Genomic DNA, 57671 nt, shown 5'->3' with positions numbered 1-57671 from the left:
TGCCGGAGATAAGGCTCTTATGACAGACGTAGTAATTATTGGGGGCGGCATTGTGGGGCTGGCTACCGCCCTGCAAATCAAACAGCAGCGACCCGGTCTGAGCGTTGTTCTCATCGAAAAAGAACCCGCCGTAGCCCGTCACCAGACCGGCCATAACTCGGGCGTCATTCATTCCGGGCTGTACTACAAGCCCGGCTCGCTCAAAGCGACCAACTGCATCCGTGGGTATCAGATGCTGCTCGACTTCTGCCAGGCCGAAGGTGTACCCTACGAGCTGTGCGGCAAGATTGTAGTAGCTACCAAACCCGACGAGTTACCACAGCTCGATATTCTGTTCGAACGGGGCCAGCTGAACGGGCTGACCAACATCCGTAAGATCTCCGCCGGAGAAATGCGCGACATTGAGCCGCACGTAGCCGGCATAGCGGGCATTGCCGTGCCGTATACCGGCATTATCGACTACACCCAGGTTTGCGAAAAATTGGCCCAAAAGTTTCAGCAGCTCGGGGGCGAGTTGCGCCTGAACGAGCGCGTTGAGCAGGTAACACCCGGCACCAGCCTGAGCATTGTGGTGACCAACCGAAGCCGGTACGAAACCAAACTCGTTGTCAACTGCGCCGGTCTCTACTCCGACAAAATTGCCCAGCTGACGCAGCGCGATCCTGTCGATGTTCGGATTGTGCCGTTTCGGGGTGAGTACTTCAAGCTCAAACCGCACAAGGAACACCTGGTCAAACACCTGATTTACCCGGTTCCCGACCCGAACTTCCCGTTTCTGGGCGTTCACTTTACCCGCATGGTTCACGGGGGCGTTGAAGCCGGTCCGAATGCGGTGCTGGCGTTCCGGCGCGAGGGCTATACCAAGTCCGACGTGAATCTGAAAGAGCTGTACGAAACCCTGTCGTGGCCCGGTTTTCAGAAAGTAGCCGCCAAATACTGGCAAACGGGCCTGGGCGAAATGTACCGCTCGTTCTCGAAGGCGGCTTTCACCAAAGCATTACAGGCGCTGATTCCGGCTATTCAGGAAGACGACCTCGAAGAAGGCGGAGCGGGCGTACGCGCGCAGGCCTGCGACCGTACCGGCGGGCTGCTCGACGATTTCGCGATTCTGGAGACCGACAAGGCCATCAACGTGGTCAATGCCCCGTCGCCGGCAGCTACCTCGTCGCTCTCGATCGGGCAGACCGTGTCGGAAAAAGTGTTGAGCCGATTCTGAGCAAACAATAGCCGCCGGGCGGTGTTTTCTGGTTGTACCTTTCACGAAACTAGACATACTCATGAACGCCATCAATCCCATCGAAGCCCTCGAAACACCGTCTGATCTGGCCGAATCAGGCCGGGAGAAGGTTGCCGAAGCGCTCAACCGGCTGGTAGCCGATTCGTTTGCACTGTATATCAAAACCAAAAACTACCACTGGCACGTATCGGGTCGCCATTTCCGCGATTATCACCTGCTGCTCGATGAACAGGCCGACCAGATTTTCGCCACGATCGATCCGCTGGCCGAGCGCGTCCGCAAGATCGGCGCCAATACCATCCGCTCAGTAGCTCATATTGCCCAGCTCCAGCGCGTCAAGGACAATGACGATGATTTCGTTGCGCCCAAAGACATGCTGCTCGACCTCATCGCCGAAAACAAAAAGATGGCCGGCAACATGCGCGATACCCACAAACTGGCCGACGAAGCCGAGGATGTAGCCACGGCCAGCCTGCTCGAGAACTTTATCGACGAAACCGAACGCCGGACGTGGTTCCTCTTCGAAACCACCCGCGACCTGAACTAATTTATCGTTGTCCTGGTCGGTTTACGGGCTGGCGCGTATATTGGCCAGCCCGTAAACTGACCATTTATTTCGCATATCCCCACCATGAAAGTTCGTCCTTCTGCTTTGATCTGGCGCTATTTCGAGAACCAGACCGAAGTCCTGCTCATGCGCTACCAATACGGCGGGCAGGATGTTTTTGCGCTGCCCGGCGGCAACTGCGACCGGGGCGAAACCCTGCCCGAAACCGTTACCCGCGAACTCCGCGAAGAACTGGGTGTCTCTGTCGATATTGGCGAGATGATTCTGGCGGGCGAGATGCTGCTGACCGAGCGTAACGATGATGTGCTACACGTCGTTTTTGCGGCCCGAAACCTGCAGGGCGAACCCACGCTCAACCCCGCCGAAACTACCGCGCTCGAGCTGGTCTGGGCGCCCGTTGTCGGTCTCGATCAGCTGAACCTATACCCCAATATCGGCGCCAAAATTCAGCCCTGGTTCAGTACCGCAACGTATCTGGGCTATGTGGGTCGGATTGAGCAGAAGTATTTCGGATAAGGCTCCCTCCTGCCATAGCTACGGTGCTGGCCAGCAATCCCCACATCATGGGCGAGTAATCGGTCTCGAGCCAGATACAACCCAGCCAAACCACCAAGCCGGCCGCCATTGACCACAGGCAGCCGGTCAGGTTGGCGCGTTTCCAGTAAATACCGGCCGTAAGCGGCACGAACAAAGACACCAGACTGAACGCCGACGACTCACCGACGAGATCGAAAATGTTGGTATCGCGGGCGGTGCTCATGATGACGCAGATAAGGGTAATCACCACGATGGCCCAGCGAATGACACGCAACAGCGCCTGATCGGGCAGGTCGGGCCGAAAAAACTTGACAATATTTTCGCCGAAGACGGTAGCCGGCGCCAGGATAGCCCCGCTCGACACACTCAGGATGGCCGACGATACCGCCCCGAAAAACAGAATCTGTAACGGCAGGCTCCCGTGCTGCATCACCATGTTCGGGATAATCAGCTGACCGTCGCCGGGCAGGTTCGGGTGCAGAATTCTGGCGCTCAGCGCGATGAACAGCGGGAGCATTGCAATGGTCAGGTACAGGCCCGACGCCAGGTACGACGCCCGAACGGACGTATCTTCTGTTTTTGCGGCCATAACCCGCTGAAAAATATCCTGCTGCGGAATACTGCCCAGCCCGATGGTGAACCAGGCCGCCAGGTACTCGACCCAGCCTTTCAGCGTCGGATGAGGCAGAAACCGAAAAAAGCCCGGCCGGGTCCGTTGCTGAATGGTTGCCCAGCCACCAACCTCCTGCCACAGAATGACGCCCAGCACGGCCAGCGCCACCACGATGATCAGGTTGTGGAAAAAGTCGGTTATCGAGATGGACCACATACCGCCCAGCAGCGTGTAGATCATGACCACCAGCGCACTGAACAGAATACAATACTCGCGGGGCACGTCGGTAACCACACTCAGCACAATACCGATGGCAATCAGCTGGGCCGCAATCCAGCTGAAGTAGGACGGAATCATCATAACAGCCGATAACAGCTCGGCCGATCGCCCGAACCGAATCCGAAAGTAGTCGCAGAAGGTCGTGATACCCATCCGGTAGAGCGGCCGCGTAAAAAAAGCACCGACCAGAAACAGGCACAGGGCCGACCCGAACGGCTCTTCGATAACGGCCTGAACGCCCCCCTCTACAAACATGGCCGGAGCGCCCATGAGCGTCTCGGACCCAAACCAGGTGGCAAACGTTACCGAAGCGGCCAGCACCAGCGGCAACCGCCGACCGGCCAGCACAAAATCCTGCGAGGTCGTTACGCGCCGGGATGCCCATACACCAACGCCAATATTAGAGAGCAGGTAGAGCGCAATACAAAGCAGCAGCATTGGCTAACGGAGTAATTATAAAAACACAGCCTGCACAAGGATAAAGACCTTTGTGCAGGCTGTGCCTATCAATACATATTGGCAATCAGAGCTTAAGCGTAGCGGGCAGGTACTTGGCAATCAGATCTTCGTAGTACGGTTTCAGCTCGCTGACAACGGGTGGCTTCGGGCTTTTCGAGTACAGATCATACGGGTTGAACTTCCGCACCCACTCAAACATCTTGTGATCGTGCTCGTCCATGAGGTGGCTATACGCTTCTTCGCGGTGCTGCGCGTAGAACGAGTGGTAACGCATCATATACAGCGCAGGCTCGGGCATATAGTTCTTCATCATCTGATACAGGTACTCGTCATGGCCCCACGACATATGCACGTTACGCAGGCCGCAGTTGGGCTCGTATACGCCATATTTGGTATTGTAGCGCTCGTCGCGGCTGTCAGGATTGTTGGCAAAGTATTCGGGGTAAACGACCCGGTCGGAATGAGCGCAGCCCACCGGGAACGTATCGCCCACCACGGCCCACTGCGGTTCGCCAAACAGGCAAAGTACCTTACCCATGTCGTGCAGGAAGCCCGTCAGCACAAACCAGTCGGGATGTCCGTCGGCCCGGATGGCTTCGGCAGTCTGGAGCAGGTGTTGCAGCTGATCGAGGTCGGTATCGGGATCGGAATCATCGACAAGCGTATTCAGAAACTCCATGGCTCCCCAGACCGGCAGCTCTTTTTTATCGAACGACAGAAATTCCCGTTCTTTCTCCAGTACGAAATCGTACGTCTGGTACGTATGATTAAGCCGGTAGAACTCCCGCACCGTATCCCGCTCAGGATTGTCGTAGTTGCGGTAGTCTTCTTTGGCCTTATGTTCCGGTTCAGGATAGCGTGTCAGCAGGTCGTCTTCCCACTGATCGAGGCTGGCAAGGGGGCTCGGGTTGGCGTCGTTAAGAGCTGTCATGGCAAACGAATTGATTTACAGCCGTGAATGTACAAAAAAATGCTATGCAGCAGAAAGCCCGCGTCGGCTCATCCCGGAAAATCTATAAGGATGAGCCGACGCGGGCTTTATGTGGGTACTTACTTTATCGTACTGAAGTCGAACGTGTCGAGGAAAGCCGTTGTGAACTGACCGGATTTGAAGCCGGGATCGTCCATCAGCTTGATATGGAACGGAATGGTTGTCTTGATGCCTTCGATCACAAACTCCTGCAACGCCCGTTTCATCCGGGTAATCACTTCCTCACGCGACTGGCCCGAAACGATGAGCTTCGCGATCATCGAGTCGTAGTTTGGCGGAATGGTATAGCCAGCGTACACGTGACTGTCGACGCGGACACCGTGGCCGCCCGGCAGGTGCAACACCGTAATCTTACCCGGCGACGGGCGAAACCCGTTGGCGGGATCTTCGGCGTTGATGCGGCACTCCATGGCGTAGAGCTTCGGCGTATAGTTCCGGCCCGAAATTTCGGCGCCGGCCGCTACCTTGATCTGTTCTTTGATCAGGTCGAAGTCCGTTACTTCTTCCGTAATCGGGTGTTCTACCTGAATACGGGTATTCATCTCCATGAAGTAGAACTTCCCGTACTTGTCGACCAGAAACTCGATGGTACCGGCGCCTTCGTAGCCAATGGCCTGCGCGCCCTTGATGGCCGCTTCGCCCATTTCCTGACGCAGCGCATCCGATACAATCGGCGACGGCGTTTCTTCGACCAGCTTCTGGTGCCGGCGCTGGATGGAACAATCGCGCTCCGACAGGTGGCAAACGGTACCGTACTGGTCGCCAACGATCTGGATTTCGATGTGGCGTGGTTCTTCTACGAACTTCTCCAGGTACAGCCCGTCGTTGCCAAAGGCAGCACCGGCTTCTGTACGGGCGTCGTTCCACGCTTTTTCGAACTCGTCTTCCGACCGGATGATCCGCATACCACGCCCACCACCACCGGCGGTTGCTTTGATAATAACCGGATATCCCATGTCGGCCGACAGGGTTTTACCTTCTTCGATGGATTCGAGCAGGCCTTCCGAGCCCGGAATAACCGGCACACCGGCTGCGCGCATGGTGGCTTTAGCCGTGGCTTTATCGCCCATGCCGTTGATCTGCTCGGCCGTAGCCCCGATAAACTTGATGCCGTAATCGGCGCAGATCTGAGAGAATTCGGCGTTTTCGGACAGGAATCCGTAGCCGGGGTGAATGGCGTCGGCGCCGGTTACTTCGGCCGCCGATATAATACTTGGAATGCTGAGGTATGACTGCCGACTGGGGGGCGGGCCGATGCATACAGCCTCATCGGCAAAGCGCACGTGCAGGCTGTCACGGTCGGCCGTCGAGTAAACGGCTACTGTCCGGATGCCCATTTCGCGGCAGGTCCGGATGATCCGCAACGCAATCTCGCCCCGGTTGGCAATGAGTATTTTCTTAAACATATAAATTGAGTGACTGAGTGATTGAGTGATTGAGTGATACGACGATACAAAGTTTCACTCAACCACTCAATCACCCAATCACTAATTAAATGGGTTCGACAAGGAACAGCGGCTGGTCGTACTCGACCGGCGTGGCATTTTCGACCAGTACCTTCACGATCCGGCCCGATACTTCAGACTCGATTTCGTTGAAGAGCTTCATGGCCTCGATGATACAGACCACCTTACCCTCCGAAACGTTATCGCCGACTTCAACAAATGAGGGCGTTTCGGGGCTCGACGACCGGTAGAACGTACCGATCATGGGCGACTTGATGGTCACATAGTTCGACGTGCTGGCCGGTGCTGCGCTGGGCTGGCTGGCAGCTACCGCAGGCGCAGGCGCTGACACCGACGGTGCCTGAACAGGCACCGGAGCCGGAACCGGCGCTACGGTAGTGGGCGATAGCTGCGCAACGGGCGAGGCCGTGCCATAGCGTTTCACGCTGATTTTCAGATCAGTCGTTTCGATGTTAACCTCGTCTAAACCCGACTGCGAGATGAAGTCGATTAGTTGCTGAATGTCCTGGGTGCTCATGCTAGTAATGATGAATGATGAACGATGAGTGATGAGTGAGTTATCGAAACAACGACGAACAGGGAAAAGCCTGAACCATCGGTGGTCATTCACCATTCATCCTTCCAAACCTTATTTCACTCGTTCTACGTAATCTCTCGTGCGTGTGTCGACCCGAATTTTCTGCCCCGAATCGATAAACAGCGGCACCATGATTTTAGCGCCCGACTCGACCTCAACCCGTTTTTTAGGGCTGTTGGCCGTATCGCCTTTGATACCGGGTTCGGCGTAGGTTACTTCCAGTTCAACGAACGGGGGCAGTTCGCACGACAGCGGAGTTTCCGTATCGGCATTGATTACGATTTCCACTTCCTGCCCTTCTTTCATCAGATCGGCTCCATCAACCAGTTTTTCGTCCAGGTTGATCTGGTCGAACGTTTCCTGGTCCATGAAGTTGAAGCCGGCTTCGTCTTTGTAAAGGTACTGGAACTTCCGGCGTTCTACCCGAACCGGATAGATGGTAACGCCCGAGTTGAAGGTATTATCGATAACCCGGCCCGTTGTCAGGCTTTTGAGCTTGGTGCGCACAAACGCTGCGCCCTTACCCGGCTTGACGTGCTGGAATTCAGTTATCTGAAAGAGATCGTTGTTGTAGTTGATGACCAATCCGTTGCGGATATCTGCAGTTGTTGCCATTACTCACTTATGGTTTTCTATGTACAGGGTTCGGTTTTCGATAGAGGTGCGTCTGCACGTTAAACCGAAAACCGAAAACTCTTTACTCACTTAATACGCCCACTTTACGTAAGCGGCTCCCCAGGTAAAGCCACCGCCAAAGGCCGCCAGCACCAGGTTATCGCCTTTTTTGAGCTGCGATTCGTAATCGTGCAGGCACAGCGGAATGGTAGCCGCGGTTGTATTGCCGTACTTGTGAATATTCATCATGACCCGGTCGGCTTCGATACCCATCCGGTTTGCGGTAGCGTCGATGATGCGTTTGTTGGCCTGATGCGGCACCAGCCAGGCCACGTCGGAGCCCGCCAGGTGGTTCCGCTCCATGATTTCGGCTGATACGTCGGCCATGTTTTTCACGGCAAACTTAAACACCGACGGACCGTCCTGGTATACGTAGTGCCAGCGTTTCTCAACGGTTTCGTGGGTGGGTGGGTAACGGCTGCCGCCGGCTTTCTGGAACAGGTGGTTTTGCCCCACGCCGTCGGACCGGATAATGGAATCGAGGACGCCGAAGCCATCGGCATTGGGTTCCAGCAAAACCGCGCCGGCTCCATCGCCGAAGAGGATACAGGTTGTTCGATCGGTATAGTCGGTAATTGCCGACATCTTATCCGCCCCTACAATGACGACCTTTTTGTATTTGCCGGTTTCGATAAACTGCGTGCCGATGGTCAGCGCGTAGAGGAAGCCCGAGCAGGCGGCCTGTATGTCGAAACTACCTACGTTCCGGATACCAACCATGTCGCAGATCAGGTTGGCCGTACACGGAAATACGTAGTCGGGGGTGGTGGTAGCGCAGATCAGCAAGTCGATCTCTTCGGGTCGGGTGTTTGTCTTCTCGAGCAGGCCTGCCACCGCTTTGGCTCCCATATGCGACGAGCCCATGCCCTCCCCTTTCAGGATATGCCGTTCTTTAATGCCCGTACGGCTGGTGATCCACTCGTCGTTGGTATCCACCATACGCTCCAACTCAGCGTTGGTCAGCACGTAGTCAGGAACGTAACCGTGAATTCCAGTGATGGCAGCTTTAGTCATAAGTTGGTGGTAATTCGGAGCAGTAGTCGGTTAGGCGGATCTCGTTTGACGGAGGCCCCGCTTAACAAACGGCTGTCAACTCAGTGCTTGTGCAATTTTGGTGTACGCATCAGACTCAACCTGCCGGATTGCCAGTCCAATCATATTTTTGATGGCCAGGGGCGACGAGATGCCGTGGGCGATGATCACGTTGCCGTTTACGCCCAGGATGGGGCTACCCCCTACGGACTCGTAATTGGTTTTATCGATAAACTCATCGCTGATACCGCGCTGGGCAGCCATCGAGTAAAACGACTCACCCAGTTTAAACATGGTATTGCCCGTGAAGCCATCGGTTACGATAACGTCGGTTTTACCCGCGAAGAAATCGCCCCCTTCCATATTACCGATAAAATTGATCCGGCGGTTGTCTTTCAGGAGTTGGTGGGCGGCCTGGGCAACCAGAGAGCCTTTTTGCTCTTCGTGGCCGATGTTCATCAGCGCCACCCGGGGCCGGTCGATACCGAACGTATGCTGCGCGTAAAGCGACCCGATTTCGCCGAACTGAGCCAGCATTTCGGGCTTGCAGTCGGCGTTGGCGCCAATGTCCAGAATAACGGCATGACCACCGGTTATCTGGGGCACGAAGCCGGCAATACAGGGCCGCAATACGCCTTCTATCGCTTTGATACTGAACAGGGCACCAACGTGCATGGCGCCCGTATTGCCGGCGCTGCAGAAAGCCTGTACCTGTTTGTCTTTCAAAAGCTTAAACCCAATCCCGATGCTGGAATTGGGTTTCTGGGAGAGCGCCTTGGTGGGGTGCTCACTCATTTCGATTACGTCGTCGGCATTGACCAATTCGATTCGGGCACGGGCGCCAGCGGTGCCCTTATGCACTAACGGTTCCAGTACGGCTTGCTTGCCAATCAGGACAATAGCAACGCTTTCCGGCAATTCAGCAGCGGCTAGCAACACTCCATCCACAATCGCTTCCGGAGCGAAATCGCCACCCATTGCGTCCACTGCAATTTTCATTGACTCGGTCTGTTCAATAACTTACCCAGCTACGCCGGTTAAAAAAAATACGCGTAAAAATAGGCAGGCTACGGGCAATAAAAAAGTATTTCGCGTTCATCTTCAGGAAGACGTCAACGAAATACTTTCTATAAGATGCTGATAATTAAGCCGTTTTGGCGTAATTCTCGATGATCATCTGCCCTTTGTAAAACAGGTTACCCTCGAAAACGTGAGCGTGGTGACGCTCATGAACTTCGCCAGTCTGGGCGTCGGTCGAGAGGGTTACGGCCGTAGCCTTGTAGTGCGTTCTGCGCTTATCGCGCCGGGTGCTGGAGTGGCGTCGTTTGGGATGTGCCATGTTTTCTGAATTCTACGTTCTAAAGTTGTCTGGTCGTATTTTGTCGAGTTGGCAGCGCCGGAGACAACCAGTATACCCGGAGCGCCCTGCACTCTGTACTTCGTTAATTGTCGCTCAGCTTGCGCAAGGCAGCCCAGCGGGGGTCAATCGTATCGGGCTGATCGTCCTGATTAGCCTCGGGCTCTGCGTCTGACCGATAAACGAGTTTACCCGTCGATTCATCGTCCTCATCGTCTTCGTTCCGAAACCGGGGGTGAAGGCGTTTCATGGGCAATGAAAGACTCAGAAAATCAAATATGTACCGGGCCACGTTGATGGTCGCCGTGTTCCGTTCAATCAGTTCAATTTCATCGCTCAGCTCCTCGTTATGGTCGCCGAACTTAAGCAGCATCGTTTGCCGGGCATCGACCGGCTGATCATATTCATCGAGGCTACGGTCGCAAAGCTGCTCGACCGTGCCGGTAATATGAAAATCGAGACGGATCATCGTTTCCGACTTATCCAGAACCAGATGCGTCTGTATACTGCCTTTCTCGATCAAATCCTGCTCCAGCGCAGCAAAAAACGCGTTGTCCGACGTGAAGTCGTACTCGTGCCGTTTGTTTTCCAATCCAGCAATATGGATATCGTATGCGCGTAATGCGTTCACCTTTCTCTCTCCTCTTAAAACAGGACCGCAAAGGTACGAAACGTTTGTCAATCAGGAAAGTGCTAGCCAAAAAAGTAAAACAGGCTGATTTTTATTCACTTAATTCCCCGCCCGAACCAGCCCCGGCGCGGTCATTTCTGGCTCGTGACTGGCTGTTGCACACGCAGATTGTAGAACAGCGCGCTCAAATGCTAGTTTATCTGGAAACAGTGCTAACTTTAACCAGTACGATTATGGCCCAGTACCAGCTTGTCGAAAAACACGACATCGAACACCACAACGAATATTTTGAAGTGCGGACTACGCAGACCGACAATCCGCGCAGCCTGTTTTTTATTACCAACGAAGAAAATCTGGAAGATACGGCCGCCAGCATCATCACGGACCACCTGCCCGATGCCAAACACTGGACCGTTATCCCCCACCGCAAAGACCGCGACAACTTAATGTACGATATACAGTAGTGAGTAATGAGTTAGGAGCGATGAGCGATGAGTAATAAACCAGCCTGGCTCTCCACCACTCATCGCTCATCGCTCCTAACTCATCATTCAGAACACTACTCTTTCCTGCCCGCCCGATGGAACCTTTATTTGCTACTGACCAGACGAAAGCGCTGGTGCCCCGCATCCGGGAGTTCGTGCTGAACGAGCTGGTACCGCTCGAAACGAGTGAACACCTGACCGGAAATTTCTCAAAAGTGGCCGCTATTCTCGATCAGAAGCGGGAGCTGGTTCGTAAAGCCGGTCTGTGGGGGCTGCAACACAGCCTCGACGAAGGCGGGCTGGGGTTGTCGCTCTGCGAGTTTGGCCAGGTCAGTGAGGCCCTGGCCTGGTCGCCGTTTGGGCATTACACCTTCAACTGCCAGGCGCCCGACATCGGCAACATGGAGCTGATGCACAAGTACGCGCCCGAGCCGCTGAAACGCCGGTACCTCGAACCCCTGCGCGATGGGCATATCCGCTCGTGTTTTTCGATGACCGAACCGGAGTTTGCCGGGTCGAACCCCACCCGCATGGGAACAACGGCCGTTCGGGTGGGCAACGACTGGGTCATCAACGGGCATAAGTGGTTTACCAGCTCGGCCGATGGGTCGGCGTTTGCGGTGGTGATGGCCGTTACCAACCCCGACGCGGCTCCGCACCGCCGGGCCAGCATGATTCTGGTCCCAACCGATACACATGGTTTTGAGCTGGTTCGCAACATCAGCATTATGGGCGACGGCTCCGACCACTGGGGCAGCCATGCCGAAGTGCGCTACACCGACGTGCGGGTGCCGGCAACCAACCTGATCGGGGGCGAGGGCATGGGCTTCGTGCTGGCGCAGGAACGGCTGGGACCGGGCCGCATTCACCACTGCATGCGCTGGATCGGTATCAGCGAGCGCTGCTTCGACCTGATGTGTCGACGGGCCGCTACCCGCGAGATGGAAGACGGTGTCATGCTGGGCGAAAAGCAGTTTGTTCAGGGCTGGATTGCCGAAAGTCGCGCGCAGATCGACGCGGCCCGGCTCATGGTGCTGCGAACGGCGCAGAACATCGACCAGTTTGGAGCGGCTGCGGTGCGCAACCAGATATCGGAAATCAAATTCTTCGTAGCCGACATCATGCTGAACGTGGTCGACCGGGCCATACAGACCTACGGCGCCATGGGCATCACCGATGATGTGCTGCTTCCCTGGTATTATCGCCACGAACGCGGAGCCCGGATTTACGACGGGGCCGACGAAGTACACAAAACCGCTCTGGCCCGGAGTATCCTGAAAGAGTATGGCCTCGACACCAAACGCAACAAACCCGCAGACCTGGCAGCCGCCCGCGCCTAGCGTACCGTTTTTTTCTGCATGACGATCATCCAACCCGATACGCCGACCCGTACCCGCCCCGGCGAAGAACTAGACAGGGCGGCTCTGCAGGCTTACCTGTCTGACCAGATCCCCGCCCTCGGCACCATTACCAACATTGCCCAGTTTCCCGGCGGCTACTCGAACCTGACCTACCTGCTAACCACCAGCAACCGGGAGTACATTCTCCGGCGCCCGCCCTTTGGGGCCAAAGACATCAAGGGCGGCCACGACATGGGCCGCGAATATCGGGTGCTCACTATTCTGCAACAGTCGGGCTACAAACCGATTCCTGAGCCCGTCGTTTTCTGCGACGACGAGTCGATCCTGGGCTGTTCGTTTTACATCATGGAACGGGTGCAGGGGGTGATTCTCCGCGCCCAGACGGCTCCGAAACTCGGTATTCCGGCCGATGTGATGCAGCGGCTGTCTCTGTCTCTGGTCGATAGCCTCGTCGACCTGCATGCGATCTCCCTTCACTCAACGGACCCGACGCGGCTGGGCCTCATTCAGCTGGGCAAACCCGAAGGCTACGTACAGCGGCAGGTGGCGGGCTGGCACAGGCGCTACGGGGCCGCTCAAACCGACGTGATTCCGGACATGGACGCGCTGGCCCGCTACCTGACCGACCAGCTCCCGCCCGACAACCCGAACCCGACCCTGCTCCACAACGATTTCAAGTACGACAACGTAGTCCTGAACCCCGACAACCTGCCCGACATCCGCGCCGTACTCGACTGGGAAATGTGTACCGTGGGCGACCCGCTGATGGACGTAGGCACGTCGCTTTCCTACTGGGCCGAACCGACCGACGATCCGTTCCGCAAAACGTTCAACCTGACCTGGCTACCCGGCAATCTGACCCGCCAGGCATTTGCCGAACGGTATGCCGAGCGGAGCGGTCGAAACATCGACAACCTGCTCTATTATTACGTATTTGGCCTGTTCAAAAACGCGGTCGTTATTCAGCAGATCTACGGTCGCTACCGGAAAGGACTGACGCAGGACCCGCGCTTTGCGGGTTTGCTGGCGGGTGTACAGGCGCTGGCCCGGGCAGGCGTACAGGCGCTGGAAGCCGGCCGAATCTAGTGTGCCTTCGCTCTCCACGGTTTACCCACGCGTAGGGCTGTTTCTTAAACCGGCATAGTTCTTGCAATAATCCTGATTACTCTCAAAATCAGATTAGTATGAAGACCGTGCGGTTTATTGTCAATCTCGTGGTGGCCATTCTGCACATCACCCTAACGCTGGTACTGGCCATCGGCTTTCTGGCGTTCATCATTCCCGGTGTTCTGGCTCAGCAGTCGCTGAAATCGTAGTATTTTGCTACCACCGTGGTCCGTGTCCTCATGGACCACTTACCCGGCAGGTTTTGTTGCTGACGCATATGTGTTGCTGACGCATATGAGACGCAAGGGATTGCGTCTCTACCGGCGGACGGCGCTTTCGGTGACTTTGGTGGAACGGGTGCGGACGGCTGAAGCGATGAAGAATCCGGTGGCTTGGCGGCCGTTCGGGTTGGTGTTCACAATATTGGTCGGTACGTTGGCGGGCGGAGTGGCAAACAGGCCGCCGTTGGTAATCTGCTGGCTGAACTGCTGCCAGAAATCATACGCTTCGACCGTCAGCGACTGTAGCTCGACCTTGACCGAGTCGTTCAGCGCGTAGAGGCTATCCGGGTTGATCGACTGCCGGAACGGGCGGATGAATACCAGCCCGTCGGTATCGGCGCTACCCGAGAACGACGCGTCCTTCAGGGTAATAATGTCGCTGGGTTTGTTGGCCAGCACGCCGTTTCGGTAGTATTTCACCCGATAGTAGTCCGTAGCGCCCCGAAAATCGCGGGCAAAAAACTCGGCCTGGTACCCTTCTGTGGCTGACAGGGGGTTAATCTTCTCTTTCCGGAAAATAATCGAGTCGATTGCCGGCACCCGGTTCATGCGTGAGCTGGCTGTGTAGGTGTCGCCCTGATAGGTAATCGACAGCCGGTACGTTCGACCGATGCGGCCCAGCGTGTCTTTGGCGGCCGGTGTCCAGGTGTAGTACCCGTCATTGTCCGAATCGGTAAAGGCGTAGGTCTTGCCGGTATTGTCGGTTACGACCACCGTTGCGCCCGCGGCTACCGGCGGAGCGCTGTTATCGAAATAACCGGCCGTTTGGGTAAGCCGGATGGTTTGCGGGCCGGGCTGGTCGGTCAGTGTGCCGTCTACAGACAGCTGGGCCGGACCCGTATCGAGCCGGGCATCAATAACCGTTTCGCAGCTGGCCAGCGTGATACCGGCCAGTATCGTGAGGACGTAGTAACGTGTGTGTTTCATAATCAAGCGCCAGTTTCGGAGAGCTGGCCGGGAAAACGCGTTATTGCCGAACCTGCCGGAGCGGTTCGGCACCACCCTAGAATTTGAAGTTATAGGTCACCGACGGAATGGCCGTGGCAAATACCGAATACCGGATAGCCTGCGTCAGGCGCGGGTTATCGGCATCGGGCTGGAAGAACACCGAAAATGGATTCTTGCGGGCGTAGACGTTATAGACCGAGAAAACCCAGTTGTCGGTTTTTCGTTTGCCGGGCCGTTGCCGCCCCTGTAGGGTAGCCGCCAGATCGAGCCGGTGGTAGGGCGGAATACGGTAGTTGTTACGGCCCGAAATGACCTGCCCCGTAAAGCCACCAAACTCGAACCGGTTGGTCGGGAAGGTAGCGGGCGTTCCGCTGGCCAGGGTAAACGTAGCCGAGAAATTCCAGCGTTTCGCCTGGGGCGGATCGACAAGCAGTACCGTTGTGAGCGTGTGGGGCTTATCGAAACGGGTCGGGAACCAGCCGCCACCGTTAATACCGGCCACCTGCCGTTCGGTACGGGCCAGCGTGTAACTTACCCAGCCGTTTACCGTTCCGCGGTTGCGCTTGATATAGAACTCGGCCCCGTAGGCCCGGCCTTTTCCGCTGAGCAGATCACCTTCCAGAAACTTGTTCAGAATCAGGTTCGCCCCGTCGATGTAATCGATCTGGTTTTGCAGCCATTTGTAATACACCTCTACCGACGCTTCGAATTCACTACCCGATCCGTTCGAGCGGCCAAAGTTTTTAAAGAATCCACCCGCAATCTGGTCGCCGATCTGCGGTTTGATGTTGTTGGTCGATGGCGTCCAGATGTCGAGCGGGGTCGAGGCCGTCGTGTTCGAGATCAGGTGAATGTACTGCGCCAGCCGGTTGTAGCTGAGTTTGAGCGAGCTGTTGTTGCCCAGTTCGTACTTGGCCGAAAAACGCGGTTCCCAGTTGCCGTAGGTCTGAATGGTTTCGCCCCGTTTGTACTGTATGGTCGTAATGGGGAAGCGGCTCGTGCCCAGCGGTACGTCGGTCGTGAACGCATAGGCATCACCGGGCCCTACGTAGTTGAATAGTGAATACCGAAGTCCGTATTGCAGCTGAAGTTTGGGCGAAACCTGCTGCTCGTTGCCGATGTAAACCGCGTTTTCGAGCGCGTACTTGCTGGTAAGCCCGAAAGTACGAACGTCGCCCGAGCTGGCGGCCGTAGCCGTTCCGGGCTGGAAATCGTGCAGAATACTCTGCCCACCGAACGTAATGGTGCTCTTGCCCAAAAACAGCGTAAAATCGGGTTTGATGCTGTAGTCGACGATGCGCGAGTCGGTCCGGAAATAGTCGTTGGCGTTTTCAGGACGGCGTTTCAGGTCAGAGTCAAGCGAGTAGTCGTAGTTGCTGTAATAGGCCGTCGTGTTGAGGAATAACTTGTCGCTGAAGACGTGGTTCCAGCGGGCCGAGGCTGTGGTATTGCCCCAGTTGAACCCGAAATCGGCCCCGAACACATCGCGTCCGAAATAGCCCGACAAAAACACCGTGTTCTTGTCGTTGAAGCGGTAGTTGGCCTTGGCCGTAAGGTCGTAGAAATAAAACTTGGCGCCTTTCAGATCATTGTTCAGGAACGGCTGGGCCAGAATATCGGCGTACGACCGGCGCCCCGCCACGATAAACGACCCTTTGCCTTTGAAGAGGGGCCGCTCATACGATAACCGGCTGAAGATAAGCCCGATGCCGCCGTTTAGCTCCGGTTTCTTGGCGTTTCCTTCTTTGAGCCTGACGTCGAGAATAGACGACACACGACCGCCGTACAGGGCCGGTATGCCGCCTTTTACGAGTTTCACATCTTTCACCGCGTCGGGGTTGAAGACCGAGAAGAAGCCGAACAGGTGGCTGGAGTTATAGACCGGCGCTTCGTCGAGCAACACCAGGTTCTGGTCGATACTACCTCCGCGCACGTTGAAGCCCGTAGCGCCTTCGCCCACGGTCGACACGCCGGGCAGCAGCTGAATGCTCCGCACCACATCGACTTCGCCCAGCAGTGCCGGAATCCGCTGGAGGGTTTTCACATCGATGCGGTTGACGCTCATCTCGATGTTTTTGACGTTATCATCGTCGCGTTTGGTCGACACGACGACTTCCTGCAGCTGCCGGCCTTCTTCTTTCAGCTCCAGGTCGAGCCGGATGTTCTGGTCGGTCAGGGTCAGGGTTTTGTTTTGTTTCTCGTAGCCAACGTAGGTGATGACCAGGTTGTAGGTACCGGCCGGCACCGTAACGGCGTAGAAGCCGTAGCTGTTGGTTACGGCCCCCGTGGCGGTTTCTTTGACATAGACCGATACGCCAATCAGACCTTCTCCGTTCGATGCATCTTTTATGTACCCGCTGATGGTAAACTTGTCCTGGCTGGCCGCTCGTGGGCTGGCGTTCTGATCAGCCTGGGCCTGCGCATATACAGTGGGCATGAGCAGAACAGTCAGGCATAACAGCCTGATTAATACAGTTTGTTTCATGGTGGTCGTGAGACTGGCCTACCTACAGGTTGGCAGGCTGGGCGTATCCGTTGATGACAACGCAAAAGTAGACCCCTATAAGTTCGGACTAACCGAAAAATAGACAAAGCCGTCTTTTTAGAGGGTGAACGGCACGCTGGTCCGTATGAAGCATCTGTATATATACTCAGCCCGCCATCAGTTACCGGCGTCCTGTTTCTCGATTTTGCGGATCAGAGCAGCGGCTTCTTTGGCGGTTTCCTGCGGAAATCCGGTCGGCAGGTTCTCCAGCAGGTCGGCCACAATATGCCCAATGATGATCTGCTGGTTGAGCCGGTCGTCGCTGGGTATTACGTACCAGGGATTGTTGCGGGTAGCGGTCGCGTTGATGGTATCGGCATAGGCGCGTTCGTAGTCGGGCCAGAACTGGCGCTCTTCCAGGTCGTTCTCCGAGAATTTCCATTGCTTTTCGGGATCCTTCAGCCGCGCAATGAGCCGCTGGCCCTGCTCTTCTTTCGACACGTGCAGATACAGCTTCACGATTGGGAATCCATTCCGAAACAGGTAGTCCTCGAAATGTACGATGTCGGCAAACCGCTGTTTCCAGAGATCGGTGTCGCTTTTGGGCAGCAGGTTAGCCGGAATGTATCCTTCGCGCAGCCGCTCGGGATGCACCCGCATGGCCAGCACCTCTTCGTAATAAGACCGGTTAAAGACCCCGATATAGCCCCGCTCGGGCAGCTCCTGCCAGAACCGCCACAAAAAGTCGTGCTTCATATCCTCCTCGGCCGGTTTCTTGAAGGGGGCGATCTTGAACCGCGACGGGTTCACCCCCCGAAACACCCGCCGGATACTGCTGTCTTTACCCGCTGCGTCCATAGCCTGGAAAACAACCAGCAGGCCATATTGGCCGTGGGCGTGCATTCGGTTCTGGGCCTGGTCGATGCGCTCGGCCAGGCGGGCCAGCTGCTCATCGCGGTCGGCCTCGTCGGTATAGAGCGGGTCGGTTCGGGTAGGAACGTCTGGGGAGAATGTCTGGCGACCGTCGTAGCGGAACTGCCTGATGTTTAGTTTTTTCATGGCTATTGGCGGCTCCTCCGGTTGGTAGTAGCCGCATTTTACTGACCCCGAATAACGGGGATCAGTTTCTGTAATTCCTCAAACCGCTTTTTGTCGGGCTTGGGCTCTTTGATGGGTAATTTTTTCAGTTCTTCGATGATGATCCGGCCTACGAGCAGCCGCATGTTTTTCTTGTCATCGGCCGGAATAACGAACCAGGGCGCGTATTTGGTAGCCGTTTCGTTGATCGCTTCTTCGTAGGCCTGCTGGTATTCATCCCAGTAGCCGCGCTCTTTTACATCGCCTTCGTCGAACTTCCAGTTTTTGTCGGCGTCTTCGATGCGGGCAATGAGTCGGTCGGCCTGTTCGTCTTTCGACACGTGCAGGTAAAATTTGAGCGTAACGAAGCCATTGTGATGCAGGAACTTCTCTACGTCGCGGATGCCTTCGTAGCGGTTTTTGAAGAGTTTATCGAGGTCTTCGGTTTCGGACTCGGGCAGGCGCTGGCTCTCGGTCAGGATCTCGGGGTGTACTTTCGTGACGAGCACTTCTTCATAATAGGACCGGTTGAAAATGCCGATCGTACCGCGCTCGGGCAGCTCGCGCCAGCTGCGCCACATCCAGTCGTGATCGAGTTCCTGTTCGGTAGGGCGTTTGAAGGAGTAGACCCGTACGCCCGTTGGGTTGGTGCCGGTAAATACGTGCTGAATGGTTCCGTCTTTACCGGCTGCATCCAGCGCCTGGAAAACCACGACCAGACCATACTGGTTATGGGCGTACATCTTTTCCTGCCACGAGTCGATTTCGCCGGCCTGTTCGCTCCGCCTGCTTTCGTAATCGTCTTTGTCGGCGTACAGATCGTCAACTTTAGTAGGGGCTTTTTTGATCCTGAACGGCTGGGAGCCATCGTAGCGGAAACGGTCGAGGTCGAAGTCTTTCACGGCAAACTTTACGGGAAGCAGTTACGTTATGAAGATGGTGCTGACAAACTCAGCCTACTTCAATAACCTCTATTCAACCGAATGGTTGCGATCTCCCTTTGTCGGCGCCTGACTGCCTTCTCGATAGCCTTGCTTTCGGCCACCGGACTATCGGCGCAGGCGCAACCGGCCGTTGCGAAAAAATCGACTGTTATGACCACAAGCCAATCAGCAAACGTTGAAAAAGCAACCTTCGGAACAGGCTGCTTCTGGTGTACCGAGGCCCTGTACGAATCGCTCGACGGCGTCTATGACGCGGTATCGGGCTACGAAGGCGGCCAGAAACCCAACCCGACCTATAAAGAGGTATGTACCGGTACAACGGGTCATGCCGAATGCGTTGAGGTCACCTACGACCCGGCCAAAATTACGTACCAGGAGCTGCTCGAAGCTTTTTTCCGCAGCCACGACCCAACTACGCTCAACCGCCAGGGCGCTGACGTAGGCACGCAGTACCGGTCGGTTATTTTTTACCACAACGAGGAGCAGAAACGCCTGGCCGAAACGGCTAAAGACGAGCTCAACAAAGCGGGCGCCTACAACAACCCCATTGTGACGGAGATCAGCCCGGCCACGACTTTCTACGAAGCCGAAGCTTATCACCAGAGTTATTTTGCCAACAACCCCGAGCAGGGCTACTGCGCGTTCGTCATTGCGCCCAAGCTCGACAAGTTCAGAAAAGTATTCAAGGAGAAACTGAAAACAGAAGCTGCTCACTAAGCGCCTTCGTCTCTTCCCGAGAAAGCCCCGAATCCGGGGCTTTTTTTATAGGCGTACTTAAGTAAAAATACGCAATCAGGGCCATAGATCGGGTAGTCAACAAAAAAGCAGACTAACATAATCAGCCTGCTTTCCAATTCTATCCACACCATTGGGGTATGAAGACCCCTTTGATACTGTACACAAGCGATTATTTGTCAAAATTGTTCGACATTGACCCGATTAGCTCTATAAAAGTGCAACATTGACTCACTAAAGGCTCAGGCCTAAGTTCTTACCAACTGAGTAATAGGTAAGTATGCATCCGTAGCCGCACGGATCAGGCGGGCAGGTACACGTGGAATGTCGATCCTACGCCCGGCTGGCTGCTGGCGGTTATGTAGCCGCCGTGGTTGGTGACGACTTTCTGGCAGATGGCCAGCCCGACCCCCGTACCTGCATAATCCTGCTTGCTGTGGAGCCGCTGAAATACCTGGAAGATGCGGTCGGTATACTTGTCGTCGAAGCCAATGCCATTGTCAGAAATGGTAATCCAGCAGTACACGTCCGACGCCCGGGCCGGGTGAACCGGGGGAGGCAGCTCGGTTGCCTGTACAGACCGGGCGGCAATAGACACCTCCGGGCGGACCGCCGGGCGCCGGAACTTGAGCGCGTTGCTGAGCAGATTCTGAAATAGCTGCCCCAGCTGCGTTTCGTCTCCTTCTACTATGGGCAAATCGCCTACCCGAATCTGCGCTTTACTTTCTTCGATGGTGATCGATAGCGTATCCAGCGTTTGCCGGACAATTTCCTGAAGCGACACCCGATTGAGCGTAGCCTGCCGGGTAGCAATTCGCGAAAAGCTCAGCAAATCCCGAATCAGCCGGGACATCCGGTCGCCCGAGCGGGTGAGCCGCTCCAGCAGGTCGACCCCGTCGTCGCCCAGCCTGTCGCCGTAGCGCTCCTGCAGGATAGACGAGAAAGACTGGATCTTACGCAGCGGTTCCTGCAAATCGTGCGATGCGATATAGGCAAACTGTTCCAGGTTTTCGTTCGACCGGCTCAGGTCCTGATTGGCTTCGTTAAGGGCGCGGGTGCGCTGCTTTACCCGCTCGTCCAGTTCCTGAGACAGGGCCCGGTAGCGCTCCTGCCCCTGCTCAATGACCTGGCGGGCCAGCACCTGATCCGTTACGTCGATAACGACGCCCATGACGCCGGTAATTTCGCCGTCGACCTCCCGGAGCGGGTAATACAGATAGTCGAAGTACAACGACTGCCGCTGCCCACCGCGCACCAGCTCGACGGGGGCGGCCCGCTGCACATACGGTACCCCCGTGGTGGCCACCTGCTCGAGCAGTTTATCGAACCCCTGGCCTTCTATGTCGGGCAGGGCGGTGAGCAGGGGTTTGCCGACGATCTGATCGAGCGGCCGATCGACCAGGGCCGCAAAAGCCTCGTTGGCCATGCGGTACACAAAATCGGGTTCGCGCCCTACGATCGACAACACAACCGGCGCCTGTTCGAATATTTGCTGCAGGCGTTTTTCGTTGGCCTCCAGCTGCTGGCGCGCCCAGATTGTCTCGCTGACATCCTGAACGATACCGGCAAACCGAATAATGCGCCCCATCGAATCGGTAACGGTTCTACCTTTGGCCTGTACCCATCGGTACCCACCGGTTTCGGTTTGCGTCCGGAAGGTAATGTTATGCTCACCGGTACCCTGCGGATCGAGCGCCTGTTTGTTGGCCAGCCGAACCGACTCCCGATCGGCCGGATGAACGCGCTCCAGCAGGGTATCGGCCGTTATGGTTGCCTCGGGAGGCAGGCCGAATAGCTGCTTGCATATACCCGACCACTGGGCCTGGTGCGTGTTGAAGTTATAATCCCAGGTACCAACCTGGGCGGCTTCCAGAGCCGCTCTCAACTGCTCGATTTCCAGGGCATTTTCAGGCTCTAATGGTTGGCTCTCGCTACTCATATCCCCACCGGCTCATTCCATCCGGTTCATCTGACGGCTAATGTAACACAATCAGAGCGAGCGATTCTATAGTTAAAAGGTATTTTAACTATACGACTAATGTCCAACCGTATCGTAGCGGATTATACCGGCAGAAAAACGCTGAAGGTAGCGCCCTGGCCGGGCTCACTGGCAGCCGTAATAGCCCCGCCATGGTTGACCGCCACTTTTTCGCAGATGGCCAGTCCGATGCCCGTACCGGCGTAGTCGCGCTTGTTATGCAGCCGCTGGAATACCTGAAAAATACGATCCAAGTACTTCTCATCGAACCCAATGCCGTTATCGACCACATCGATCCGGTAGTAGCTGCTGGCCAGCCGCGCCGGTTTGACGGAGGGTGGCAGCCTGAACGCCGACAGCGTTTCCAGCCGAACGTCGATCTGGGGTACGCGCCCGGGCTGGGTAAACTTGAGCGCGTTGCTAAGCAGGTTCTGAAACAGCTGTTCGAGTTGCGACTGATCGCCCTCAATGACCGGAAGCGGCTCAACCCGCACCACCGCGCCCTTTTCCTGAATAACCAGTTCGAGGTCCGTCAGCACCGTATTGACTACGTCGGTCAGCGATACCGATTCGACCATTTCCTGCCGCATGGACACCCGCGAGAAATTCAGCAGATCGCGGATCAGGGTAGACATCCGGTTGGCGGCAGCCTGCATACGCTCTACATACAGCCGCCCCTCGCCCAGCTGCTGGCTGTATTCGGCCTGCAGCAGATCGCCAAACTGCTGCACCTTCCTGAGGGGCTCCTGCAGATCGTGCGACGCGATGTAGGCAAACTGTTCCAGATTCTGGTTCGACCGGCTGAAGAGTTCATTGGCCTCGCCCAGTTCGTCGTTGAGCCGGGCGTATTCGTCGTTGGTCGAGGCCAGCTCCTCGTTGGTGGCCGCCAGTTCTTCGTTGGCGGCCATCAGCTCTTCGGTTCGGCGCTGTACTTCCTGCTCCAGCTCACCCGACAGGGTTCGGTAGCGCTCTTCGCTGTCTTCGATCTTACGGCGGACCATCACCTGCTGCGTCACGTCGGTAGCCACCACCAGTATTTCTGAAACAATTCCCTTTATATCGATTCGGGGCTGGTACAGAAGATCAACGTAAATCCGGTCGAGCCGGTCGTTGCGGACCAGATCAACCGCAACTTCGTTGGCACTGAAGGGAACACCGGTCTCGATCACCTCCCGCAGCAGCAGGTCGAAGCCCTGTCCGGCCAGCTCCGGCAGGGCTTCAAGCAGCGGCTTACCAACAAGCTGCTCAGGCCGGCGCCCTACCAGAGCCCCATAAAAGGGATTGGCCATCTGGTAAGTCAGGTTCTCTTCGCTGATGATAGCAATACCCACCGGCGACTGTTCGAACAGCGACAGCAGTTGCACCTGGCTTTCTTTGACGAGCTGCTGGGCCAGCACCTGGTCGGTCACATCGACCGCCATATTCATAACCCCGTATACCTGTTCCTGTTCGTCGAATATGGGCTGGTAGGTGAAGTTGAAATAAAACGTACGCAACTCCCCGTCGATGATCAGTTCACACCGATCCGCAACGGCCTGGTAGGGCTTACCCGTTGTATATACGTTGTCCAGAATAGTCAGGAAGGGTTGTTCGCGGAGTTCGGGCAGTACCTCGGCCAGCGGCTTACCCAGCACCCCGTTGCCTTTGCCCCAGAACTGCAGCATGGGCTCGTTAGCGATGGAAATAACCAGGTCGCGCCCGACAAACAGGCTGGTAGCAACGGGGGCCTGCTCAATCAGCGACTGAAATCGCCGTTCGCGTTCTTCTACCTGCTGACGGGCCAGTACCTGTTCCGTAACGTCCTGCGCCACACCGGCCAGCCGGTAAGCTTTACCCTCCTCGCCAAAGTAGGCCTGCCCCCAAAAACGCACCCAGCGTAGCTGATTATCTTCGGCTCCCAGGGTTCGGTGGGTAATATCGTAACGCCCGTCGGCCTGGGCTGTCAGGGCGTGTTGTACCGCTTCTTGCACCCTACCCAGATCGTCGGGATGGATATGACGAACGGCCTGTTCGTACGATAGTGAATCCGTATTTGTTACGCCAAACAGACGCTGACACCGGTCATCCCAGTCTACCTGGTTCGTCTGGGGGTCCAGCTCCCAGACGCCCAGCCCAGCGGCCTGCAGTACAAAATTAAGGTCAAGGCGCTCAGTCAGGGATTTGAGGCCCAATGGATTAACGTCATCATTCATTGAGTAAGTGGGAAGGCTTGTCAGCTAACCTAATAATAGATTAACGAAATATATTAACCAGATAACGACGTCAGGTATCCTGCTGTTTTGGCAGATTACCTACCGATCAGGATACACTCGTTCAGAGGCCGTTTTCAAACCCGGCTTTTCTCATTTTATCGTGATCCTATCGACAAAGAATACTTACAAGAATAACAAGATTGCTGATCCTCAACATTTTAATTGGCAATTAATTTGCTTATTATAATTTACGTACACATTTGCGTAACTAAACATACCTGCTATGAATCACTTTGCAACCTCTAAGCCTTCTGCGGATTTTTATGATTTACTGGCCACCTACGTGGAACAGGTGCGTCTGTCTTATCAACTTCCCAAACAATCGGCTCTACTGGCTTCCCTAAAGGCCCGAAATCAATCAGGTAGGCCGTTGAATTTCAGACACAAGTAGATCAAATCCCTTATCAGCGACCCGTTTATGGTCTAGCTTTACAGCCTGCACATTGGCCTGGCCGGACCAAATAGCAAACGGTAAAGCTGTACGGTCCATCGTAGCAAGATCAGTTTCTAACAATAGTCATACCGTTTACTAGTATAACCACCAGGTTACCCACCGTTCAGTTAATTTACCAATCTGGTAATCCCAACAGGCAGCGACCTTAGCGATCAACAAAACCAGCCCCGATTGTAGTCGGTTGTACAAATCATTTACAAATCGACCAGTCAGGCTGCTAACTCGCTGCTGGTATGAATGGGTTGCTAAAGACGACGGGGTTCCGGTACATAAGCTGTTTGATAGCCATACACGTTGGGTACTGGCAGGGGACCACGCCCCAAACGGACCGGCACAAACCCGTTTTGCGACCGGCTACCGCTACGGCAACGGTACTGATCTGCGAAAGTCGCAGCGCCTATGCCTACCATAGTCACGAGTGCCACGGCCTGGCCCGCTGCCGATCAACCATAAGCCGCGTCAGTACGGGCAGTGCCCGCAGCCTTGGTTACAAACCCTGCCGGATTTGCTACTGATCGGTCGGGCTTTCAGACCGGGAGGTACAGGCTGAACGTAGCGCCCTGGCCGGGTTTGCTGGTGGCGGTAAGGGCTCCCCCGTGGTTTTCGGCCACCTGCTGGCAAATGGCCAGTCCAACGCCCGTACCCGGAAATTCGCTCTTGCTGTGGAGCCGCTGAAACACCTGAAAAATACGATCCAGGTACTTCTCGTCGAACCCGATACCCTGGTCAGCCACGCTGATCCGATGAAACTGCCCGGCTTCGCTGGCTACGCTGATCGTGGCCGGTAGTTCGCTCACCTCACAAATGCCGTATGTTACCTGTACGCTGGGCGCCCGATTAATGGGGGTGAACTTGAGCGCATTACTGAGCAGGTTCTGGAACAGTTGTTCCAGCTGCGACTGATCGCCGTTGATGGTCGGCAGCAGCTCGATCTGGATGCTGGCATTTCGCTCGTCGACGATTACCTGTAGGGTATTGAGTACTGTGCTGATGACCTCGTTCAGCGAAACCGTTTCCAACACCCGCTTGCGGGTTGTAACGCGTGAGTAGGTCAGCAGATCGTGGATCAGGGTAGACATACGCGAACCGGCCGCAGCCATCCGCTGAAGCAGGTCCTTTACCTCGTCGCTCAGCCCGGTCTGGTAGTGTTCGGTCAGCAACGACGAAAACGACTGAATTTTGCGGAGCGGCTCCTGCAGGTCGTGGCTGGCTACGTAGGCAAACTGCTGGAGGTTATCGTTCGAGCGTTTCAGCTCCTGGTTAATCTGGCGTAACTCCTGGGTCCGTTCCTGCACGCGCACCTCCAGCTCACCCGCCAGGTTCCGGTAGCGGCTTTCGCTCTGCTCGATCTGCTGGCGGGCCATCACGCGCTCCGTTACATCGACGGCCATATTCAGAATGGCGTAAACGCGGCCATCGAGGTCGGTCAGCGGCTGGTAAACGAAGTTGAACCAGAACGTCTGCAACTGGCCACCAACAATCAGGTCGGCCGGCTGCTCGTTGGTGCGGTAGAGCTGACCGGTCTGAAACACGTTATTCAGCAGCGGAATAAATGGCTGGCCTTCCAGCTCAGGCAACGCTGTAGCCAGTTTCTGCCCGATTACAGCCGGAGTTTTGCCCCAGATTCGGATCATCGACTCGTTGGCAACCGATATGATCAGGTCTTCGGACTCATAGACCGCTACCGCAAAAGGCGCCAGCTCAACGATGTTTCGAAAACGGGCCTCGCTGTCTTCCAGCCGGCGCCGGTCCTGCAACTGCTGCGTAATCTCCTGGCTGAAATCAACGATGCTGACGCTGCCGTCGGGCTCCTGAACCGGTTCAAAACTGGCGTAGAAATAAGCGGTTTCCAGCTGCCCGTTGCGTTCGAGCATGACCGGCAGCTCCGGCGCCACAAACCGCTGCCCCGTCTGGCGCACGGTATCGAAAATAGCCTTCAGCCCCTGCTCCGACAGTTCTGGCAATGCTTCGAGCAAAGGTCTGTTTTTCAGCTGGCTCGATGGGCGACCCGCCATCCGGGCCAGCTGCTCGTTAACCAGTTCGAACGTTAAGTCGGGGCCGCTCAGTAGTCCCAGGCCGATAGGCGCGTGCTTCAGAATGATCTGCAACCGGTCTTCGCTTCGTTGCAGGGCCTCCCGATCCAGCATCTGCGAGGTTACGTCCTGTACGATACCACTCACCCGGTAAGCGACCTGTTCGGCGTTGAAATAAGCCTTTCCCTGACAGTGAAGCCAGCGTAGCTGACCATCGTTGGCCGCTACAGTACGAAACCGGACATCATACTGCCCCCCCGAGTCGGGGTTTACGGCCCGCGTCAGCGCGTCACGAAGTCGGGGCAGATCGTCGGGGTGAACCTGATCGATCACATGCTCGTACGGCACCAGATCGTCGCCTGAGAAGCCGTAGAGAGCTTTGCATCGTGCATCCCACCGAACCCGTTCGCGGATCGGGTCCCAGTCCCAGGTACCTACACCAGCAGCCTGCAAGGCAAAGCTCAATCGCTCATTCTCAGTTAGTGAATCAGGATTAAAAAATTCAGTCTCGCCGGCCATAACGTGTAGATATACTAATCGCTAAATTATACAGATTTAGTCATATAACTAAGGCCAGACTCGTGTTTGCCCTGGCCCGAAGCGGTTTGGGGCTTCATCTATCGAACCAGATTCAGGCCGAAGAGTTCGGATACGATCAATAGCGAGCCGATTGGGGCAGAAACGCATTGACCGGGGACTCGGTTAGCCAGGCTGATTGCTTCTGGCCAATGGTCTTTGCCCGGTTTTGCAGGGCCTGAATTAATGCTTTTGGTGAAGGCAGTCATTAACCTATCGGCAAACGACTGCCTCGTAAACGACTTCTTATCGATATAGTTCAGCCAATCAGTACCCTGTGCATAACTGCCCCGTATTTTCCCGCTATCGGCCGGGTATTTTCCGGCTGGGTTCCGACCGGATTAACCCGGAATTATTCATATGGCCCAAATTACTTTCTACAGGGGGCGTAAGGGCCTCTGATCGCATCGTCAGGAAACGAACATAACCTAACCCACTGATTAAAAGCTATTTCATATATCGCTCTGTTTGTCTATCTGTTTACTCAACACCGTTTGTGCTTAGGGTACACATTTCGGCAGCGTACCGATAAATAAGTGGCTTGCAGGCTGGTTTGTTAGCTGATAGAAATGCCTATTACTTTGCCCTCAAATTCTACTTAAAATCAGATTTGTGACATGAAAAAATTCAACTTATTAATGCTGCTGGTCATTGGCTTGCTGGCAGGTACCCAGTCGTACGCACAGATGGCTATCGATAAAGGAACCAAGTTTGTTAACCTCGGTATTGGCGTTGGTGGCTACGGCTATTTCAATGGAAGCGGTATCGGCTTAAACGCCGGACTTGACGTAGGCATAATGAAGAACATCACAGTTGGCGGGGTATTGGGTTACCGAAGCTACGGTAGTGGTGTGAACTCGTTCGATATTGGCGCTCGGGGGTCTTACCACTTCAACGAGCTGTTGAGCCTGTCTACCGACAAAGCTGATCTGTATGCTGGTCTGGGCTTGTCCTTTTACCGGCTTTCTTATGGTGACACCTATCTGCGGTCGGTCGGAATAGATCCCACTTATACAACGGTTTATGTGCCAATCCACATAGGAGGCCGTTATTTCTTTACTGAGTCATTGGGAGGCTTTGCCGAGTTGGGTTCCAGCCTGGCTACGCTGAAACTCGGCGTTACCTTCAAGCTGTAGCAGAAGACCGAAGCAGGTAGCTATATCACTGGCGTAGGGCCAGTAAAACAATCCCGGTTGTCGCATGATGACCGGGATTGTTTATTTTTGGAACCATCTGATACCCACCTACCCATGAAAGTTAGTCTAGTTCTGCTTATCCCTGCGTTCCTGTGCCTGTCTCCCCAGGCCATTAACCGACTGTCAGCTACGGTCACTACCCGACAGGTTCAGCAGGGGAAGTCCATTACCATCAAAGGAGAAGTGTTTTACCAGCGGAATGGCAACATGGTTACCCATTTCTCGTTTCCGCGCCGGGTGGTTATTCTGGCCAACAAGCTCGGCGAAACCAGCATTTACGATCCTGTCCGGAATGCGGTCATTCGCTACCAGAACGAAGCCTTCAGCACCCAAACGACCCAGATTTCTTTTTTCCTGAACGGTACTACGTCCGATATGGGGCTGATTCAGGCCGGCTTCGTACAGGCTAAAACCACCAATACGGGCAAACTGCTGGTTACGGACTGGCGGCTTAAAACCCCGAACAAAAAAGCACCCGTTCAACACGTCAGAATCGTATATGACCGGGCCAATCCGATCTACATGCACTACGAAGACGGCGCCGGGAAGGTAATCCGGAAGGTCTATTTTTACAACTACCAGCCCCTGGAAGGTCGCCCTTTCCCGACTACAACCACCGAAATCGTTTACCAGAACCGCGATTCAACCGTTTCTAAAACGGTTTATTCCGATTTTCGGCTGAACAGCGCGGCTTCCAGTCCTTATTTCGATTATTCTATTCCGGCTAACGCTACCGTTGAGCAATGAACCGCTGGCTTTCAGGGCTCGTAGTTGCACTGGGTGTAACTATCGGCAGCCGGGCGCAGACACCGGTTTCAGATCTACAGCTGCTGGCTGATCGTGATTTTCAGAACAGTGCCGTGTTTGCCCAGTACCGCCGGGCCGGCAATTCGCAGCGACCGGTGCAGTATCGCCAACGGAGCTGGGTAGCACGCTACAATCCGGTTTCGCTGGTGCTGAAAGGTTCTCTGCTGGGGTATCAGCGGCTCATGTCGCAGCAGCTGGCCCGAAACTGCCCCTATCAGATCACCTGCTCCAACTTCAGCAAACTGGCCATTGAACGATACGGCCTCGTCAAAGGCGTGTTTATGAGCGCCGACCGGATTATGCGCTGTAACCGTATAGGCTTACTCGATGTGCCAGCCGTTGATCTCAACCCGGCCGATGGCACGATCATTGACTCACTGAGCCGCTACCAATGACGACATCTGTTTACTGGATACTGCTGGCCGGTTGGTTGCTGGCAGGCCGGGCCTCCGCTCAGCCGTCGGCGTTTAGTCAGGAGTGGCAGTTTGCCCACTACCTGGCCGATAAGGAAGAGGTAGACGAAGCCTCGTTTGTCTTACAATCGATCGATACACGCCAGCTGAGCAGACCTCAGCTGGATTCGCTGGCTTACCTGACCGGCTGGCTCGCCTACAGCGGAAAATCGCTCGAACTTGCCAGCCAGCACCTGCTGTCCGTATCGTCGGGCTCGCCTTTTTACATCAAATCGCAGTATTTTGGCGCCTATTGTTTAACCTTCCAGCAGAAGCTGGATGCGGCTTCGGCGGTGGCCCGGCAGTTACCGGCGCCTGATTCAACGCTCCGCGAGCTTAGGGCTTTCGAGGAGGCTGGCATCGCCCTGCTGCAACGTCAGTTTCAGCGCTACGACACGCTGCGCCAACAGTTTCGGTATTCGTCCTATGCGTTGAGCGCGGAAGAAAAACACCTGGATAGCTACCGGACTGGCTTGCAGGCGCAGAAACGCCGTTCGCCCGCAGTAGCCGGTCTGTTGAGTGCCGTTGTGCCGGGCCTGGGCAAACTGTACGCGGGGAAACCAAAGCAGGGTATTGCGGCTTTCTTACCCGTTCTCACTTTGGGGCTGCTCACCTGGGAGGGCTACCGGAAAGATGGACCCAAGAGCCTGCGGTTTCTGGGGTTCGGCTCTCTCTTTACCCTGTTCTACGGGGGCGCCATCTGGGGAAGCACCCTGGCCGTACACGTGCAGCGCGATCAATTTAACCGGACTTATGATAACAAGATTCTGTTTGATATGCACATTCCTTTGCGTAACCTGCTTAACCGGTAGGGCGCAGAGCCGGCTTCAGACGGCCGATTCACTCTATACATCGGGGCAGTTTCTGGCGGCCCGGGTGGCCTACGAGCGCGCCATCTTCATGAGTTCGGACCCCGGCGAGCAGTTCACGGCCGCTTTGGGGAAGGTGCAGTGTCTGAAGCAGCAGGGCCTTTATGCCGCATCGGTACCCTTTCTGAACAGCCAGCTGCAGCTTCTTTACCCCGACAGTCTGCTGTACCGGCTCCGGTACGAACAGATCCTGTGTGCTTACCTGGCCGGGCAGTTCGAGAATACCCTATCGCTCCTCGATCGTTTACCCTACTTACACCCGGCCGTTCGGGCAACGCCCCTGCTGATGGCCATCCGGATTCTGGCCCTCAATGAACTTCAGCGCTGGCAAGAGGCTCAACTACACTTTCGGGAACTGCTATCGACGCTGCCCGACTCCGCCACGACCCGGCAGGACCCTTACCAACATCTGCCCCAATTGAAGAACGCCAAAAAAGCGCAGTGGCTCGCTACGTTTATTCCGGGCGCCGGCCAGTTGTACGCGGGCAAACCGGGCGAGGCTGCCTTATCGATTCTGGTTCAGTCGGCGGGTTTGTATTTTGGGCTTACGAGCTTCCTGCAAGGGTATTACCTGTCGGCCTGGGGGATCGGAGCCGGCCTGTTTGGTTCGTTTCAGGCAGGGGGCGTTCGCCGAACCGACGTGCTGATTCGGGAGGTCAACACCCGGCGGGCCAACGCGTTCAACGCGCAGGTACGCCAGGAGATACTGACCCTGGTCCGTTAAACAAAAACGCCTGCCTTCTCGATGAAGGCAGGCGCTGGATCGATCAGACAGGCCCGACTAGTTTTTGGCCCACATGAAAAACTTCGGATTGTCGATATAAGGTGACAGGTTATCGTGGTTAACAATCAGGACAACGAAGTCTACCAGGGGCACAATCCCGAAAATTCCACCGCAGGTAAGAATATAACCCACCCAGGTCAGCGTTTCGGTACCTAAGTAAAACCGGTGAATACCTAGTCCTCCCAGAAAGAAGTTCAACAGCAAAGCCGGTACAAACTCTTTACCACCGGCTTTTACCCGGGCCGTGCCCGTCAGGTCGGCGGTCAGTTGCTGGCTCTGTAAGAGGTTAGTACTAACGGTGGCCAGGCTAACGTCTTCGCTTTGTGCAAACAGCTGCTCAACCTGCTGATCATCAATTAGGTAAGCGTCTACCGACAGATCAGCAGCGCGAGTGGTGAGGGTTGCTACGGTGAGCAGGCAAAAAACAAGTAACTTTTTCATGGTACGTATGGTATAGTGGGACTTTTGTAAACAGCCAAAAATAAGGCTTATTCCCAGACATCAAACGCACCTCTCCAAAAAGCAGCCTGTTTAAGTATTTATACCCAACTTACCCTATCGGCCTGCCGCCTCTTTCAGCGTTGTTATGCCCATATTCCAGAGGATGAACGAATAGATATCGGCCGTCGTCTCGATGTTCTTCTTGGTATTGCTGGCCCCGTGCCCGGAGTTGACATCGACCCGGATCAGCACCGGATTGGTGCCTTTGTACACCTCCTGCAGGGTAGCCGCGTATTTGAATGAGTGGGCCGGTACAACCCGGTCATCATGATCGGCGGTGGTGATCAGGGTCGCGGGGTAGTTAAGGCCCGGCTTCAGGTTATGCAGGGGGGAGTACGCATACAGCGCCTTGAACTCGTCGGCATTGTCGGCGCTGCCGTAGTCGGCAATCCAGTTCCAGCCAATGGTGAACTTATGGAAACGAAGCATATCCATAACGCCCACCTGCGGAACAGCCACCCGGAACAGCTCGGGCCGCTGGTTCATAACGGCGCCGACCAGCAAACCGCCGTTCGAGCCGCCCTGGATGGCCAGCCGGGCCGGGCTGGTGTATTTCTGGGCAATCAGGTACTCGGCCGCGCCGATGAAATCGTCGAATACGTTCTGTTTCTTCAGCTTCATCCCCTGCTCGTGCCAGGTTTCGCCGTATTCGGAGCCGCCCCGCAGGTTAACCTGCACGTAAATACCGCCCTGCTCTAGAAACGGAATCCGGAGCGGGTTAAAACCGGGAGGCAGGCTGATGTTGAACCCACCGTAGCCGTATAACAGCGTCGGGTTGGTACCGTCCAGCTGCAGGCCTTTGCGGTAAGTCAGGAACATCGGCACCCGTGTACCGTCTTTGCTGGTGAAAAACACCTGTTTGGTTTCGTAATCGGTTGGTTTGAAATCTACCTCCGGCGCCCGGAACACCGTACTTTTCCGGCTGGCCAGATCGTAGCGGTAGATCGTGGGCGGGAAGGTAAACGACGTAAAGGTGTAGAATACGAACTTGTCGTCTTTCTCGCCCCCGAACCCATCGGCCGAGCCGAGCGTAGGCAGCTTGATCTCGTTTTCGAGTTTGCCCTGGTAGCTGTATACGTATACCCGCGAAGTGACGTCCTTCGAATATTCGGCGAAGAGTTTGCCGCCAGCCGTACGGGCGCTGACGAGCGGTTCGGGCTTTTCGGGCAGCACCGGCGTCCATTTCTTCGATGCGGTGCTGTAGCGCATGATTTTGTTGTTGGGAGCGTCGGCGTTGGTTTCTATGAGCAGGTCGGCCCCGTCGTTGTCGAGTACGCTGTAAGTGAAGTTGGTCACCTCCCCAATCACCGGCACGAAGCCCGTGGTTTTGGCCCGGGCGTCCATCACCAGGAGCGCGTTGCCGTCTTTTCCTTTGCCGCGGTCGCTGATCGTCAGCAGTGCAAATCGCTCGTCGTCGGTGGTGCCGACGATATGAAACCGCTGCGGATTGGCGGCATCTTCGTAGACCAGCCGGTCGGCGCTCTGGGGCGTGTTGATCGTGTGGAAGAAGACCTGGTGGTTTTCGTTTTTAGCCGCCAGCGCCGATCCTTCGGGTTTGGGATAGCGGCTGTAGTAGAAGCCGTTACCCTGCCAGGCCGCCCCCGATACCTTTACCCACTCGAGGGTTTCGGGCAGGTAGGTCTTGGTCGCCAGATCCATGATACGGTATTCCTGCCAGTCGGAGCCACCCTTCGACGTGCCGACAACGGCGTAGGCGCCATCTTTCGAGAGCGAGAACGCGCCCAGCCGGGTTGTGCCGTCGGTCGAGAGTTTGTTGGGGTCGATGACTACTTCGGGCTTACCGTCGAGCCCCCGCTGCCGGTACAGCACCGACTGATTCTGCAGGCCGTCGTTCTTGGAAAAGTAGTACCAGTCGCCCTTGCGGCTAGGGGCCGAATATTTGGGGTAGTTGTAGACCTGTTCGAGACGGGTCTGAAACTGACGGCGGTACGGAATCTGGGCCAGGTAGTCGAAGGTGACCTTGTTCTGGGCAGTCACCCAGGCCGCTGTTTCTGCCGAGCGGTCGTCTTCGAGCCACCGGTACGGGTCGGCTACCGATGTGCCGTGATACGTATCGACCTGGTCGATTTTTCGGGTAGCCGGATACGATAAGGACGGGTTGGTCTGGGCCTGAGCGGCCGATGAACTGAGCATAAGCAATACGGAAAGCGAAGCAGGAAGGCGCATGATGAAGTATTGATAAATACCGGGAGCAAATATAACCCATAAGTTCGGGCTGGCGCTTCGGAAAGGCAAGGCCGTCGGTACATTCGTTTTTGTTTGTAGCCGCTTGCAATTACGATAAATACTTATCTCATTTACAAATAATTACTCATTCCTTCCTTCCTCATGTTACGACTACCGGCTGGCATTCTGATTGGCCTGATGTACCTATGGTGCATCCTGACGGGTCAGGTGTCGGCGCAGTCGGCAGGCGGAACCAACCAGGTTCATTTTCGGGTCGACCACATCAGTGTCGACGACGGGCTGACCCAGGGTTCGGTCTATTACATGCTCAAGGACAGCCGGGGGTTTTTATGGCTCGGCACCCAGGACGGCCTCAACCGCTACGACGGGCACCGCTTCCGAACCTACCGACCCGCCCTCGATGAGCGCGGCACCCCGCTGCCCGGCACCCTGCGCGGGGTCAATATCTTCGGCATCATCGAAGCGCCCAACGGCGATCTGTGGGTCGGTACCGAAGCCGGCCTGAACCGGTACGACCGGCGTTGCGACCGGTTCGAGTTCATGAATTCGCCGGGCAAACAGCTCATCGCCAGCCGTACCCTGCCTTTCTTTGTCGACACCACCAGCCTGTTGTACCTCAGCGACCGCGAGGGACTCGTGCATTTCGATTACCAGACCCGACAGCGAACGGTGCTGGACCCCAGCCTGCATCCGACCAAAGAGTACGACCTGCAAAGCTCAACCGTTCGCACACCCGAAGGCGACATCTGGCTGCACGAACCTAAAGGCCTGCTCCGCTACAACCTGCGCACCCGTTCGTATGTGCGCTATTTCAGCGACCGGCCCGGCAATAAACTCGGGTCGGTCCAGGCCGTTTTCTCCTTTCTGATCGACAAAGACAGCGTGGCCTGGATCGGAACCGCCCAGGGGCTGATTCGGCTCGACTACCGGCATAATACGTTCCAGACCTACGAAACGGCAGGCGCCAAGCCGATCAGTGCCATCTACAGCATCAGCGCCGATCAGCGGGGGCGGCTCTGGCTCGGTACCCAGCGCGATGGTGTGCTGTATTTCGACAAGCGGTCGCGGTTGTTTGGCCGGGTCAACGGTTCGCTCGACAACGCCCGCCCGCTCACCGATTTCAAGATCACCAAACTGTACGTCGACGATCTCGGCATCGTCTGGGCCAACGTCGACCCCGACGGGCTGGCGCGTATCGTTCCCGATGCGTTTCAGTTCAACGGCATGATCAAACGGCTGGCCGTACCTACCCTCCCCCCCGACCAGACCCTGAGCAACTACACCATCCGGGGTTTTCTGGAAGAGCGCTTCGACCGGCTCTGGATCGCTACCGAAAACGGCATCGACGTACTCAATCCACAAACCAACCGGATCGTTCAGCGCTATCTGACCAATATAGGCCGGAACGATCTGCCGGTAAACACCTTCGTAAAATGCCTCTACCGCGACCCGCAGCGCCGGATCTGGGTAGGCACCACCGGTGGGGTGATGGTTTACCAACCCCAGACCCAGACCTTTGACCCGATCCGGTTCGAGCCCACAACGAGCCTGGTGGCCGGCAACTACACCCGAAACCTGGTCAGCCTAGCCGACTCCCTGCTGATTGCTGCTACCGAAGACGGCATGTACGCGCTCAACACCATCCGGAAACGCTGGAGCCGGGTAACGCACCTGGCCGGGCAAAATATCTTCAGCTTCTGGTACGATGCGCCAGCGCGCCAGCTCTGGATCGGTACGTACCTGAACGGTTATTTCTGCTACCAGCTCCCGTTGGCCAGGCCCGGTGCCGGACCGGTCAACCCGCTGGCCTGGCGGCTGATCCGGACCGGCCTAAACGGCTATACTATTCTGCACATCCGGCCCGGTCCGAACGGCAAAACCCTCTGGCTGGCGTCTGACCGGGGGCTGGTCGCGCTCAAACCCCATACGGGCCGCTTCCAGCTGTACGCCGAACCGCAGGGGCTGGCCAACTCATTCGTGTATGGCTCTCTGACCGATGTTCAGAACCATATCTGGCTCAGCACCAACCGGGGCCTGTCGCGGATCGATCCGGTTACGCAGACCGTCAAGAACTTTACGCCCGCCGACGGCATTCAGGGCTACGAGTTCAACGGAAACGCATTCGTACGCGTGGCCAACGGCGACATGTACTTTGGCGGGGTCAACGGCTTCAACCGCTTTCAGCCCGACCTGTTCCGCAGCAGTTTTTTCAATCCGCAGGTTCATATTTATTCGTTCTCGGTCAATGAGATGCCGCTGGCGGCCTACGCCTATGTCGATGAGGTAAACCAGATTGACCTGACCCACGATCAGAACACCCTCTCGCTGGAGTTTGCCGCGCTCGATTATGTCAGCAACGGCCGCAACACCTACCAGTACCAGCTGAGTGGGTACGATGAGAAATGGGTATCGGCGGGCGAGCGGAACTACGTCCGGTACGCCAACCTGCCCCCCGGCAACTATACCTTTCAGGTCAAAGCCGCCAACCGCGATGGCCACTGGAGCAACCACGTCCGGAAACTGGCCATTCGTATCAGCCCCCCTTTCTGGCTGCGGTGGCCCTTCGTGCTGCTGATGAGCCTGCTGGCCGCGCTGCTGATACTGGGCTGGATACGCCGGCGCGAAAACGCCATCCGCACCCAGCAGGCCGAACGGCTCCGGCTGGCATACGACATTCAGGAACAGGTTAAGAAAGATATTGCCCGCGACCTGCACGACGAGATCGGCACCCGGCTGGCGACCATCAAACTGTATACGACCCAGCTAACGCAGCAGGTAGGCGAAACGCCAGGTATCTTATCCCTGAAAACCACCATCTTCAGCCTGATCAACGACACCATCGGCGACATCAGGAACCTGCTCCGCAAGCTGAACCCCAAAACGCTGGAGCAGCATGGCTACCTGCCCGCCATCGAGGAACTGATCAACCGGATCAACGCCAGTGGTATCGTACAGGCGCAGCTCCTGCTCGATCAGTCGATGGAAGACAACCGCCCCAATACGGTGCTGACCAACCGGTTACCGACCGACATAGAAGTGATGCTGTACCGGATTACGCAGGAACTGCTGAGCAACTCGCTCAAGCACGCCAACGCCCGCTACATTGCCCTCCGGGTGCACCAGTCGCAGCACATGGTGACGCTGGTTTATACCGACGACGGCAACGGGTTCGATTACGAGGTCATCCAGCAGAAAGGAAACGGCCTGGGTTTGGGTAGCATTGAGTCGAGGGTGGCGCTTCTGAACGGGAAGATAGACTGGCAGACGCAGCCCGGCAAAGGACTCAGCGTCACGATCGACATCCCGATCGGGGCCTTACCCGGCCGACGGCTCTACCAGGCGCTGATTAATTTATCGGGGCTGGAAAATTAAGCTTGCTTCACCCGCGAAACAACGTTGAACTGCCTATCCTTAATTACGGCCTCATAAACAGTTGCCTATATACGCTGCGGCCTAACTCAGCCACTCACGCGTTACGGCATTAAACCAACTAGCACCCGACGGCATCGGTGCTATGACTGCGAACGCATGTTCGTCTAAACCTAATACGCTAAACCTGCGATCCCAGCGTCTAAAAGCAGGTTGTACTGATGATACTTAACGGAACAGTTATTTGTGATGCTTCTCGTATGCTTGGCATCAATCGCAATACCGTCATCGCCACAATTCTCTAATATTTAGTTGGCAGTTAAATCTATTTTGTTTATGGACATAAAACCTGATACACATACAGAACAAGGATTAGTTATGGCTCTGTTGAAGGTGTGAAGATTGTCACTGGCTTGAATCGTTTATGCAACAATCTATCTTATATTTATTTTATTTTAATATATATATACATATATTTCGACCAATCATTCACTTAATCAAGCTTCTGATATGAAAAAGAAAATGTAACATGCGTTACGTATCCTGGGCTGTATCACGCTGTTTACGGGGGTTACATATGCAGATACAAATGGAACCTTCAGCAGTGAAGAATTAGGCATTCTTGGCAGATTCTGGGGAACAAGTTGTACAACTATATTTGAGTATAGTACAATTAATGCTGGGCAATGTGTAAGTGCAAAATCGTGTACCAAATATAGACTCTTCTTTAAGATGGGCACTACAGTTCAGTGGGAAAGTGTCGGCCCTTGCGGACCTGCCAACTAATCTGAACTGTGGGACTAGTTTATTAAAAGTAAACTAGTCCCACAGTTTCTCTGTTTCTTATTAGGAATAAGTATTGCCCCGGATTTTGTCAATGCAAAACAGAAAACAGACTGAAGTAATTAGCTTCCTGATTTATTTTTTAGCTTCTGTCTCGGCGCTTGCTCAAAAAACGTTGACAGGCCATGTCATAGACCAAAAAGGTAGCCCTGTACCTTACGCTAATGTTCATAATGTGAGCAGATCTCACGGAGTTATAGCAGATTCTTCTGGCGCATTCGTATATTATAATAAAGAAAACAGCGATACGTTAATTGTGAGTGCTTTAGGTTATACATCTGAGAGAATAGTTATAGGGAGCGATACTACTTCAAAGATAGTTTTAAAAGAAAAATCTATTGCTATTAATGAAGTCAAAGTGAGTAATAGAAGAGTGTATAAAGTAAATACGTTTGGTATAAATAAGAATAAGCCAGACGGTAAACATTCGAATTGTACACAAAATAATCTTGAGTTATCTTTTTTAGTCAAAAGTGAACCTGTTTCCGATAATTCTTATATTGATAAAGTCGTTTTTTTCATAGAAAATGACAGGTTTTATAATACACCTTTTAGAGTGAAGGTCTATAGTAATAAATCAAATTTACCCAATGAACTAGTTATACATGACAATATAGTAGTGCATGCTTTAAATCCGGGATGGGCGGTAGTAGACCTAAGACCTTATGCTATAAAAACGCCATCAGACGGGTTTCATATAGCTATGGAGTGGTTATACGCTGATTCCGATGATTTAAAAGATGTACAGGGAAATAAAATATGCTTTGGGCAAAGTATAGGGATGGCAAAAGGTCTTAAAGAAATCCTTTCCTGTACTCGAGTCAATGGTGGTTCCTGGTCCCCATGCTCATTTTACCAACTTCCCAATGGAGATATTTATAACCCGATGATCAGGGTTGTCGTTAATTCTTATGAATAAGGAGTTTACGGTATGGTAAGTGGACTATTCAACAAGCCGTTACTCGTTGGCAGCCAACCGTATTGAGCCATTCCTATTTACTTCACCCGCGGAATAAGCCCGTTTTTGTCGTGCTGAAGCAGCATCTCGAACAGCAGTACGGTAGCGGCTGCATCGCCCTGGGCGCGGTGGCGGCCGTTGAGCGGAATCTCCAGCGCCTGACAGAGTTTGCCGAGGCTGTAGGAAGCATGACCGGGAATGAGCTTGCGGCTGGTTCGAACGGTGCAGAGCGTGCGCCGGAAATAATCGTACCCCAGCCAGTTCAGTTCTTTCTTGATGAAATTGAAATCGAAGGAGACATTGTGAGCTACAAATACGGCGTCCTGCGTGATGCGGAGCACGTCGGCAGCCACGTCGGCAAAGACCGGGGCGTCGGCAACCATTTCGTCCGAAATACCGGTCAGGTGACGAATAAACGGCGGAATCGGGCAGCCGGGGTTCAGCAGCGAGTGAAATGAATCAACTACCTGCTGGCCATCGTGGCGAAAGATCGCGATTTCAGTAAGTCGGGACGGTCCGTTTATACCCCCGGTGGTTTCAACGTCGACAATGCAATACACGGGTTAAAGATAGGCTTTTTTCGCGAAAAAGGCGCTCCTCCAGTCACCCGTGTCCGTGTCCCCACGGACACCTACCCGGATGGTTTTGCTGACGCATAGGTGTCCGTGAGGACACGGACACAGGTGAACGTACTGGAGAGGGTCGGCTTATTGCGGCCGTGTCTTTACCGCGAGGCCTGTAGAGGGCGGGTTTTGAGAGCGGGCTTGTCGAGGCCGGGGCGGACAACGACGCCATCGCGGATCAGCCGGAGGGTGTAGTCGAGGATATAATCCCGGTTGGTCATCAGGTCGTCGTAGGAGCGGGTCACTACGAAATCGGGCTCTACGGTAAAGCCATTGGCCCGGCCGGGGTCTACGGCATGGTACAGCTTCTTGAGCGGAATACGAACCTGTATGCGTGAATTGGGTAGCGTAACGGTTTTGAAATGACCCGCAAAATCACCCCAGTAGGCGCTGCCGCTGGCTTCCCCAACGAACGTACCCAGACCGGCATCCAGCGTTTTGGCCAGCACCGAGGTCGTGGCCGAGAACGACGCGCCGTTCATCAGGAAATACAGGTTGCCGCGGAAAGCCAGCCGCTGGCGGGGTCGGAACCGCTTATGACCCGACCGGCTGGCAAAACCACCCCGCTTGTCCTGGCGGTAGTGCAGGCTGAAGTTCAGGGCCGACAGCGGATTCCAGCGGGTAACGAGTTCGGCGCGGGCCGCCCGCTTCATTTCTTCGTGCTGCATGATGGTAAACGGCTTCGGCATCCAGTAGCGCAGCAGCCGAGCCGAGTTCAGCACGATGCCTCCGCCGTTGCCCTGCATGTCGACGATCAGATTCTGCACATTATCTTTTCGCAGCTGCCGGAAGGCTTTTTTCAGCTCGCGGTTAAAGGCCAGTTGCAGCGGGTCCGTTTTCTTCAGGCCCATGAACGTCGATACGCGCAGTACGGCCGTCTGGGTCAGGGTATCAACGATCCGGACCGACAGGTTGGGCCGGTTGCTGATCTCGTGGCGGTAGCGTTTGTGGAGTACGGCCCGGAATCCATTCAGCGTGGGGCAGCGCAGGCTGGTATGCCGGATCAGGGTATCGTCGGGAAAGCGGTAGGTGATCCGAATGGAATCGGCCGAACCGTACCAGGCCGCGTAATAATCGGCAAACTGCACCAGACTCCACTGCCGGCGACCGGTCAGGTTATCGCCGTCGGAGCCGGAATGGTCGGCGTTCATCAGCTCCCGGTGCAGATCAGCCACGGGGCGGCCGTTGATGGTGAGCAGTTCCGTACCGCGCCGAAGCGTGGTATCGGGCGATACGTTATGGCTGATGAAATACTGATCGCCAACGGGCCGGATGTAGAACGGAATGAACCGGGTGGTGCGGCCAATGTAAGATTTGCGGTGGTTGAGGTTGGTATGCCCGTCTTTGATGGCCGTGACGAGCGGACTGACGTGCCGGTAGAACGCCAGATAGTCCATGGGGTCGGTCAGGCGGTTGTAGAGCGAATCGTACAACTGCTCCATGCGGGCTTCGGACGTGTAATACCCCATGCCGGGATGCAGCATGTCGAGCTTCCGTTTCAGAAACGTCAGGTCAGCGTGGGTTTGCGCGGGGGTAAGTAGCTGGGCAGGGGCCGTCAGGCGGCCAAACACAACAAGTATGCTTACAATCAGAATAACTCGGCCAATCTTCATCACTCGCAGTCACGGTATAAACTGACCCTCACAAGCCAGGCGTTATTTGTAAGGTGAAGATAAAATCAACCGTAACTAATTGCAAGTATTTTTGTTTAAAACCCTATTAAAATTTCGTATCCGATGGATTAGGCAGAAATAAACGCAGCAGACCGTACAGCAGGAGTCCGATCGGCCCGAGCAAAAAACAGAAAAACAGGCAGGGAATCAGCCACCCGTGCGCAATGCCCCGCTCCTGCCCGTCGCGCAGCACGTAGCTCCCCGCCACCAGATCGAAAGCCAGGTAGTGTATCCAGCCGGCCAGTACAGCCTCTTTAGCGCCCGTAAACAACGACTGCACCCCGGCCAGCGTCGAAAACGCCTGCAGATCGAAGCCCGGTCCCTCACCGGCCGCGGGTGAGCTGTTGAACAGCCAGTAGATATACATAACCCCGAGCGTCATCGGAATGGGCAGCATGCGCGCCAGCATCTGGGTAACGCGCCAGCGGGGCGCAACGATCATCAGCATCCACTGGGGCAGTACCAGCAAATTCGCATATTGAAAAGCGGCATCGGGGGTCATAAACGGGCTTGGTTTTGGTTGAGTGAAGCTAAACAAATTAGCCGTACAGATGCTTGTATCAAGCCCGGCAGTATGAATAATAAACCAGCCATCAACGTCCTCTGGCTCAAGCGCGACCTGCGCCTGCGCGACCACGCTCCGCTGGCGGCCGCCCTCTCGGCCAACCGCCCGCTGCTGGTGCTGTACTGCTTTGAGCCAACGGTCATGGCCGACCCCAACTACGACGAGCGCCACTGGCGGTTTGTCTCTGAATGCCTGACCGACCTGAATCAGCAGCTACAGGTCTGGCAACCGGCCCCAGCGGCTCCACTCGTTCACGAATGGCTGCCCTTCACGTTCGAGGATGAACCGGCCGAACCCCGGGAAGCCGGCCAGCCCCAGCTCTGGATTTTCGTGCGTGATGCTCCCGATGTGCTGCGGGCGTTGCTGACCCAATGCCGGATCGAGACGCTTTTTTCGCACGAGGAAACCGGCCTGCGGGTCACCTACGAGCGCGACAAAGCCGTTACGGCGCTGTGTGGGCAGCACGGCATCCGCTGGCAGGAGTTTCCCAGCAATGGCGTTATCCGCCCCCTGCGCAACCGCGAAAGCTGGGCCGACGACTGGCAGCGAACCATGCGCGCGCCCCAGCAACAGCCCGACCTCAGCCGCTGGCAACCGGCCCGGATTCCGGCCGACTGGTACGAAGCCGAGCGGGGGCCGGCTCTGCCCGATGCCTGGCGTCGGCCCAATCCGCTGTTCCAGCCCGGTGGTGAACATAACGCGCACCGCTACCTGAACAGCTTCCTCAACGACCGGATTACCCAATACGCCCGCTCCATCTCGAAACCCCTCGACAGCCGTCGGGGCTGCAGTCGACTGTCGCCGTATATAGCCTGGGGTTGTCTGAGTATAAGGCAGGTATTTCAGGCGCAGCTGGCAGCCGCCAAACAGCCACCGACGCCCGGCCTGGGCCGACAATACGGGGCGTTTGCGTCGCGGCTCCGCTGGCACTGTCATTTTATTCAGAAGTTCGAACGCGAGGACCGGATCGAGTTCGAAAACGTGAACCGGGCGTTCGATGCCATCCGGAAGAACAGCAACCCGGCGCATTACGCAGCCTGGCGCGACGGCCAAACGGGCTACCCGCTGGTCGATGCCTGCATGCGGTGCCTGGCCGCTACGGGCTACATCAATTTCCGGATGCGGGCCATGCTGACGTCGTTTCTGACCCATCATCTGCTGCAGCACTGGCAGGAAGGCGGCTGGCACCTGGCCCGGCTCTACACCGACTTCGAGCCAGGTATTCACTATGCCCAGATTCAGATGCAGGCGGGTATGACCGGCACCAATACGGTTCGGATTTACAACCCCGTCAAACAGTCGCAGGATCACGACCCGGAGGGGGTGTTCATTAAACAATGGGTACCCGAGCTGGCCAACTGCCCGGTGGCCTACATCCACGAACCCTGGACCATGCCGTTGCTGGAGCAGACGATGTACCATTTCCAGGTCGGCGTCGATTACCCCGCTCCGATCGTCAACATCGCCGAAACCGCCCGCCATGCCCGCACCGAGTTGCACCAGCCCCGCCAGACCGACGTCGGTAAAGCCGAGCAGGCCCGCATCCTGAAAACCCACACCATCCCGAAACCACCGGCCGCGCCGAAGCCCCGAAAGCCCCGCTCCTCCGCTGGTAAACCAACCGGTAAACCATCGGCCCAGCCGAATGCGCCCGGCCTTCTCAGCGGAGCAACGCCTGCACCGTCGGCCGATACCGGGGCGTCTGGATACAGTTGATCAGAAAGGTATTCAGATTCTTCTGCAGCAGCGCGTTCTCGCCGGGTGTCAGGTTGTTGAAGAACACGACCAGCTCCGATCGGTTACCGGCTTTATCGGTAGCATAGAGCGCATTGGTCAGCACAAAGGCCGTGGAGCCTCCCTTCATGCCAATATGTTCGTAGACCTGTCGGTTACCGGGGTTAACCGCAAACGGCCATTCCATAATCTGATCGAGCAGGGTCTGCACCGCGGGCTCAAAATAGACCCGGCGATTGAGCTTCTGCATAATGGAGGTGTACTCACGGGCGGTCGAGGCCGTGAGCCGGTCAGACCAGACCTTCTGCAACTCCAGATCGGGAAAGATAAACTGCTTCCGGAGCGAGCTGTCGGCATCGGCTTTGAGTTGCGCGTGCAGAGCCATACTCTGTGCTTCGTAGTCACGGCTTTTCATGGCGCGCAGCCGCGCCAGCGTAGCGGCCTTATCGATGGTGGAATACAGCAGCAGCGGGGCTACCATCGGCAGAACCGGCTCATGTTTAGGCAGCTTCAGGATGCGCCGGTTGGCGTTGACGGCCCTGAAGCCGAGCCGGTCGGTGAGGTACTCGGTATTGGCGTTACTGCTGTACCGAATCATGCCTTTGGCCACGTCGAGCAGCGTGACCCGGCCGTTCTGTATGGCCTGTCGGGCGGTCAGTTCTGCTTTCCAGGCGGGTTGAGCGCCCCCGTCGGTGTTAGGCAGGTAGTACCGGTCGATGTCGCTCAGCAGAACCAACTCATCGGCGCGTATTTTTCCGGCGGCTGCCTGCCGGGCAAACTCGATGGCCACCATGATTTTGACGGTGCTGGCTAGCGGAAAGAGCTGATCGGCCCGCAGGCTTACCAGTGTGGTATCGTTGCGCACCAGCATCACCGCCGACCGCTCCGGATTGGCCCGGATAAACGCCACCACCGGGTCGTCGGGTTTGGGCTGGGCGGTCGGGTAGCTGCCGAACAGCCAGACGAGCGATACAAGTAAACTGATCATGGTAAACGCGGAAGACGAGGTTTATACCGGGTAAAGATACCAGCCCAAGCCTTCGACACATCTCCCATCGGATAACCGGTGTCAGGTCAGGATCTACGGAAAAAGCCAGGCTACAGGCAGCGGGGCCATACCGAACAACGGGTTTCCGGACCAGCGGGTTATCGCTCCCGAGCAATTGCCCAGCTCACGCCCAGCTGGAAGCCATGCAAACCGCCGTAGGGGGTACTCGAGAGCCGAACCAGATCCCGCTGATAGCGCAGATCGACGGCAAGCTGATCGGTCAGCTGGTAGTCGGCACCCACGATAAGGCCGCTGATGGTATGGGGCGTTACGGCAACCGGAAGCCCGTCACTACTGGCCCGGCCGTTGAGCAGGAAAGCCAGGTATGGCCCACCGTACAGGTGCCAGTGGTAACCGACTTCGTTCCGGAACAGCAGCGGTACCTCCAGATAATTCAGGTTAGCCATCGCCGACAGGTAACGGACGTTTCCCATCTGCTGACCCCGGACCTGCGACCCGCGCTGGGCGTAGTTGATTTCGCCCCGCATCTGCCAGATAAGCGATAGCGGCAACTCGGCCCAAAGCCCCCCTACGCCCCGCAGCCGATACACACTCGCTTCGGAGCGCCCGTTGCTGGCAGTGAGGTTAGCCGCCAGCCGCACGCCCATCCGCCAGTCGGCCCGGCTGATGGACGGCAGACCGAGCGAGTCGGTACCGATGTTGAACCGGTAGGTGGTTCGCAGACCAACCAGCGTGGCAGGCCGACGTTCGCCGGTGAAATAGGCCGACCCTGTAAGACCTACCGCCCAGCGGCCGGAGAGCCGGTAATCGTAGCTGATACCCGCTACCGGCACCACCCGATCCAGGCTCGACTGTTGTAGTACCGCTCCGTAGTCGCGCCGGTCTGGTCCGTAATACACCACGCTATCGACTCGCGACGCCTGGCTGCGATAGGCCGACACGCCTGCCCGCACGGCTAGCTGATGACGCCGGGTCAGTACCGGCAGCAGCACCGCCGATAGGTCGAACAGTCGCTCGGCACGGACGTAAAACCGGTCGAGCCGAGCCGGATCGGGACGCCCAAACGGACCAGAACTAACCGAAAGCGGGGCCGTATTGGCCGAGCCACCCCAGCTAAGGCCGAGCGACAGGCCGATACGAGGCCGGAGGTAGGCCGTGAGTTGCTGACGGGCCGCCCAGCCAGTGCGGTCGATACCGGGCAGGTGCAGGACGCCCCCAGCCGCTTCGGCCTCGAAACGATAGGACGATTGAGCGCGGAGAGCGCCACCTGCCAACACAATGGACAGAACAAGTATAGTAAACCGTTTCATGGGGATAATCTCGATGGCTGTTGACGGGAATGAATCAGAAGCGGTAGCCGGCCTGTACGCCCAGATACCCATAATCGGGGGTGGCGCGTAGCCATGGGCCAAGAATCAGCCGGTCGGTTGCGGCAAAGTTGTAATCGATCGTACCCTGTACAGCAACCGACAGTCCCTGGGCGCGGGAGCTGGCGCTAAAATCGACCGTCTGTACCAGTTGTCCGTTCATTGTGCGGGTACCGCCCGAGTTGGTTCTGAACCCGGTTTCGTAGATGAACAGCGGCCCCGCCGTTAGCCCGATCGTATGTCGGCGGCTGTAGAGCGGCAGAACCCGAAATCCCGTAACCAGCTGCACCTGCGTATACTGTTTGGGCAGAAACCCGTTTACATACGTTTCGTTGATCCGCATCAGGTTCAGCCCGGCCGTTATGCCGGCTCGACGCGTGAGGTAGTGTGTATACCGGTTTTCGTACAGAAACGCGCTGCCAATGTCTTCGCCCAGGAGCCCACCCGACAGGTGAAATTCGTTGCGATAGAACGGAATATCCCGCTTAATGCGCTCATAGGCCCGGTTCTTACGCGGTGCCAGCAGATGGGCCTTCAGCGGAAACAACCGGTACCCCAGCTGCAACGACCAGAAGGTAGCCTGTTGCCGCAGCGCGTAGGTCCGATCCCGCACAACAATACCGTTTATCAGCGGGGTTAGGGTGTTCGTATGGACAAGGTCGGCCGTTAAACCGCCAATGTCGATTCCCAATCCCAGCGAGGCTTCTAGCCATTGCCGCTGAAGGCCGTTCTGGATAACCTGGGCTACCTCGTAGGCCCGAGCCTGGCTTAGAAACTGATCCTTAGCTTCCGGAAACTGAACGGCCTGCTGTTCGGCGCTGGCAATCAGGTGCTGATACGCATCGGCGGGATTGGCATCGTGGTGAACGGCACCCAGCCCCACACTGGCTCGCAGCCAGGGCAGCAGCTTATAGCCACCCACGATCCGCACATCAGTCCGGTTGCTCCGATTCCGGGGTTGTGCCGTCGTAAACCCCAGGGTGGTTGTCGTGATCGATGCGCTCAGTTGCTGACTGCGGAGCCGGTTCACCTCCGCCTGCCCGTACCAGCGCAGGCGGTCGTAGCGGGCAAAGGCGCCAACTCCACTGGTACTGGCATCGCCCGAAGAGCCGCCAACGGTAGCCCGTATAGTACCCACCACTACCTCCTCGAGGGGCTGACGAGCCGACAGGCCAAGATTTACTTTCGGCCCGAAGGTCCATTCCTGGGCCTGAGCACCCACGCAGATGCCGAGACCAATGAGCACTAAAATAGATTTCATACAAAGAGCAGCGTTGAGGAGGTTTACCAGCCTAAACCTATGAGTGCATTCAGTTGAAACGACAAACTTCGGCCAGACGGCACCTGCCGAAATACAGAGTTGGGCGACATAATCTGGGGGGCAACAGGCGGTCTGAAAGGTTTCATAACATAGACGTTTTAGCGATCAACGATTGGCTTCTCGCCCTGTATGACCACGTTGCTGTAGCTATTTTGAATCTGAATGTCGGGTTTGCGTACGCCCGCAGGCTGGTAGGTAAAGGTTTGTCTGCTCCCCAGCCGCCCCAGCTCACCCATAACCGATTCGGGTACGTGGATGTCGGCAAAGGTGGTAATGACGTCGTAGCGGAAATCGGCCAGGCGCCGGGTCGTTACAAGAATGTCGGTACGGGCGGCTTCGACGGTCAGTTTATCGAGCGATGCGGCCGGCAGCAGCGTCAGCTTGCCGTAGCGGCTCCGGATGCTGACCCGCCCGCCCAGTTCGCGCAGGGTTACGTCGGCTTTTTCGGCCTTCAGCGTCAGTTGGGCGTCAAGGTTGCGGGCATCAATGTCGCCGTAGTCCGATGCGATGGTTAGTTTGCCGCCCATGTCTTCGAGCAGCAGCTTCCCAAACTCGAACGTCAGGTTTATATCGCCCGCCAGGTCGCTCAGGCGCAGGTCGCCGAAGGTATTGGTAATGGTCAGCAGGGCTTTGGTCGGCACGCTGATCTCGTAGATGGCTTTGAGCTGGCTTTGCAGCTTACCCGCCCGTTGCGGAATCACGAATCGGTTCGATATGTCCAGCTCAGCACCGCTGGCTTGGAGCGTATACTGATGATAGGCCAGTTCCCGTTCGGCCGTAGCCCGGTCGGGATGTTTGGCCACGAGCCGGAGCCGGATCGCTACCATGGGGCGGTTCCAGCCTTTCAGGGTCAGATCGGCTTTCTGAGCCGCCAGCCGGATCCGTTGCCCGTCAGCATAAGGCAGTTCTTTCTCAACCACCTTCGTCACGACCTGCACGGATGTCTGGGCCACGGCTTTCTGGGTCAGCCAGCTGATCAGCACGGCCAGTACGTATGTCGTTCCGGTTTTCATGAGCGCAGCAGGCTTATCAGTTCTTTGGTCACTTCGGCGCGCTGGTTCTCAATCTTTACCTGTGCCCGCACCAGCGCCGGGTCATCGCCAAAGGTTTGCCGTTCGGCTTCCAGGCGCTGCTGCTCGGTAGTGAGTTCGGTGAGCTGGTTACGGAGTTCGTGTACTTCGGGGCGCTGGCAGGCCAGGGCCTGTTCGGCACATTGCCGGGCAATGAACTCCTCGGCCCGCCGGTCGGCATCGGTGGCGGGTAGGATGGCGGGGGTCGACCAATCGGTGCTGGTTTCAACGGCGTATTCGATGCGCTCCCGGCCGGTGGTGGCGGGTTGTACCAGCAGCCATACTCCCACCAGGATGACCACGGCCGCAGCCGCTACACCGGCCCATACTGACCGAACGATCGTGAAACGCGAGCGATAATCCGGCTGGCGAACAGGCCCGTTGCCGATACCCGAAAGCGGTTCAGGATCTACCACATCGGCCTCGATACGGGCCCATAAATCAGGAGCCGGCTCAAACGCGGGCAGGCTGTTCATCAGTTGGCCCAGCCGCTCGTCGGAGACCAGATCGGCTTCGATCCGATTCCAGAGGTCGGGGTGCGGATCGTATTCGGGCAGATCGGGATACGGCTTATTCATAGCAATGATTCAGGCGTTGTCGTAATAATTTTTTGGCATAGCTCACCTGCGACTTCGAGGTTCCTTCCGAAATACCCAGCATGTCGGCAATCTCGCGGTGGGTGTATCCTTCTACCTCAGCCAGCAGAAAAACGGTCCGGGCACCATCGGGCAGGGTTCGAATAGCCGCGTCCAGTTCGGCACCGGTCAGGCCGTCGGGCAGCACGGCCGGCTGGTCATGCGTTATTTCGTTGAGCGTTTCGAAGCGGTTCTCGAGTCGTTGCTTCCGAACGGCCTGCCGAACAACAATGACCTTGATCCAGGCGCCGAGTGCTGACCGAAACGCAAACTGATCCAGGTTCCGAAACACCTCCACGAAGGCATCCTGCAGGGCATCGTTGGCGTGATCATAGTCATTGATGATGCGGTAAGCCGTGGAGAACATCGCCCGTTTGTAGCGGTCGTACAGGAGCCGCTGGGCCGTACGCCGAACCGGTTGATCGTCAGACAGGCAGCGATCCACTAACGTGCGTTCAGATAGGTCAGGCGGGGTTACCAAGCGGAACATGGGTTTCAGAGGCTTCGGACCAAAGGGCATTAAGCCGAGCCGAAGGTTGGAAAAGCACACGTATTTAATTTTCGGATGCTTTTCAGCGGGTTAACACCCAGACCTGTCTTGTTACCATATCAATAAACAAGATTACCTTTTCTCGACCACTTGACCGGAATCCGGACAAGTTGTATATATGTCAAAAAAACCATTCGTTAGGATCGTATAAACAAACTAATCCACATCATGAAACCTATCTTATTGCTGTTTTTCCTCTTTGCTCTGTCTGTAAAATCGACTAGTTGCGCGGGCCAAGGTATTGTTTTTGAGTCGGGTAGCTGGGAAGACGCCGTCAAGAAAGCCAGAAAGCAAAAGAAGCTGTTGTTTCTGCACGTCGACGCTCCCCAGTGCGGAGGCTGCACGGAAACGGTCAATGTAGCCTTCAACAGTCCGCTTCTGCGTGAAAAATTTGCGTTAAATTTTATCAGCTTCCGCGTTGACGGCACGACGGCCGTGGGTAGGGAGCTGGTGGAGAAACTGGAGATTGAGTGTACGCCCTCTTCGGCCTATCTCGACGTAGATGAAAACCCGCTGGCCCGGTTTTGCGGCAGTACCACGTTCGACCGGGCTTACCTGGAGAAAGCCGAAGAAGCCATGACCCGCCACCGTACGCAGCCCATGAAACCCCTGACCGACGCCTACGCCAAAGGTGACCGGTCGCCGGCGCTGATGCGGAACTACATCAATCGCCGGCGGGAGATAGGCCTCTCAACGGGCGATTTGCTGGATGAGTACATCCGGCAGCTCCCGCCCGACTCGCTCCAGTCGGCGGCCCTGTTGCGGTTCATTTTTGAACAGGGTCCTATTGTAAGCAGCAAACCCGACTCCGTTTTTCGGGCCCGCTACAGCCGGGTAGACAGTTTATACCGAGTCGTTGGCTGGAACAAGGCCGTTGAGCTCAACAACCGGACTATCAACAATTCGATCCGGAAAGCCATCCGGAATAAAGACATGACGCTGGCCGTTCGTACGGCGGCCTTCGTACAGCGAACGCATCAGAACAACATCAAAAACGGAATGGCGGGACGGGAGTGGACAATGGTCCGTTACTACCGGGGCATCAAGGATACCGCCCGGTTTCTATCGGCAGCGGTACGCTACTACGATACCTACTTCATGACGGCCCGGGTCGACTCTATTCAGAACCTGGACAACCTCGAAAACCAGCGCCGGATGCGGGGCACGATACCGCCATCGGGCGGGGTTCGGCCAGGCGGGTCAATGACCTCCGTTTCGTCGCCCCAATCGTTTGTCCTCAACCCCAACACCCAACGGTTTGTGGGCGCGCTGAACAACGCAGCCTGGGAGTTTTACGGAATGACCAAAGACCCTGTTTTCCTCGGAAAAGCGCTCGACTGGTCGAAACGATCGCTGGAGTTCCGCGAAGACCCCAGTTCGATGGATACCTATGCCCACCTGTTGTACCGGCTGAACCGAAAAGCGGAAGCCATTGACTGGCAGGAGAAAGCCGTTCAGAAATCGAAGGAGTTCCAGTTCCCGTCTGTGACCTCGCTGGAGAAGGCACTGCAACAGATGAAAGACGGTACGCTATAACGTGCTCCAAACCGGGTTCCTCCAAACCGGGTAGAAGTCAGTATACCGAAGGGCAGGCTAACCGGCTTGCCCTTTTTTTGTTACTTTGACGTATGAACTACATAGAACTGCAACTGACGGTTTCGCCCGACTATACCGACATCCTGACCGCCGAGCTAGCCGAACTGGGATACGAATCATTCGTAGAAACCGACGAGGGACTGAACGCCTACATTACCGAAGATGACTTTGCCGAAACACCGGTTGGGGAAATAGTCACAAAATACGCCGACCAAACGGCAATAGCTTATACGTTCAGTTCGTTAGAAAAACGAAACTGGAACGCCGAGTGGGAGCGCGATTACGAGCCGATAGAAGTTGCTGACCAGGTTCGGGTCCGGGCGTCCTTTCATTCATTGGACGCCCGGTTTCGTTACGACATCGTGATCAACCCCAAAATGTCGTTCGGAACGGGCCATCACGAAACCACGGCCATGATGCTCCAGCAGCAGCTCAGCCTTGATTTTGTCGAAAAAACTGTCCTCGATGTCGGCAGCGGCACGGGCATTCTGGCTATTCTGGCGGCCAAAATGGGCGCCCGGTCGGCCCTGGCGTTCGACATTGAAGAATGGGCCGTAGAAAACGCCCGCGAAAATGCCCAGCTGAACGACTGTCGGCAGGTTTCCGTGTTTCAGGGAACCATTGCCGACGTTGACCCCACCCATCGCTTCGAGATCATTTTAGCCAACATCAACCGCAATGTGCTGCTGGCCGAAATACCGGCCTACGTACAGTTGCTAACCCCCGGCGGGTACCTGCTGGTCAGCGGTTTCTACGAACACGACGCCCCTGATATCGAGCAGAAAGCCCATGAAACGAATTTAATCACAAAAGATCGGCTCGTTAAAAATCAATGGACCTGTCTGTCGTTTTATAAACAGTAAAGCAACGGTAAGGTCGTGCTGAATGAGGACACGGACCATGTGGTGTAGAGAAGCAATCGCTCTTCACCGTGGTTCGTGTCCTCACGGACCACCTGACCGGATGGTGTGGCTGACGCCTGTCCGGATGGTCCCGTGGCCTGCCGTAAAGAACAGAATTATAAAGATATCGATACACAGTACGCTGACCGGCACCGGTCTTATAGATGATGAAACGCTGCGTTTACCTTATCCTGCTTCTGACCGCACCCCTGGCTACGTTTGCCCAGGCCGTGCGTATTTCCGATAAGCCCGATCAGTTCATGGCCGACGTACAGAAGCTGATGGCTACGGGCGGACCGGCAGCCGTACGCGCGGGCACGAACCTGCAGACGCTCTGGTCCGAAAACCGGCTGTCGGCGGGGCAGCAGGACCGGGTGATGGCCCTCAGCCGCCGGATGAACCAGAAACGACTACAGGCCGCCACCCACTTCGCCCCGTTCTACGACGCGCTCTATCACGCCGTTTATACCCAGCAGCCCGCCCTGTCGGCCAGCGGAATCGACGGCCTGCTGACGGTGGTCGAAAAACTGTTCGAGACAACCGATCCCCGCACCCTGGCCCGTACGCTCGAAACCACCCGCCGGTTTCTGGAACGACGCGAACTCTACAGCGGCAACGTCAATAAGCTGGCTACCCAGGGCGGCACCTTTCAGTTTCGCTACGTAGATAACGCTCCGGTCAGCACCACCTCGGGCGCCCCAGCCACACCGGCCGACTCGCTGGCCCTGGCCCAGGCAGCCGCCGAGCGCTCAAGGTTCGACGGCTGGGATGATCCCATCTCACCCGATTCTACCCAGCCGCGTCAGCTGGGGCCGCGGTATATTCCGCAGCGCCGGCCTATTCCGACCGTTTCGGGGGCGGTTATTACCCTCACGGGGGCGTCGCTGGCGATGGTAGCCAACGGCGACTCGGCGGTGCTGGCCAACACCAGTGGCGACCTGCTACTGAAAGAAGGCATTTTTGTGGGCAAAGGAGGCAAGTTCAGCTGGGAAACGGCCGGGCGCCCCGACATCTTCGTCACCCTGGCCGACTATTCACTGGTAGCCATGAACCCGCGCCTGCAGGCCGACGATGTAACGCTGACCTACGAGCAGGCCAAGCCCATCAAAGGCACCTTCGAGTACGTCAGCAAGAAACGCAGCGGCCCGGCGGTGTACCCGCGTTTTCTGTCGTGGGAGAACAACGTGACCATTCCCGGCCTCGGCACCGACATCGACTACCGGGGCGGGCTGGCACTGGCCGGGGCACAGATGGTCGGCTCGTCGGCCAGCGGACAACCGGCGCTGCTGATCGTGAAACACAACGGCAAACCCGCCTTCAAAGCCAGCAGCCGCCGGTTCGACTTCCGCGACTCGACCATTACGGCCCAGGCCGCGGCTTTTGTAGGTTACATCGAGACCGATTCCATCACGCACCCGGCCGTCCAGTTTCGTTTCGACAAAACGCAGCGGGTGGCCTGGCTGAACCGGCCCGACCGTACCGAATACATGCGCGTTCCCTACGCCGACTCCTACCACAAATTTTATATCCAGCCCGAGGTGATGCGCTGGGACGTGCCGCGCCGGAAAGTCGACTTCTACCAGGTCGGGGCCAAACGCGAGGTACCCGTCCGGTTCGAGTCGTTCGATTACTTTCAGCCCCAGCGCTATGCCGACCTGACCCTCGACTACGGCTTTCACCCGCTGCAGATCGTGGCGAACTACGTATCGACCAAAAAGCAGCAGAGCTTCTTCGACGACGATATCGTTCAGTTTGCCAAAGGGAACCCCAAGGCCAGTCCGACGGCCCTGCGGGGAGCGCTGAACCGCATGGTGCTGGAAGGCTACCTCGACCGCGACGCCAGCGGTATGCTCCGGCTGAGCCGGAAGGGCGTGCTATACGTTCTGGCCTACACCAACAAACGCGACTACGACAACTTCCAGATCCAGTCGACCTTTGCCTCGAACGACAGCACCAAAAACGCCACCATCAACCTCGACGACAAGATCATGACCATTCGGGGGGTTGACCGCTTCACCCTGTCCGACTCGCTGAAGATTTTCGGGGTCCCGTCCGACAAAACCATCCGCGTGGGCAAAGGCCGGGCCTTTACGCTCAACGGCCAGCTCAAAGCCGGTACCCTGCGCTACGCCGGCCGCGATATGCAGTTCGACTACGACAAGTTTGCGATGAACCTCAACAAGATCGACTCCATCACATTCTCGTCGCAGAAACTGGCGGCTCAGGGCAAAGACGGCGAAGTAGGGGGCGATATCAAGTACGAGAATCCGGGTACGGTATTTCTGGGCAGCGCCGATAACAAGTCGGGCAAGATCAACGGCAAGAAAACCACCCAGCGACTCGTGATGCCGCAGGGTATGACGGTCTATTTCGATCAGCCGGTGCGGGGCAATCTGGTCTATAACCGGAAGGTCTATTTTAAAATACCGGCCATCGACAACGACAGCATCGGCAAGGGCGACATTTCCTTCATGGGTACGTTCTACTCCGACGGCATCTTTCCGCCCTTCAAAGCCGAGTTGAAAACCATGCCCGACAATACGCTGGGCTTCGTTCAGAAACCACCCGCCACGGGCTACCCGGTCTACGGCAGTAAATCGACCGTAAAGCTCACCAGCGATATCGTTATGGACAAGAGCGGGCTCCGCGCCGAAGGTGTACTCAACCACCTGACAGCCAGCCTCAACACCCAGGGCATTCTGTTCATGACCGACTCGCTGCTGGCGTCGGGCGAGAAAGGCGAGGTTAAGGAAGGGCTGGTCGGTAAAGCTTACTTTCCGCAGGTGCAGCTCAACAACTTCAGCCTCAAATGGTGGCCCAAAGCCGACAGCATGGTCATCACGACCCAGAAGAATAACTTCAATTTCTACGGCGCCACCACCAACCTGGACGGTAGCCTGGTGATGCGGTCGGTGGGTCTGTTCGGCAACGGCACCCTGCGCCGGAAAGACTCCGAAGCCATCTCGAACAGCATCAAATTCAACAAAGAAGGGTTCATTGCCGACAACGCCAAATTCACGATCACCTCAGACAAGGAAGGCAACAAACCCATTCTGGTCGGCAACAGCGTCGATGTGGATTTCAACCAGACCAAGGGTATCGTTGGGCTGGCCATCAACAAACAGCAACAGAGCATCAGCGACACGCTCGGCTCGAGCATCGAGTTTCCGTTTGCGGCCTACAAGACCAGCATCAACAAAGCCCAGTGGAACATCAACGCCAAAACCATTGCCATGAAAGCGGGCCCCACGGCCGGCGACGTGAAAAGCTCGGTCTTTACCGCCACCGGCGACGAGCAGGAAGGGCTGACCTTCAACGGTGCCGCGGCCCTCTACGACGTAGAAAAGATGGTCCTCAACATCAGCGGGGTTCCGTACGTTACCTCGGCCGACGCCCGTATTTACCCCGACAAAGGGCTGGTCACCATCCGGCGCAACGGCGAAATGCTGGCCCTCAAAAACGCCCGGCTCGAGCTGGATACGGTCAGCCTGTTCCACAAACTGAAGAATGGCAATATACAGATCGTGTCGCGAACGCGCTTTGCGGGCGATGCCAGCTACCAGTTTGCTACCATGAAGGGCGATACGGCCATCATCAAGATGCAAAGCTTCGAGCTGAAAGAGGCCCCGGCCGTGGCAGGCGCTTCGCTGACGGCCGACACCAAAAAACCGGCGCGTGGCAAACGAAACGCAGCTAGTACCAAAGCGGCTACTACCTATTTTACGGTAGCGCGCGCCGAAGTCGACGAAGACGACAACCTGCAGCTGGCCCCCAAAATGCTGTATAAGGGGCTGATAACGATGCAGGCCCCCGAAAAAGACCTGGCGCTGGACGGCTATATCAAACCGGCCCTCAAAAAGCGAAAAAACCTGGTGGGCGACTGGCTGCCTTTCAAGGAAAAAGTAGCCGAGCGACTGGAGATCAAAGTCGATAAAAACCTGAAGAACGAAGGCGGGCAGCTACTCGTGGCCGGTATTCATTTCAGCGTGGGCGGCACCCTCTACCCCACCTTCCTTTCGCCCAAAGAAGACAACCGCGACCAGGATCTGTTTGCCGCCACCGGGCTGATGCGCTATGACGAAAAAGACAAGCTTTACCGGATTACCTCGGGAAGCCCTGACGAAGCCCAGGCCGTTGCCGACAGCACCAGCGACGAGGTAGAGAACGCCTTTACCTTTAACGATGCCCGTGGTCTGATGACCTACAAAGGCAAGCTGAACCTGCTCACCACCAGCCCGGCGCCCTACCTGCTGGCGGCCGGGTCGGCGCGGGTCAACATCGACAGTGCGCTCTATCGGTTCAACACGCTGCTGGCATTCACCTTTCCCGTTCCCGAAACCGTGAGCAGCTCCATTGCCAGTAAGCTGATCACGACCAACCAGGACGAGAAAAACGACGAAGCCGCCGACGATGACCTGAACCGGCTGTCGGACAAGCTGCTGCCGCTCATTGGCCAGCCCGCCGTCGATGCCTACCGGACCAAAGCCCAGAACCAGCACGTGCCGCTCAACCAGGCCTCGCCTAAACTGAACGCCATGCTCGTGCTGGCCAACGCCAACCTGCGCTGGTCCGACAAGTTCAATGCATTCTACAGCATCGGCCGACTGGGCGTGTCGAACATGATGAGCGCCGACATTAACGCTCAGATGGACGGGTTTGTCGAAATCCGCAAGGGAGCCGCCGGCGACGAAGCCAGTATCTACCTCGAAGCCTCGCCCGACGTCTGGGTCTTCTACGACTTCAAACCCGGCAACAGCCCATCGGCACCGGGTCAGCTGGCCATCGTAACGTCGGAGCAGGAGATCAACGACCGGCTGCTGGCGGGTTCAAAAAATAGCAGCAAGGCCGCGCTGGAGCTGGTTCCGGCTACCGTCGATGAGAAAGAGCTGTTCGTTGACCGCTACCTCGATCAGTACAAGACCCGGCCCAAAGCAGCCCCCCGACCGAAAACCCAGCCGAAAGCGGCCACCCCGACCGTTGCCGCCACGCCCGCCGTTGACCCGAACGACGAAACGGTAGAGCCCGCAGCCGAACCGGAAGCCGCACCGGCCGCTACCAAGCCCGGCACAAAAGCGAAGGCGGCAACGAAAAAAGGAAAAGCCGGGGCCTTACCACCCGCAGCCAAGCCTGCTCCCAAAGTGGCGAAAGAGACGCCGAAGCCCGCCGAGAAGAAGAAAGACAAGGAAGACGAACGCGAAGGTTTCTAACAGCAACAGCCCATCTGCACCGTGCGGATGGGCTGTTTGGTTAAGGGAGAGGAAGGTAAGGGATACTATCGGTTACCCGGCCGGGCCGGCTGGGTAACTCTCGTTAGTTCATGGCGATCCGGCGAGTGGTTTCGGCGGGCTGGGCCGTGGCAATCGTCAGAGCGTGGCTCGTCGTCTCTACCCCGTTGCTGATCAGCAAGCTGTACGAGCCGTCGGGCAAACTGCTCACGTCCAGCCGCAAACGAACCTGCTGCTGGCGCTTGCCTACCTGCTCCTGGTAGACCTCCTGACCCT

Annotated in this window: 47 protein-coding genes and 1 pseudogene; 20 read left to right on the top strand and 28 right to left on the bottom strand. The window is 56.4% G+C overall.

What is annotated here, in order from left to right; translation table 11 throughout:
• The first annotated feature begins 19 nt into the window (after positions 1-19).
• The 3 genes from lhgO to B1C80_RS20310 all read left to right on the top strand — a co-directional run bounded on the left by lhgO (position 20) and on the right by B1C80_RS20310 (position 2321).
• Positions 20-1216: an L-2-hydroxyglutarate oxidase gene (gene lhgO / locus B1C80_RS20320; RefSeq protein WP_077923052.1), complete on the top strand. Its 1197-nt coding sequence runs from the start codon at positions 20-22 to the stop codon at positions 1214-1216.
• A gap of 61 nt (positions 1217-1277) precedes the next feature.
• Entirely contained in the window at positions 1278-1784 is a 507-nt protein-coding gene (locus B1C80_RS20315; protein WP_077923051.1) for a Dps family protein, read from the top strand.
• 84 nt (positions 1785-1868) lie between these two features.
• Complete coding sequence (locus B1C80_RS20310) at positions 1869-2321, top strand: NUDIX hydrolase (protein WP_077923050.1); 453 nt, start codon at positions 1869-1871, stop codon at positions 2319-2321.
• On the opposite strand, the gene B1C80_RS20305 is transcribed toward B1C80_RS20310, so the two are convergent.
• The 9 genes from B1C80_RS20305 to B1C80_RS20265 form a co-directional block, all read right to left on the bottom strand.
• Positions 2263-3672, bottom strand: coding sequence for a sodium:solute symporter family protein (locus B1C80_RS20305; protein ID WP_077923049.1), 1410 nt, complete (start codon positions 3670-3672; stop codon positions 2263-2265). The genes B1C80_RS20310 and B1C80_RS20305 overlap by 59 nt on opposite strands.
• An 85-nt stretch (positions 3673-3757) precedes the next feature.
• The gene (locus tag B1C80_RS20300; RefSeq protein WP_077923048.1) at positions 3758-4624 is read right to left on the bottom strand and encodes an inositol oxygenase family protein; all 867 of its coding nucleotides are present in this window, start codon (positions 4622-4624) and stop codon (positions 3758-3760) included.
• 119 nt (positions 4625-4743) lie between these two features.
• Complete coding sequence (gene accC / locus B1C80_RS20295) at positions 4744-6090, bottom strand: acetyl-CoA carboxylase biotin carboxylase subunit (RefSeq protein WP_077923047.1); 1347 nt, start codon at positions 6088-6090, stop codon at positions 4744-4746.
• An 85-nt stretch (positions 6091-6175) separates the two neighbouring features.
• Positions 6176-6667 (bottom strand): acetyl-CoA carboxylase biotin carboxyl carrier protein, encoded by a 492-nt coding sequence (accB, locus tag B1C80_RS20290; protein ID WP_077923046.1) that lies wholly within the window; start codon positions 6665-6667, stop codon positions 6176-6178.
• A gap of 111 nt (positions 6668-6778) precedes the next feature.
• Positions 6779-7342: an elongation factor P gene (gene efp / locus B1C80_RS20285; RefSeq protein ID WP_077923045.1), complete on the bottom strand. Its 564-nt coding sequence runs from the start codon at positions 7340-7342 to the stop codon at positions 6779-6781.
• Between the two features lie 90 nt (positions 7343-7432).
• Positions 7433-8416, bottom strand: coding sequence for a beta-ketoacyl-ACP synthase III (locus B1C80_RS20280; RefSeq protein ID WP_077923044.1), 984 nt, complete (start codon positions 8414-8416; stop codon positions 7433-7435).
• A gap of 75 nt (positions 8417-8491) precedes the next feature.
• Positions 8492-9433, bottom strand: a complete 942-nt coding sequence (gene plsX / locus B1C80_RS20275) for a phosphate acyltransferase PlsX (protein ID WP_077923043.1) — start codon at positions 9431-9433, stop codon at positions 8492-8494.
• A 145-nt stretch (positions 9434-9578) separates the two neighbouring features.
• The gene (gene rpmF / locus B1C80_RS20270; protein ID WP_077923042.1) at positions 9579-9773 is read right to left on the bottom strand and encodes a 50S ribosomal protein L32; all 195 of its coding nucleotides are present in this window, start codon (positions 9771-9773) and stop codon (positions 9579-9581) included.
• Between the two features lie 103 nt (positions 9774-9876).
• Positions 9877-10422 (bottom strand): DUF177 domain-containing protein, encoded by a 546-nt coding sequence (locus B1C80_RS20265; RefSeq protein WP_077923041.1) that lies wholly within the window; start codon positions 10420-10422, stop codon positions 9877-9879.
• A 233-nt stretch (positions 10423-10655) separates the two neighbouring features.
• On the opposite strand from B1C80_RS20265, the gene B1C80_RS20260 reads away from it, so the two are divergent.
• The 4 genes from B1C80_RS20260 (at position 10656) to B1C80_RS28905 (ending at position 13584) form a co-directional block, all read left to right on the top strand.
• On the top strand, positions 10656-10886 hold the full coding sequence (locus tag B1C80_RS20260; protein WP_077923096.1) for a hypothetical protein: 231 nt from the start codon (positions 10656-10658) through the stop codon (positions 10884-10886).
• 116 nt (positions 10887-11002) lie between these two features.
• Positions 11003-12247: an acyl-CoA dehydrogenase family protein gene (locus B1C80_RS20255; RefSeq protein ID WP_077923040.1), complete on the top strand. Its 1245-nt coding sequence runs from the start codon at positions 11003-11005 to the stop codon at positions 12245-12247.
• An 18-nt stretch (positions 12248-12265) separates the two neighbouring features.
• A complete protein-coding gene (locus B1C80_RS20250) occupies positions 12266-13354 on the top strand; it encodes a phosphotransferase family protein (protein ID WP_077923039.1) in 1089 nt (362 codons plus the stop codon).
• Between the two features lie 98 nt (positions 13355-13452).
• Entirely contained in the window at positions 13453-13584 is a 132-nt protein-coding gene (locus B1C80_RS28905) for a hypothetical protein (RefSeq protein ID WP_255376582.1), read from the top strand.
• A 108-nt stretch (positions 13585-13692) separates the two neighbouring features.
• Here B1C80_RS28905 and B1C80_RS20245 read toward each other — a convergent pair whose 3' ends face one another.
• The 4 genes from B1C80_RS20245 to B1C80_RS20230 all read right to left on the bottom strand — a co-directional run bounded on the left by B1C80_RS20245 (position 13693) and on the right by B1C80_RS20230 (position 19068).
• Positions 13693-14583: a DUF4249 domain-containing protein gene (locus tag B1C80_RS20245; protein ID WP_077923038.1), complete on the bottom strand. Its 891-nt coding sequence runs from the start codon at positions 14581-14583 to the stop codon at positions 13693-13695.
• A gap of 76 nt (positions 14584-14659) precedes the next feature.
• Positions 14660-17041, bottom strand: a complete 2382-nt coding sequence (locus B1C80_RS20240) for a TonB-dependent receptor (RefSeq protein ID WP_236648862.1) — start codon at positions 17039-17041, stop codon at positions 14660-14662.
• Between the two features lie 225 nt (positions 17042-17266).
• Positions 17267-18148 carry a PPK2 family polyphosphate kinase gene (locus tag B1C80_RS20235; protein WP_077923036.1) on the bottom strand — a complete coding sequence of 294 codons (882 nt, stop codon included), beginning with the start codon at positions 18146-18148 and terminating at the stop codon, positions 17267-17269.
• Between the two features lie 38 nt (positions 18149-18186).
• Complete coding sequence (locus B1C80_RS20230; RefSeq protein ID WP_077923035.1) at positions 18187-19068, bottom strand: PPK2 family polyphosphate kinase; 882 nt, start codon at positions 19066-19068, stop codon at positions 18187-18189.
• Between the two features lie 192 nt (positions 19069-19260).
• On the opposite strand from B1C80_RS20230, the gene msrA reads away from it, so the two are divergent.
• The gene (msrA, locus tag B1C80_RS20225) at positions 19261-19827 is read left to right on the top strand and encodes a peptide-methionine (S)-S-oxide reductase MsrA (RefSeq protein WP_077923034.1); all 567 of its coding nucleotides are present in this window, start codon (positions 19261-19263) and stop codon (positions 19825-19827) included.
• 319 nt (positions 19828-20146) lie between these two features.
• Here the strand turns inward: msrA and B1C80_RS20220 are convergent, their stop codons facing one another.
• Both B1C80_RS20220 and B1C80_RS20215 read right to left on the bottom strand, forming a co-directional pair.
• Entirely contained in the window at positions 20147-21784 is a 1638-nt protein-coding gene (locus B1C80_RS20220) for an ATP-binding protein (RefSeq protein ID WP_077923033.1), read from the bottom strand.
• 122 nt (positions 21785-21906) lie between these two features.
• Positions 21907-24015, bottom strand: coding sequence for a PAS domain-containing protein (locus B1C80_RS20215; RefSeq protein WP_077923032.1), 2109 nt, complete (start codon positions 24013-24015; stop codon positions 21907-21909).
• A gap of 747 nt (positions 24016-24762) precedes the next feature.
• Here B1C80_RS20215 and B1C80_RS28175 point away from each other — a divergent pair.
• On the top strand, positions 24763-25044 hold the full coding sequence (locus B1C80_RS28175; RefSeq protein WP_129603145.1) for a hypothetical protein: 282 nt from the start codon (positions 24763-24765) through the stop codon (positions 25042-25044).
• Between the two features lie 12 nt (positions 25045-25056).
• On the opposite strand, the gene B1C80_RS20210 is transcribed toward B1C80_RS28175, so the two are convergent.
• A complete protein-coding gene (locus tag B1C80_RS20210; protein WP_161492795.1) occupies positions 25057-27027 on the bottom strand; it encodes an ATP-binding protein in 1971 nt (656 codons plus the stop codon).
• 728 nt (positions 27028-27755) lie between these two features.
• On the opposite strand from B1C80_RS20210, the gene B1C80_RS20205 reads away from it, so the two are divergent.
• The 5 genes from B1C80_RS20205 to B1C80_RS20185 all read left to right on the top strand — a co-directional run bounded on the left by B1C80_RS20205 (position 27756) and on the right by B1C80_RS20185 (position 31186).
• A complete protein-coding gene (locus B1C80_RS20205; protein WP_077923030.1) occupies positions 27756-28274 on the top strand; it encodes a hypothetical protein in 519 nt (172 codons plus the stop codon).
• 114 nt (positions 28275-28388) lie between these two features.
• Positions 28389-29081, top strand: coding sequence for a hypothetical protein (locus B1C80_RS20200; protein ID WP_077923029.1), 693 nt, complete (start codon positions 28389-28391; stop codon positions 29079-29081).
• Positions 29078-29536 carry a membrane protein insertion efficiency factor YidD gene (gene yidD, locus B1C80_RS20195; protein WP_077923028.1) on the top strand — a complete coding sequence of 153 codons (459 nt, stop codon included), beginning with the start codon at positions 29078-29080 and terminating at the stop codon, positions 29534-29536. The genes B1C80_RS20200 and yidD overlap by 4 nt, the downstream gene beginning before the upstream one ends.
• Positions 29533-30405 (top strand): hypothetical protein, encoded by an 873-nt coding sequence (locus B1C80_RS20190; protein WP_077923027.1) that lies wholly within the window; start codon positions 29533-29535, stop codon positions 30403-30405. Before yidD ends, B1C80_RS20190 begins: the two co-directional genes overlap by 4 nt.
• Positions 30365-31186, top strand: coding sequence for a M48 family metallopeptidase (locus B1C80_RS20185; RefSeq protein ID WP_236648861.1), 822 nt, complete (start codon positions 30365-30367; stop codon positions 31184-31186). The genes B1C80_RS20190 and B1C80_RS20185 overlap by 41 nt, the downstream gene beginning before the upstream one ends.
• A 57-nt stretch (positions 31187-31243) precedes the next feature.
• Here the strand turns inward: B1C80_RS20185 and B1C80_RS20180 are convergent, their stop codons facing one another.
• Both B1C80_RS20180 and B1C80_RS20175 read right to left on the bottom strand, forming a co-directional pair.
• Entirely contained in the window at positions 31244-31687 is a 444-nt protein-coding gene (locus tag B1C80_RS20180; protein WP_077923025.1) for an NINE protein, read from the bottom strand.
• A 114-nt stretch (positions 31688-31801) separates the two neighbouring features.
• Positions 31802-33934, bottom strand: a complete 2133-nt coding sequence (locus B1C80_RS20175; protein ID WP_139361699.1) for a prolyl oligopeptidase family protein — start codon at positions 33932-33934, stop codon at positions 31802-31804.
• A 162-nt stretch (positions 33935-34096) separates the two neighbouring features.
• Between B1C80_RS20175 and B1C80_RS20170 the strand changes: the two genes are divergently transcribed.
• A complete protein-coding gene (locus tag B1C80_RS20170; RefSeq protein WP_077923023.1) occupies positions 34097-37327 on the top strand; it encodes a sensor histidine kinase in 3231 nt (1076 codons plus the stop codon).
• 874 nt (positions 37328-38201) lie between these two features.
• A complete protein-coding gene (locus B1C80_RS20165; RefSeq protein ID WP_077923022.1) occupies positions 38202-39086 on the top strand; it encodes a carboxypeptidase-like regulatory domain-containing protein in 885 nt (294 codons plus the stop codon).
• 77 nt (positions 39087-39163) lie between these two features.
• Here B1C80_RS20165 and B1C80_RS20160 read toward each other — a convergent pair whose 3' ends face one another.
• From B1C80_RS20160 to B1C80_RS20150, 3 genes are all read right to left on the bottom strand, one after another.
• Positions 39164-39685 carry a PolC-type DNA polymerase III gene (locus tag B1C80_RS20160; protein WP_077923021.1) on the bottom strand — a complete coding sequence of 174 codons (522 nt, stop codon included), beginning with the start codon at positions 39683-39685 and terminating at the stop codon, positions 39164-39166.
• Positions 39686-39849: 164 nt separating this feature from the next.
• Positions 39850-41361, bottom strand: a complete 1512-nt coding sequence (locus tag B1C80_RS20155; RefSeq protein WP_077923020.1) for a S41 family peptidase — start codon at positions 41359-41361, stop codon at positions 39850-39852.
• 106 nt (positions 41362-41467) lie between these two features.
• On the bottom strand, positions 41468-41923 hold the full coding sequence (locus tag B1C80_RS20150; protein ID WP_077923019.1) for an ABA4-like family protein: 456 nt from the start codon (positions 41921-41923) through the stop codon (positions 41468-41470).
• A gap of 72 nt (positions 41924-41995) precedes the next feature.
• On the opposite strand from B1C80_RS20150, the gene B1C80_RS20145 reads away from it, so the two are divergent.
• Positions 41996-43702 (top strand): deoxyribodipyrimidine photo-lyase, encoded by a 1707-nt coding sequence (locus B1C80_RS20145; protein WP_077923018.1) that lies wholly within the window; start codon positions 41996-41998, stop codon positions 43700-43702.
• On the opposite strand, the gene B1C80_RS20140 is transcribed toward B1C80_RS20145, so the two are convergent.
• The 6 genes from B1C80_RS20140 to B1C80_RS20115 all read right to left on the bottom strand — a co-directional run bounded on the left by B1C80_RS20140 (position 43647) and on the right by B1C80_RS20115 (position 49612).
• Positions 43647-44708 carry a serine hydrolase gene (locus B1C80_RS20140; RefSeq protein WP_077923017.1) on the bottom strand — a complete coding sequence of 354 codons (1062 nt, stop codon included), beginning with the start codon at positions 44706-44708 and terminating at the stop codon, positions 43647-43649. The genes B1C80_RS20145 and B1C80_RS20140 overlap by 56 nt on opposite strands.
• A gap of 158 nt (positions 44709-44866) precedes the next feature.
• Positions 44867-46039, bottom strand: a complete 1173-nt coding sequence (locus B1C80_RS20135) for a porin family protein (RefSeq protein ID WP_161492794.1) — start codon at positions 46037-46039, stop codon at positions 44867-44869.
• Positions 46040-46073: 34 nt separating this feature from the next.
• Positions 46074-47357, bottom strand: coding sequence for a hypothetical protein (locus B1C80_RS20130; protein ID WP_077923015.1), 1284 nt, complete (start codon positions 47355-47357; stop codon positions 46074-46076).
• 158 nt (positions 47358-47515) lie between these two features.
• Positions 47516-48430 carry a DUF4097 family beta strand repeat-containing protein gene (locus B1C80_RS20125; RefSeq protein WP_077923014.1) on the bottom strand — a complete coding sequence of 305 codons (915 nt, stop codon included), beginning with the start codon at positions 48428-48430 and terminating at the stop codon, positions 47516-47518.
• Positions 48427-49065 (bottom strand): hypothetical protein, encoded by a 639-nt coding sequence (locus tag B1C80_RS20120; protein WP_077923013.1) that lies wholly within the window; start codon positions 49063-49065, stop codon positions 48427-48429. Before B1C80_RS20120 ends, B1C80_RS20125 begins: the two co-directional genes overlap by 4 nt.
• Complete coding sequence (locus B1C80_RS20115) at positions 49058-49612, bottom strand: RNA polymerase sigma factor (RefSeq protein WP_077923012.1); 555 nt, start codon at positions 49610-49612, stop codon at positions 49058-49060. Before B1C80_RS20115 ends, B1C80_RS20120 begins: the two co-directional genes overlap by 8 nt.
• 228 nt (positions 49613-49840) lie before the next feature.
• Between B1C80_RS20115 and B1C80_RS20110 the strand changes: the two genes are divergently transcribed.
• The 3 genes from B1C80_RS20110 to B1C80_RS20100 all read left to right on the top strand — a co-directional run bounded on the left by B1C80_RS20110 (position 49841) and on the right by B1C80_RS20100 (position 57377).
• The gene (locus B1C80_RS20110) at positions 49841-51208 is read left to right on the top strand and encodes a hypothetical protein (RefSeq protein WP_077923011.1); all 1368 of its coding nucleotides are present in this window, start codon (positions 49841-49843) and stop codon (positions 51206-51208) included.
• Positions 51209-51300: 92 nt separating this feature from the next.
• Complete coding sequence (gene prmA / locus B1C80_RS20105; RefSeq protein ID WP_077923010.1) at positions 51301-52131, top strand: 50S ribosomal protein L11 methyltransferase; 831 nt, start codon at positions 51301-51303, stop codon at positions 52129-52131.
• A gap of 206 nt (positions 52132-52337) precedes the next feature.
• A complete protein-coding gene (locus tag B1C80_RS20100) occupies positions 52338-57377 on the top strand; it encodes a hypothetical protein (protein ID WP_077923095.1) in 5040 nt (1679 codons plus the stop codon).
• Between the two features lie 103 nt (positions 57378-57480).
• On the opposite strand, the pseudogene B1C80_RS28450 reads toward B1C80_RS20100, so the two are convergent.
• Positions 57481-57671: pseudogene (locus B1C80_RS28450) on the bottom strand (T9SS type A sorting domain-containing protein); the annotation flags it as partial.

It is taken from the genome of Spirosoma sp. 209, assembly GCF_002006735.1.
Taxonomy (GTDB): Bacteria; Bacteroidota; Bacteroidia; order Cytophagales; family Spirosomataceae; genus Spirosoma; species Spirosoma sordidisoli.
The sequence above is the reverse complement of the archived record's forward strand: the minus strand, read 5'-3'. Positions and strand labels throughout refer to the sequence as shown.

What these genes read in the sequence shown, in the direction of transcription:
- lhgO (WP_077923052.1), top strand. Translation starts at nt 20, where the DNA reads ATGACAGACGTAGTAATTATTGGGGGCGGCATTGTGGGGCTGGCTACC.
- B1C80_RS20315 (WP_077923051.1), top strand. Translation starts at nt 1,278, where the DNA reads ATGAACGCCATCAATCCCATCGAAGCCCTCGAAACACCGTCTGATCTG.
- B1C80_RS20310 (WP_077923050.1), top strand. Translation starts at nt 1,869, where the DNA reads ATGAAAGTTCGTCCTTCTGCTTTGATCTGGCGCTATTTCGAGAACCAG.
- B1C80_RS20305 (WP_077923049.1), bottom strand. Translation starts at nt 3,672, where the DNA reads ATGCTGCTGCTTTGTATTGCGCTCTACCTGCTCTCTAATATTGGCGTT.
- B1C80_RS20300 (WP_077923048.1), bottom strand. Translation starts at nt 4,624, where the DNA reads ATGACAGCTCTTAACGACGCCAACCCGAGCCCCCTTGCCAGCCTCGAT.
- accC (WP_077923047.1), bottom strand. Translation starts at nt 6,090, where the DNA reads ATGTTTAAGAAAATACTCATTGCCAACCGGGGCGAGATTGCGTTGCGG.
- accB (WP_077923046.1), bottom strand. Translation starts at nt 6,667, where the DNA reads ATGAGCACCCAGGACATTCAGCAACTAATCGACTTCATCTCGCAGTCG.
- efp (WP_077923045.1), bottom strand. Translation starts at nt 7,342, where the DNA reads ATGGCAACAACTGCAGATATCCGCAACGGATTGGTCATCAACTACAAC.
- B1C80_RS20280 (WP_077923044.1), bottom strand. Translation starts at nt 8,416, where the DNA reads ATGACTAAAGCTGCCATCACTGGAATTCACGGTTACGTTCCTGACTAC.
- plsX (WP_077923043.1), bottom strand. Translation starts at nt 9,433, where the DNA reads ATGAAAATTGCAGTGGACGCAATGGGTGGCGATTTCGCTCCGGAAGCG.
- rpmF (WP_077923042.1), bottom strand. Translation starts at nt 9,773, where the DNA reads ATGGCACATCCCAAACGACGCCACTCCAGCACCCGGCGCGATAAGCGC.
- B1C80_RS20260 (WP_077923096.1), top strand. Translation starts at nt 10,656, where the DNA reads ATGGCCCAGTACCAGCTTGTCGAAAAACACGACATCGAACACCACAAC.
- B1C80_RS20255 (WP_077923040.1), top strand. Translation starts at nt 11,003, where the DNA reads ATGGAACCTTTATTTGCTACTGACCAGACGAAAGCGCTGGTGCCCCGC.
- B1C80_RS20250 (WP_077923039.1), top strand. Translation starts at nt 12,266, where the DNA reads ATGACGATCATCCAACCCGATACGCCGACCCGTACCCGCCCCGGCGAA.
- B1C80_RS28905 (WP_255376582.1), top strand. Translation starts at nt 13,453, where the DNA reads ATGAAGACCGTGCGGTTTATTGTCAATCTCGTGGTGGCCATTCTGCAC.
- B1C80_RS20245 (WP_077923038.1), bottom strand. Translation starts at nt 14,583, where the DNA reads ATGAAACACACACGTTACTACGTCCTCACGATACTGGCCGGTATCACG.
- B1C80_RS20240 (WP_236648862.1), bottom strand. Translation starts at nt 17,041, where the DNA reads ATGCCCACTGTATATGCGCAGGCCCAGGCTGATCAGAACGCCAGCCCA.
- B1C80_RS20235 (WP_077923036.1), bottom strand. Translation starts at nt 18,148, where the DNA reads ATGAAAAAACTAAACATCAGGCAGTTCCGCTACGACGGTCGCCAGACA.
- msrA (WP_077923034.1), top strand. Translation starts at nt 19,261, where the DNA reads ATGACCACAAGCCAATCAGCAAACGTTGAAAAAGCAACCTTCGGAACA.
- B1C80_RS20220 (WP_077923033.1), bottom strand. Translation starts at nt 21,784, where the DNA reads ATGAGTAGCGAGAGCCAACCATTAGAGCCTGAAAATGCCCTGGAAATC.
- B1C80_RS20215 (WP_077923032.1), bottom strand. Translation starts at nt 24,015, where the DNA reads ATGAATGATGACGTTAATCCATTGGGCCTCAAATCCCTGACTGAGCGC.
- B1C80_RS28175 (WP_129603145.1), top strand. Translation starts at nt 24,763, where the DNA reads ATGAATGGGTTGCTAAAGACGACGGGGTTCCGGTACATAAGCTGTTTG.
- B1C80_RS20205 (WP_077923030.1), top strand. Translation starts at nt 27,756, where the DNA reads ATGAAAAAATTCAACTTATTAATGCTGCTGGTCATTGGCTTGCTGGCA.
- B1C80_RS20200 (WP_077923029.1), top strand. Translation starts at nt 28,389, where the DNA reads ATGAAAGTTAGTCTAGTTCTGCTTATCCCTGCGTTCCTGTGCCTGTCT.
- yidD (WP_077923028.1), top strand. Translation starts at nt 29,078, where the DNA reads ATGAACCGCTGGCTTTCAGGGCTCGTAGTTGCACTGGGTGTAACTATC.
- B1C80_RS20190 (WP_077923027.1), top strand. Translation starts at nt 29,533, where the DNA reads ATGACGACATCTGTTTACTGGATACTGCTGGCCGGTTGGTTGCTGGCA.
- B1C80_RS20180 (WP_077923025.1), bottom strand. Translation starts at nt 31,687, where the DNA reads ATGAAAAAGTTACTTGTTTTTTGCCTGCTCACCGTAGCAACCCTCACC.
- B1C80_RS20175 (WP_139361699.1), bottom strand. Translation starts at nt 33,934, where the DNA reads ATGCGCCTTCCTGCTTCGCTTTCCGTATTGCTTATGCTCAGTTCATCG.
- B1C80_RS20170 (WP_077923023.1), top strand. Translation starts at nt 34,097, where the DNA reads ATGTTACGACTACCGGCTGGCATTCTGATTGGCCTGATGTACCTATGG.
- B1C80_RS20165 (WP_077923022.1), top strand. Translation starts at nt 38,202, where the DNA reads ATGCAAAACAGAAAACAGACTGAAGTAATTAGCTTCCTGATTTATTTT.
- B1C80_RS20155 (WP_077923020.1), bottom strand. Translation starts at nt 41,361, where the DNA reads ATGAAGATTGGCCGAGTTATTCTGATTGTAAGCATACTTGTTGTGTTT.
- B1C80_RS20150 (WP_077923019.1), bottom strand. Translation starts at nt 41,923, where the DNA reads ATGACCCCCGATGCCGCTTTTCAATATGCGAATTTGCTGGTACTGCCC.
- B1C80_RS20145 (WP_077923018.1), top strand. Translation starts at nt 41,996, where the DNA reads ATGAATAATAAACCAGCCATCAACGTCCTCTGGCTCAAGCGCGACCTG.
- B1C80_RS20140 (WP_077923017.1), bottom strand. Translation starts at nt 44,708, where the DNA reads ATGATCAGTTTACTTGTATCGCTCGTCTGGCTGTTCGGCAGCTACCCG.
- B1C80_RS20135 (WP_161492794.1), bottom strand. Translation starts at nt 46,039, where the DNA reads ATGAAACGGTTTACTATACTTGTTCTGTCCATTGTGTTGGCAGGTGGC.
- B1C80_RS20130 (WP_077923015.1), bottom strand. Translation starts at nt 47,357, where the DNA reads ATGAAATCTATTTTAGTGCTCATTGGTCTCGGCATCTGCGTGGGTGCT.
- B1C80_RS20125 (WP_077923014.1), bottom strand. Translation starts at nt 48,430, where the DNA reads ATGAAAACCGGAACGACATACGTACTGGCCGTGCTGATCAGCTGGCTG.
- B1C80_RS20120 (WP_077923013.1), bottom strand. Translation starts at nt 49,065, where the DNA reads ATGAATAAGCCGTATCCCGATCTGCCCGAATACGATCCGCACCCCGAC.
- B1C80_RS20115 (WP_077923012.1), bottom strand. Translation starts at nt 49,612, where the DNA reads ATGTTCCGCTTGGTAACCCCGCCTGACCTATCTGAACGCACGTTAGTG.
- B1C80_RS20110 (WP_077923011.1), top strand. Translation starts at nt 49,841, where the DNA reads ATGAAACCTATCTTATTGCTGTTTTTCCTCTTTGCTCTGTCTGTAAAA.
- prmA (WP_077923010.1), top strand. Translation starts at nt 51,301, where the DNA reads ATGAACTACATAGAACTGCAACTGACGGTTTCGCCCGACTATACCGAC.
- B1C80_RS20100 (WP_077923095.1), top strand. Translation starts at nt 52,338, where the DNA reads ATGAAACGCTGCGTTTACCTTATCCTGCTTCTGACCGCACCCCTGGCT.